General features: G+C 62.0%; 42 protein-coding genes, 7 pseudogenes and 1 riboswitch (2 of these 50 only partly in view). Of the genes and pseudogenes, 20 read left to right on the top strand and 29 right to left on the bottom strand.

Annotated elements, in window-relative coordinates:
- The 3 genes and pseudogenes from ACZ1HM_RS02240 to gpmI form a co-directional block, all read right to left on the bottom strand.
- Nucleotides 1–457: pseudogene (locus ACZ1HM_RS02240) on the bottom strand (S41 family peptidase); it reaches 877 nt to the left of the window's first position.
- Nucleotides 458–460: 3 nt separating this feature from the next.
- Nucleotides 461–1,591 (bottom strand): murein hydrolase activator EnvC family protein, encoded by a 1,131-nt coding sequence (locus ACZ1HM_RS02235; RefSeq protein WP_472741005.1) that lies wholly within the window; start codon nt 1,589–1,591, stop codon nt 461–463.
- A complete protein-coding gene (gene gpmI, locus ACZ1HM_RS02230; protein ID WP_472741004.1) occupies nt 1,588–3,105 on the bottom strand; it encodes a 2,3-bisphosphoglycerate-independent phosphoglycerate mutase in 1,518 nt (505 codons plus the stop codon). Before gpmI ends, ACZ1HM_RS02235 begins: the two co-directional genes overlap by 4 nt.
- 149 nt (nt 3,106–3,254) lie before the next feature.
- Here gpmI and ACZ1HM_RS02225 point away from each other — a divergent pair, with 149 nt between their 5' ends.
- The 5 genes from ACZ1HM_RS02225 to ACZ1HM_RS02205 all read left to right on the top strand — a co-directional run bounded on the left by ACZ1HM_RS02225 (nt 3,255) and on the right by ACZ1HM_RS02205 (nt 7,969).
- A complete protein-coding gene (locus ACZ1HM_RS02225; RefSeq protein WP_472741003.1) occupies nt 3,255–3,716 on the top strand; it encodes a DUF1203 domain-containing protein in 462 nt (153 codons plus the stop codon).
- Between the two features lie 81 nt (nt 3,717–3,797).
- Nucleotides 3,798–3,983 carry a zinc-finger domain-containing protein gene (locus tag ACZ1HM_RS02220; RefSeq protein WP_472741002.1) on the top strand — a complete coding sequence of 62 codons (186 nt, stop codon included), beginning with the start codon at nt 3,798–3,800 and terminating at the stop codon, nt 3,981–3,983.
- Between the two features lie 77 nt (nt 3,984–4,060).
- Nucleotides 4,061–6,868 carry a DNA polymerase I gene (polA, locus tag ACZ1HM_RS02215; RefSeq protein ID WP_472741001.1) on the top strand — a complete coding sequence of 936 codons (2,808 nt, stop codon included), beginning with the start codon at nt 4,061–4,063 and terminating at the stop codon, nt 6,866–6,868.
- Nucleotides 6,869–6,957: 89 nt separating this feature from the next.
- Complete coding sequence (locus ACZ1HM_RS02210; protein ID WP_472741000.1) at nt 6,958–7,317, top strand: MmcQ/YjbR family DNA-binding protein; 360 nt, start codon at nt 6,958–6,960, stop codon at nt 7,315–7,317.
- Nucleotides 7,310–7,969 carry a glutathione S-transferase gene (locus ACZ1HM_RS02205; RefSeq protein ID WP_472744547.1) on the top strand — a complete coding sequence of 220 codons (660 nt, stop codon included), beginning with the start codon at nt 7,310–7,312 and terminating at the stop codon, nt 7,967–7,969. Before ACZ1HM_RS02210 ends, ACZ1HM_RS02205 begins: the two co-directional genes overlap by 8 nt.
- On the opposite strand, the gene ACZ1HM_RS02200 is transcribed toward ACZ1HM_RS02205, so the two are convergent.
- Nucleotides 7,917–8,513 carry a DUF1285 domain-containing protein gene (locus ACZ1HM_RS02200; RefSeq protein WP_472744678.1) on the bottom strand — a complete coding sequence of 199 codons (597 nt, stop codon included), beginning with the start codon at nt 8,511–8,513 and terminating at the stop codon, nt 7,917–7,919. The genes ACZ1HM_RS02205 and ACZ1HM_RS02200 overlap by 53 nt on opposite strands.
- Nucleotides 8,514–8,584: 71 nt before the next feature.
- Between ACZ1HM_RS02200 and ACZ1HM_RS02195 the strand changes: the two are divergent.
- The 4 genes and pseudogenes from ACZ1HM_RS02195 (at nt 8,585) to ACZ1HM_RS02180 (ending at nt 15,269) form a co-directional block, all read left to right on the top strand.
- Nucleotides 8,585–9,591, top strand: a pseudogene (locus tag ACZ1HM_RS02195) (AAA family ATPase).
- 124 nt (nt 9,592–9,715) lie between these two features.
- Nucleotides 9,716–10,471, top strand: coding sequence for a DUF58 domain-containing protein (locus ACZ1HM_RS02190; protein ID WP_472740999.1), 756 nt, complete (start codon nt 9,716–9,718; stop codon nt 10,469–10,471).
- Nucleotides 10,468–13,232: pseudogene (locus ACZ1HM_RS02185) on the top strand (DUF4159 domain-containing protein). The gene ACZ1HM_RS02190 and the pseudogene ACZ1HM_RS02185 overlap by 4 nt, the downstream one beginning before the upstream one ends.
- A pseudogene (locus ACZ1HM_RS02180) lies at nt 13,229–15,269 on the top strand (hypothetical protein). The pseudogenes ACZ1HM_RS02185 and ACZ1HM_RS02180 overlap by 4 nt, the downstream one beginning before the upstream one ends.
- Nucleotides 15,270–15,296: 27 nt before the next feature.
- Here ACZ1HM_RS02180 and ACZ1HM_RS02175 read toward each other — a convergent pair.
- From ACZ1HM_RS02175 to ACZ1HM_RS02160, 4 genes and pseudogenes are all read right to left on the bottom strand, one after another.
- Complete coding sequence (locus ACZ1HM_RS02175) at nt 15,297–16,232, bottom strand: nickel/cobalt transporter (RefSeq protein WP_472740998.1); 936 nt, start codon at nt 16,230–16,232, stop codon at nt 15,297–15,299.
- Nucleotides 16,217–16,867 (bottom strand): DUF1007 family protein, encoded by a 651-nt coding sequence (locus ACZ1HM_RS02170; protein WP_472740997.1) that lies wholly within the window; start codon nt 16,865–16,867, stop codon nt 16,217–16,219. Before ACZ1HM_RS02170 ends, ACZ1HM_RS02175 begins: the two co-directional genes overlap by 16 nt.
- Nucleotides 16,868–16,939: 72 nt before the next feature.
- A pseudogene (pbpC, locus tag ACZ1HM_RS02165) lies at nt 16,940–18,969 on the bottom strand (penicillin-binding protein 1C).
- A pseudogene (locus ACZ1HM_RS02160) lies at nt 18,966–24,399 on the bottom strand (alpha-2-macroglobulin family protein). The pseudogenes pbpC and ACZ1HM_RS02160 overlap by 4 nt, the downstream one beginning before the upstream one ends.
- A 129-nt stretch (nt 24,400–24,528) precedes the next feature.
- On the opposite strand from ACZ1HM_RS02160, the gene ACZ1HM_RS02155 reads away from it, so the two are divergent.
- Nucleotides 24,529–26,301 carry a response regulator gene (locus tag ACZ1HM_RS02155; protein ID WP_472740996.1) on the top strand — a complete coding sequence of 591 codons (1,773 nt, stop codon included), beginning with the start codon at nt 24,529–24,531 and terminating at the stop codon, nt 26,299–26,301.
- Here ACZ1HM_RS02155 and yaaA read toward each other — a convergent pair.
- The 4 genes from yaaA to ACZ1HM_RS02135 form a co-directional block, all read right to left on the bottom strand.
- A complete protein-coding gene (yaaA, locus tag ACZ1HM_RS02150) occupies nt 26,289–27,065 on the bottom strand; it encodes a peroxide stress protein YaaA (RefSeq protein WP_472740995.1) in 777 nt (258 codons plus the stop codon). The two genes, ACZ1HM_RS02155 and yaaA, sit on opposite strands and share 13 nt — an antisense overlap.
- A gap of 367 nt (nt 27,066–27,432) precedes the next feature.
- A complete protein-coding gene (recQ, locus tag ACZ1HM_RS02145; RefSeq protein WP_472740994.1) occupies nt 27,433–29,478 on the bottom strand; it encodes a DNA helicase RecQ in 2,046 nt (681 codons plus the stop codon).
- A gap of 98 nt (nt 29,479–29,576) precedes the next feature.
- Entirely contained in the window at nt 29,577–29,864 is a 288-nt protein-coding gene (locus ACZ1HM_RS02140; protein WP_472740993.1) for a YggT family protein, read from the bottom strand.
- A gap of 191 nt (nt 29,865–30,055) precedes the next feature.
- Nucleotides 30,056–30,382, bottom strand: a complete 327-nt coding sequence (locus ACZ1HM_RS02135; RefSeq protein WP_472740992.1) for a BLUF domain-containing protein — start codon at nt 30,380–30,382, stop codon at nt 30,056–30,058.
- 190 nt (nt 30,383–30,572) lie between these two features.
- Between ACZ1HM_RS02135 and ACZ1HM_RS02130 the strand changes: the two genes are divergently transcribed.
- The 5 genes from ACZ1HM_RS02130 (at nt 30,573) to arfB (ending at nt 35,241) form a co-directional block, all read left to right on the top strand.
- Nucleotides 30,573–31,940, top strand: coding sequence for an MFS transporter (locus ACZ1HM_RS02130; RefSeq protein WP_472740991.1), 1,368 nt, complete (start codon nt 30,573–30,575; stop codon nt 31,938–31,940).
- Nucleotides 31,937–32,863: a penicillin-insensitive murein endopeptidase gene (mepA, locus tag ACZ1HM_RS02125; protein WP_472740990.1), complete on the top strand. Its 927-nt coding sequence runs from the start codon at nt 31,937–31,939 to the stop codon at nt 32,861–32,863. The genes ACZ1HM_RS02130 and mepA overlap by 4 nt, the downstream gene beginning before the upstream one ends.
- A complete protein-coding gene (locus tag ACZ1HM_RS02120; RefSeq protein WP_472740989.1) occupies nt 32,839–33,735 on the top strand; it encodes an esterase-like activity of phytase family protein in 897 nt (298 codons plus the stop codon). The genes mepA and ACZ1HM_RS02120 overlap by 25 nt, the downstream gene beginning before the upstream one ends.
- 90 nt (nt 33,736–33,825) lie before the next feature.
- Nucleotides 33,826–34,440 carry a queuosine precursor transporter gene (locus ACZ1HM_RS02115; protein WP_472740988.1) on the top strand — a complete coding sequence of 205 codons (615 nt, stop codon included), beginning with the start codon at nt 33,826–33,828 and terminating at the stop codon, nt 34,438–34,440.
- Between the two features lie 378 nt (nt 34,441–34,818).
- Nucleotides 34,819–35,241, top strand: coding sequence for an alternative ribosome rescue aminoacyl-tRNA hydrolase ArfB (arfB, locus tag ACZ1HM_RS02110; RefSeq protein ID WP_472740987.1), 423 nt, complete (start codon nt 34,819–34,821; stop codon nt 35,239–35,241).
- A gap of 194 nt (nt 35,242–35,435) precedes the next feature.
- On the opposite strand, the gene cobF is transcribed toward arfB, so the two are convergent.
- The 6 genes and pseudogenes from cobF to cbiE form a co-directional block, all read right to left on the bottom strand.
- Nucleotides 35,436–36,182, bottom strand: coding sequence for a precorrin-6A synthase (deacetylating) (gene cobF / locus ACZ1HM_RS02105; protein WP_472740986.1), 747 nt, complete (start codon nt 36,180–36,182; stop codon nt 35,436–35,438).
- Entirely contained in the window at nt 36,179–36,904 is a 726-nt protein-coding gene (gene cobA, locus ACZ1HM_RS02100) for a uroporphyrinogen-III C-methyltransferase (RefSeq protein WP_472740985.1), read from the bottom strand. The genes cobF and cobA overlap by 4 nt, the downstream gene beginning before the upstream one ends.
- Nucleotides 36,901–38,227: pseudogene (locus ACZ1HM_RS02095) on the bottom strand (cobyrinate a,c-diamide synthase). Before ACZ1HM_RS02095 ends, cobA begins: the two are co-directional and overlap by 4 nt.
- Nucleotides 38,224–39,009, bottom strand: coding sequence for a precorrin-4 C(11)-methyltransferase (gene cobM, locus ACZ1HM_RS02090; protein ID WP_472740984.1), 786 nt, complete (start codon nt 39,007–39,009; stop codon nt 38,224–38,226). The pseudogene ACZ1HM_RS02095 and the gene cobM overlap by 4 nt, the downstream one beginning before the upstream one ends.
- 11 nt (nt 39,010–39,020) lie before the next feature.
- Nucleotides 39,021–39,380, bottom strand: a complete 360-nt coding sequence (locus ACZ1HM_RS02085) for a cobalamin biosynthesis protein (protein ID WP_472740983.1) — start codon at nt 39,378–39,380, stop codon at nt 39,021–39,023.
- 5 nt (nt 39,381–39,385) lie between these two features.
- Nucleotides 39,386–40,567, bottom strand: a complete 1,182-nt coding sequence (gene cbiE / locus ACZ1HM_RS02080; protein WP_472740982.1) for a precorrin-6y C5,15-methyltransferase (decarboxylating) subunit CbiE — start codon at nt 40,565–40,567, stop codon at nt 39,386–39,388.
- A gap of 1 nt (nt 40,568) precedes the next feature.
- Between cbiE and ACZ1HM_RS02075 the strand changes: the two genes are divergently transcribed.
- Nucleotides 40,569–41,315, top strand: a complete 747-nt coding sequence (locus ACZ1HM_RS02075) for a cobalt-precorrin-6A reductase (protein WP_472744546.1) — start codon at nt 40,569–40,571, stop codon at nt 41,313–41,315.
- On the opposite strand, the gene cobJ is transcribed toward ACZ1HM_RS02075, so the two are convergent.
- The 7 genes from cobJ to ACZ1HM_RS02040 are packed head-to-tail and all read right to left on the bottom strand — an operon-like array spanning nt 41,291 to nt 49,168.
- Nucleotides 41,291–42,025: a precorrin-3B C(17)-methyltransferase gene (gene cobJ, locus ACZ1HM_RS02070; protein WP_472740981.1), complete on the bottom strand. Its 735-nt coding sequence runs from the start codon at nt 42,023–42,025 to the stop codon at nt 41,291–41,293. The genes ACZ1HM_RS02075 and cobJ overlap by 25 nt on opposite strands.
- The gene (cobI, locus tag ACZ1HM_RS02065; RefSeq protein WP_472740980.1) at nt 42,022–42,753 is read right to left on the bottom strand and encodes a precorrin-2 C(20)-methyltransferase; all 732 of its coding nucleotides are present in this window, start codon (nt 42,751–42,753) and stop codon (nt 42,022–42,024) included. The genes cobJ and cobI overlap by 4 nt, the downstream gene beginning before the upstream one ends.
- Before the next feature lie 4 nt (nt 42,754–42,757).
- A complete protein-coding gene (locus tag ACZ1HM_RS02060; protein WP_472740979.1) occupies nt 42,758–43,387 on the bottom strand; it encodes a precorrin-8X methylmutase in 630 nt (209 codons plus the stop codon).
- Complete coding sequence (gene cobG, locus ACZ1HM_RS02055; RefSeq protein ID WP_472740978.1) at nt 43,388–44,503, bottom strand: precorrin-3B synthase; 1,116 nt, start codon at nt 44,501–44,503, stop codon at nt 43,388–43,390.
- Nucleotides 44,500–47,760, bottom strand: coding sequence for a cobaltochelatase subunit CobN (cobN, locus tag ACZ1HM_RS02050; protein WP_472740977.1), 3,261 nt, complete (start codon nt 47,758–47,760; stop codon nt 44,500–44,502). Before cobN ends, cobG begins: the two co-directional genes overlap by 4 nt.
- 2 nt (nt 47,761–47,762) lie before the next feature.
- Nucleotides 47,763–48,797 (bottom strand): cobalamin biosynthesis protein CobW, encoded by a 1,035-nt coding sequence (gene cobW, locus ACZ1HM_RS02045; RefSeq protein WP_472740976.1) that lies wholly within the window; start codon nt 48,795–48,797, stop codon nt 47,763–47,765.
- Complete coding sequence (locus ACZ1HM_RS02040; RefSeq protein ID WP_472740975.1) at nt 48,794–49,168, bottom strand: DUF1636 family protein; 375 nt, start codon at nt 49,166–49,168, stop codon at nt 48,794–48,796. Before ACZ1HM_RS02040 ends, cobW begins: the two co-directional genes overlap by 4 nt.
- Before the next feature lie 160 nt (nt 49,169–49,328).
- Nucleotides 49,329–49,554, bottom strand: a riboswitch (cobalamin riboswitch).
- Nucleotides 49,555–49,706: 152 nt separating this feature from the next.
- Here ACZ1HM_RS02040 and ACZ1HM_RS02035 point away from each other — a divergent pair.
- Nucleotides 49,707–50,531, top strand: a complete 825-nt coding sequence (locus tag ACZ1HM_RS02035; RefSeq protein ID WP_472740974.1) for a DMT family transporter — start codon at nt 49,707–49,709, stop codon at nt 50,529–50,531.
- A gap of 179 nt (nt 50,532–50,710) precedes the next feature.
- Here the strand turns inward: ACZ1HM_RS02035 and pncB are convergent, their stop codons facing one another.
- Together pncB and pncA are read right to left on the bottom strand one after the other, a co-directional pair.
- The gene (gene pncB / locus ACZ1HM_RS02030) at nt 50,711–52,003 is read right to left on the bottom strand and encodes a nicotinate phosphoribosyltransferase (protein WP_472740973.1); all 1,293 of its coding nucleotides are present in this window, start codon (nt 52,001–52,003) and stop codon (nt 50,711–50,713) included.
- Between the two features lie 122 nt (nt 52,004–52,125).
- Nucleotides 52,126–52,719, bottom strand: a complete 594-nt coding sequence (gene pncA / locus ACZ1HM_RS02025; RefSeq protein ID WP_472740972.1) for a bifunctional nicotinamidase/pyrazinamidase — start codon at nt 52,717–52,719, stop codon at nt 52,126–52,128.
- An 86-nt stretch (nt 52,720–52,805) separates the two neighbouring features.
- On the opposite strand from pncA, the gene trhO reads away from it, so the two are divergent.
- Entirely contained in the window at nt 52,806–53,699 is an 894-nt protein-coding gene (gene trhO / locus ACZ1HM_RS02020) for an oxygen-dependent tRNA uridine(34) hydroxylase TrhO (protein ID WP_472744545.1), read from the top strand.
- On the opposite strand, the gene ACZ1HM_RS02015 is transcribed toward trhO, so the two are convergent.
- A complete protein-coding gene (locus ACZ1HM_RS02015) occupies nt 53,665–54,915 on the bottom strand; it encodes an MFS transporter (protein WP_472740971.1) in 1,251 nt (416 codons plus the stop codon). The two genes, trhO and ACZ1HM_RS02015, sit on opposite strands and share 35 nt — an antisense overlap.
- Nucleotides 54,916–55,029: 114 nt before the next feature.
- Here ACZ1HM_RS02015 and ACZ1HM_RS02010 point away from each other — a divergent pair, with 114 nt between their 5' ends.
- Together ACZ1HM_RS02010 and ACZ1HM_RS02005 are read left to right on the top strand one after the other, a co-directional pair.
- On the top strand, nt 55,030–55,848 hold the full coding sequence (locus ACZ1HM_RS02010; protein ID WP_472740970.1) for an OmpA/MotB family protein: 819 nt from the start codon (nt 55,030–55,032) through the stop codon (nt 55,846–55,848).
- A 93-nt stretch (nt 55,849–55,941) separates the two neighbouring features.
- Nucleotides 55,942–57,357 carry a flagellar hook protein FlgE gene (locus tag ACZ1HM_RS02005; RefSeq protein ID WP_472740969.1) on the top strand — a complete coding sequence of 472 codons (1,416 nt, stop codon included), beginning with the start codon at nt 55,942–55,944 and terminating at the stop codon, nt 57,355–57,357.
- A gap of 200 nt (nt 57,358–57,557) precedes the next feature.
- Here the strand turns inward: ACZ1HM_RS02005 and ACZ1HM_RS02000 are convergent, their stop codons facing one another.
- Nucleotides 57,558–57,671, bottom strand: the final stretch of a protein-coding gene (locus tag ACZ1HM_RS02000; RefSeq protein WP_472740968.1) for a flagellar biosynthesis protein FlgN. 249 nt of this gene lie beyond the right edge of the window; the window shows 114 of its 363 coding nt (coding positions 250–363); its start codon lies off the right edge, out of view — the gene reads right to left on this strand; the stop codon is at nt 57,558–57,560.

Here is a 57,671-nt window from a genome sequence, read left to right as displayed (position 1 = left end):
CAACCGCATCGTCCAGCACCAGACCCAGCAGGCTTTCGCCGTCCACGTGGGTGATGAAATCGCCCGCCTCAATCCCGGCCTCAGCCGCTGGCGTGCCATCGATGGGAGAGACGACTTTGACAAAGCCCTCTTCCTGCGTGACCTCAATGCCTAAGCCACCAAATTCACCGCGCGTCTGTTCGCGCATCTTGGCGGCGTCCTTGGGGGACAGATAGCTTGAATGTGGGTCCAGCGATGTCAGCATCCCGTTGATCGCGGCCTCGATCAGTTCGGAGCTGTCGGTTTCCTCGACATATTGCGCGCGGATGCGTTCAAAGATGTCACCAAACAGATCCAACTGCTCATACACGTTTTCTGTCCTTGCGCTTTCTTGTGCCAGCAAGGGGGCAGCGATCTGCGTTGTGGCGATCACGCCTGCAACGGTGCCGCCAAGGGCGGCCATGACAAACTTTTTCATTTCTTATCTATCCTCGTCCGTTCGGAACCAATCGGCTGGGTCCTGTGGCGTGTTGTTTGTTCTGACTTCTATATAGAGCGTTTCTGACCACTCAGTGCCAGTGGCTTCACGAAGGGGTGACAATTCATCGCCTCCTTGTGGCACAGCTCCGCCCATCAAGCCAATGGGCGTTCCACCTGCAATGACCTGTCCTGCCTCGCCATAGACGGTTTCCAGCCCGGCCAGCACAAAAAGCGTTTCGGCCTGCGGTTCAAGGATCACGACATTGCCGAAATCAAGCAACGGCCCGATATAGCGGATCGTGGCCGCGGCTGGCGTGGTGACAACTGTGCCGGGGCGGGTGGCGAGCAAGATGCCTGGGCGGACAACGCCTGCCGCGTCAGCCTCGCCCGCGCGGCGCAGGATCAGCCCTTGGGCGGGCAAGGGCAGATCTCCGATCTTGCCATCCAGCCGGGCGGAGGCGGGGGCCACCTCATCTGTCACGATCTCAGACAGACCAGAGGCAAAGCCATCCAGGGTTTCCGTGGAGGCGATCAGTATCGCCGTTCTCACCGGATCAGCCGTAAACCGGCGCGGCAAATCTGTGCGTTCCGCCATCGCCTGATTAAGGGCGGTGCGCGCAGCCTGAACTTCGGTCAGCCCGTTTTGCAAACGGCGGGCCGCATCGGCCTGCAAGGTACGCAGGGTTTGCACATTCTCCAGATCCCGGCGCAGCAAGTCCGCGCGCGCATTCAACGCAGGTGTCAGCTCAGCCAAGAGCATGCCCGCCCGCGCCGTTCCCATCGCACCATCTGGATGCAGCAACGCGGTCGGAGAGCCCGATCCGCCCATGCTTTGCAAGGCGCCCAGCAGTTGGGCGACCTCAGCCTCGCGGGCCTGCAAACGGGCAGACATCTGTGCTTCGTTCACTGCGGCCTGGCGCAAGCCTGCGCGCATGGCCCCCAGACCCGTTTCAAAGGCCTGGATTGTCTGAGTAAGCGCACGCACCCGGTCGCGCGCACCGTCCGCTTCATCCAGCATGGCTGACGCGGCCTCTAACGCTGTTGCTGCCGCACGCGCCTGCGCCGCCGCTGGCGTTTCAGCCAGCGCGCTCAGGGGCAGCAAAAGCGCCAGACAGATCGCCGTGAGCCTCATGAAATCAGTGATTTCCCCGTCATTTCAGCAGGCTGCGCCAAGCCCATCAGTTGCAAGACACTCGGTGCCAAATCCGCCAGACGGCCATCCCGCAAGGTGGCCCCATCGGGCCCGCCGATCATCGCAACTGGCACGGGGTTCAGCGTATGGGCGGTGTGCGGCCCACCGGTTTCAGGATCAATCATGGTTTCGCAATTGCCGTGATCTGCTGTCAGGATCATCGCACCGCCCGCGTCCTTTAAGGCGGCCAACACGTCAGAAAGACCGTGATCAACCGCTTCACAAGCCGCAATTGCAGCCGCCAGATCCCCGGTGTGGCCCACCATATCGGGGTTGGCATAGTTCACGACAATCAGGTCATAGCCTGCGTTGACCGCCGCGACACAACGCTCCGTCACCTCTGCTGCTGACATCTCTGGCTGCAAATCATAGGTGGCCACGTTGGGGGATTTGGGCATGTGGCGGTCTTCGCCCGCGCTGGGGGTTTCTTCACCGCCATTCAGAAAAAACGTCACATGCGGATATTTCTCTGTCTCTGCCAGGCGGAACTGCCGCAGGCCCTGCCCGGCCACCCAGGCCCCCAACGTGTTGGGCAACTCAGGCTTGCGGTACATTGTTGTCATATATGCGTCGTGCTGGGTGGAATAGGGGGCCATGCCCAACCGTGCGGCCCAACTCGGGCGGGTGCCGGGATCAAAAGCATCAAACGCGGGGTCAGCCAGCGCAGAAAGAACCTCCCGCGCGCGGTCTGCGCGGAAGTTCAGACAGAACAGGCCATCCGCGTCCTGCGGGCCATCATAGCCCGGCAAAACGGTGGCCTGAATGAACTCATCATCCTCCCCGCGCGCATAGGCTGCTTCAACCGCTGCCGTCGCTGTTTCCGCCTGCAACCCTTGGGCATGCAAAATAGCGCGCGTGGCTTTTTCCACGCGGTCCCAACGCGTATCGCGGTCCATCGCGAAATAGCGGCCGGTCACCGTGGCAATCCGGGCACCGTGCGGCAGCGCCGCCTCAAGCGTTGCGACATAGTCCAACGCCGATCGAGGGGCCACATCCCGGCCATCCGTCATGGCATGGATGCACACGGGCACGCCGGCGGAATCAAGCGCGCGGACCGTTGCAATCATATGATTGAGATGCCCGTGCACCCCGCCGTCCGATAGAACGCCCAGCACATGCGCCGTCCCGCCTGTGGCTTTCAACCGGGCGGCAAAATCAACAAGGGCGGGGTTCTTCGCAAAACTGCCATCCTCGATGGCCAGATCAATCTGCCCCGGGTCCATCGCCACCACACGGCCCGCGCCAATGTTGGTATGGCCCACTTCGGAATTGCCCATCTGCCCGCTGGGCGGCCCCACATCAGGGCCATGGGTGATCAAGGTCGCATTGGGGCAATCGGCCATGATCCGGTCAACGGTGGGCGTCTTTGCCAAAAGCGGGGCATTCCCTTCGCGCGTCTCGCTCAGGCCCCACCCATCCAGGATGCACAAAACGACGGGTTTAAGGGATGCCATGGGTCTGCTCCGGCCTGCGGTTGTTTTGACGCGTTGTAACGGGTTGGCCCGGCGGCGTGAACCGTTTTTGCGCTGTTTGGCGGTTGCGCAAGAAACGGATTGGGTTTGCCCGACACCTCAGGCATCTCATACCTCAAATGGAGGTTTCTATGATCTATCACGCCCTGCCAACGCCATCAGTGCGCGCCTATCAAAACGGGGGGCATGATGCCCATGGCCAACCGGCTGAGCGCGACATCTCAGACGGGGGCGGCAACCCCTGTCGCCACTGCTTGCGCGATATCCCCCAAGGCGATGAAATGCTGATCCTGGCCCACCGCCCCTTTGACGTGGCGCAACCCTATGCCGAAACCGGCCCGATTTTCCTCTGCGCGGCCCCCTGTGCACAGGGCGGTGGCGCGCACATGCCTGAAATCCTGCACAGTTCGCCTGATTATCTGCTGAAAGGGTATGGCGAGGATGACCGCATCCTTTACGGCACCGGGGCCATCGTTCCAAAGGCCGATATCCCTTCTTATGCCTCCAGGCTCTTTGAAAACGCAAAGGTGGCCTATATCCATGTCCGCTCTGCCCGAAATAACTGCTATCAGCTGCGCATTGACCGGTCCTGAGCGCCCGCAATCGCGCTCTTGTCCCGTGCCACGTCATTGGGCATAACGGGCCAGCAAGTTCCCTTAGCCAAGGACACCTCAATGAGCCAAGACGCGCCAGAAACCCGGATCGTGAACAGCTACCGCATTGCCTGTGACGGGGGCGAAGGGGCGTTGGGCCACCCGCGCGTTTGGCTGCAGATCCCCCGCGATACGGGCTGGGTTGAATGTGGCTATTGCGATTGCAAATACGTGCACGAAGATTTTGCCGAAAACGCCCAGGGCTAAGCCATTATCGCCAAGCAACGTCTGGCATGGGCTGACGGGGTGTGGCACATAGCTTGCGACCATAAAGGAGCGCGGGCATGGCATTTGGCAAAGGGCATCATCTCCATCTGATCGACGGATCGGCCTTTATCTTTCGCGCGTTTTTCCAAGCGGGAAATAGAGATCCAAAATACAACCATCGATCAGATGGAACACCGACCGGTGCAGTAAGCGTGTTTTGCAATATGCTCTGGAGCCAAATGTCAAAGCACAAAGGCGGTGATGAACCCACCCACATAGCCGTGATCTTTGACAAGGGCAGCCACACGTTCCGCAACGATCTTTATGATCAATACAAAGCCACCCGCGAAGCGATGCCCGAGGACCTGCGCCCGCAGATCCCGCTGACCCGGCAAGCAACAGAGGCCTTCAACATCGCCTGCAAAGAGAAAGAGGGGTTTGAGGCCGACGACATCATAGCCACCCTCGCCGTGCAGGCCCGCGCCGCCGGTGGGCGCTGCACCATCATTAGCTCTGACAAAGACCTGATGCAGCTGGTGGGCGGCGGGGTTGAGATGTTGGACGCGATGAAAAACAACCGCATCGACCGCGACGGTGTGTTTGATAAATTCGGCGTCTATCCTGAACGCGTGGTAGACGTGCAGGCTCTGGCAGGCGATTCTGTCGATAACGTGCCCGGTGCCCCCGGCATTGGCATCAAGACCGCAGCGCTTTTGATCAACGAATACGGTGATCTGGAAAGCCTGCTGGCCCGCGCCGAAGAGATCAAGCAACCCAAGCGCCGCCAGACCCTGATTGACCACGCCGACCAGATCCGCCTGTCCCGGCAGTTGGTCCTGCTGGATGAAAACACCCCGCTTGATTTCACCCTCGACGATCTGGAAGTGCGCGACCCCGAACCAGAAACGCTGCTGGCGTTCTTGGCTGAAATGGAGTTTCGCACCCTCACCAAACGCATCGCCACCCAATTGGGGGCAGAGGCCCCTGTGATCGAAGATGCCACGCCCGCCGCCCCGGATGCGCCGAAAGTGGCCGACATCCCCTTTGATGCCAGCACCTATGAGCAAGTCGGCGATGCCACCGCCCTGCAACGCTGGATCGACAGTATTTATGAACTTGGCTACGTCGCGGTTGATACAGAGACGACCGGTCTGAACGAAATGACCGCCGATCTGGTCGGCATCTCATTGGCCACCGCGCCGGGCAAGGCCTGCTACATCCCGCTCATTCACAAGGCCAACAGAGGCGATGATCTTTTTGGCTCAGATGATCTGGCCGAAGGCCAAATGCCGGTGCAAGAGGCGCTGACCCTGCTCAAGCCGATGCTCGAGGATCCCAGCATCCTCAAGATCGGGCAGAACATGAAATATGACGCCAAGATCTTTGCCAATGTAGGCATCACCCTGGCACCTTTTGATGACACCATGCTGATGTCCTACGCCCAGCACGCAGGCCTGCACAATCACAGCATGGACAGTCTGTCGGAACGTTATCTGGGCCACACGCCTATCCCGATCAAACCGCTCTTGGGGTCCGGCAAATCCGCGATCACCTTCGACAAGGTCCCGCTAGAAGAGGCCACCCCCTATGCGGCAGAAGATGCCGACATCACCCTACGGCTCTGGCAGCTTCTGAAACCCCAGCTGCACACCGCGCAGGTCACCCGCGTCTATGAAACGCTCGAACGCCCGCTGGTTCCCGTGCTGGCGCAAATGGAACGTTCCGGCATCCAGGTGGACCGCGACACGCTCAGCCGCATGTCCAACGCCTTTGCCCAAAAAATGGCCGGGCTGGAGGATGAACTCTACGCGCTCGCTGGCCGCAAATTCAACGTGGGCTCACCTGCGCAAGTGGGCGAAATCCTGTTTGAAGAAATGGGGCTTGAGGGCGGCAAAAAGGGCAAGACCGGCAAATACGCCACCGGCGCGGATGTGCTTGAGGATCTCGCCACAGAACACGAACTGCCCGCCCGGGTGCTAGACTGGCGCCAGCTCAGCAAGCTAAAATCCACCTATACGGACGCGCTGCAAGACCACATCAACCCGGACACAGGCCGCGTGCATACGTCTTACTCCATCGCAGGTGCCTCTACCGGCCGCCTCGCCTCGACCGATCCGAACCTGCAAAACATCCCGATCCGCACCGAAGAAGGCCGCCGCATCCGCGAAGCCTTTGTCGCTGCCCCCGGCAAAACCCTGGTCGCCCTCGACTATTCCCAGATTGAATTGCGCATCCTGGCCCATATCGCCAACATTCCCGCACTCAAAGACGCCTTCGCCCGCGGCGATGACATCCACGCCATGACCGCCTCTGAGATGTTCGATGTGCCCATGGATGAGATGACGCCAGAGGTCCGCCGCCGCGCCAAAGCGATCAACTTTGGCGTGATCTACGGCATCTCCGGCTTTGGCCTGGCCCGCAACCTGCGCATCCCGCGCAGTGAGGCACAGGGCTTCATCGACCGCTACTTTGAACGCTTCCCCGGCATCCGCACCTACATGGACGACACCAAAGACTTCGCCAAAGAACATGGGTTTGTGCAAACCCTCTTTGGTCGGAAAATCCACACCCCCGAGATCGCCTCCAAAGGCCCCCGCGCTGGCTTTGCCGCCCGTGCCGCCATCAACGCGCCCATTCAAGGCACCGCCGCTGACGTGATCCGCCGCGCAATGATCCGCATGCCAGACGCCATCGCCGACCTGCCCGCCACGATGCTCTTGCAGGTCCACGACGAACTGCTCTTTGAAGTGGAGACCGGCCAAGAAGACGCGCTCATCGCCGCCGCCCGCGAGGTCATGGAAAACGCCAACGACCCGGTGGTGCATCTGGACGTGAAACTCACCGTCGATGCCGGCACCGGTCACAACTGGGCGGAGGCGCATTAAGGCGCGCCACCCCCGGCTTCATCTTTCCAATACAACTTCAATCCAACAGCAGCCCCGAACCACACCCCAACCCCGCCAGGCACCAACCTATGATCCACACCTGGGACGCCCTCAAATCCTTCGGCCTGTCGCTTAACCTGCCAAAGGTTGAGGTTGCCACCAGCTGGGGCAATGAAAACCTCAAGGCGCATGGCAAATTGTGGACCTGGTGGTCGCCCTATGTGGACGCCGCGATTTTCAAAGGCAGCCTGGAAGAACGTGAGATACTGGTGGCCGCCGACCCGGATACCTTCCTTTTGCATCCCCATTACGCCAAACACGGCTGCCTTCTGGTCGCCGCAGGCCGCATTGATCCCGGCTGGGCCGAAGCCCGCTTGCGGCAAAGCTGGCGGGATATGGCCCCCAAGCGCTTCCTCAAAGAATGGGACGCAGGTCAGCACAATGACTGAGGCCCCAATCCTCTATTCCTTCCGCCGCTGCCCCTATGCGATGCGCGCGCGCCTGGCTGTGCTCGAGGCCGCGCAGCCAGTGGTCTTGCGCGAAATCCTGCTGCGCGACAAACCCGCCGCTTTTCTGGACGCCTCGCCCAGCGGCACGGTGCCCTGTCTGGTCCTGCCGGACCGCGTGATCGACGAAAGCCTTGATGTGATGATCTGGGCGCTTGAACGGAACGATCCTGCGGGCTGGCTCGATATGCCACAGACAGGCTGGGACTGGATCGCGCGCTGCGACGGGCCGTTCAAACATGCCTTGGACCGCACGAAATACGCGGCCCGCTACCCAGACGAAAATCGCGAAGAGCACCGCGATGAGGCGGCCGCTTTCCTCACAGACCTGAACGCCGCCCTCGGCCCTTGGATTTCCCACGCGCCCACCCTCGCGGATTTCGCCATTCTGCCTTTCGTGCGTCAATTCGCCTTCATCGACAAAACATGGTTCGACGCGCAGCCCTGGCCGCACCTGCAATCCTGGCTGGCCACTTTCCTGGCCTCAGACCGCTTTGTCACCATCATGCAGAAATATCCGCCCTGGCAGCCGGGTGATCCGGTCACGCGCTTTGGCGATCAAACGTCGGGCAATTCCTCTGACGGGATGATCTGAAAAAACTGCCCCCCGACCAGACGCCAAACCATCCCTCGTGATGCACGCCCAAATCGACCAGCCGGTAAAAGCTCTTGCGGTCAATCAGCGCTTCCAGGTTGCGACGGATCAGCACATAGGGCGACGGCTCGCCCGTTTCCGGATCCCGCACCACCCGAATGGGATGCGCTGCACCCGCCTTGGCCTGATCATCCACGTTGGTGGTAAAGCTCAGCACCTGCGCTGTCCCTTCCCCCGTGACATCAAAATCAACCGCGACAAATGGCGCATCCTCAACCGTCAGCCCCACCTTTTCCACCGGCGTGACCAGGAAATACTTCTCCCCCTCCCGCCAGAGAATCGTTGAAAAGAGTTTCACCAACTCATGCCGCCCGATGGGCGTGCCTTCGTAAAACCAGGTGCCATCGCGGCGGATATGCATGTCCAGATCGCCACAGAACGGTGGATTCCACGTCTCCAACGGCGGCAATCCGCGCGATTTTGCAGCTTTTGCAGAGGCCGCAAGGCTGCTTGCGGTCGGGGTCACGGTTTTTTGTCCGCTCATCGCTTTTGCCATTTCCACTTCAAGAGATAGGTTTACTCTGAAGCCTATATAATCTTGCAGGAGCACTTGTCATGACCCAAGCCGACGACATGGTGGCGGAGATCGAAGCATTGGGAGAGAAACTGGCAGAGGCCAAATCCTCCATCACCAATCGCTTTATCGGCCAAGAGCGCGTGGTAGAGCTGACGCTCACAGCGCTGTTGTGCGGGGGACACGGTCTTTTGGTGGGCCTGCCGGGACTGGGCAAGACGCGGCTGGTCGAAACGCTCAGCACCGTGATGGGGCTGGACGGGAACCGCGTGCAGTTCACGCCAGACCTGATGCCCGCAGATATCCTTGGCTCCGAAGTGCTCGACACGGCTGAGGACGGCAGCCGCGCGTTCCGCTTTATCGAAGGGCCGGTGTTCTGCCAGCTATTGATGGCAGATGAGATCAACCGCGCCTCACCGCGCACGCAGTCCGCGCTGTTGCAGGCGATGCAGGAAAAGACCGTGACCGTCGCGGGCCAAAACCGCCCGCTGGGCACGCCCTTTCATGTGTTGGCCACCCAAAACCCCATTGAGCAAGAAGGCACCTACCCGCTGCCCGAAGCGCAGCTGGACCGCTTTCTGGTGCAGATCGACGTGGCCTATCCCGATCGCGCCACAGAACGTGACATCCTGTTGGCCACGACCGGCGACACGGATGCGCAATCCACGCAGGTTTTCACCTCAGAAGAGCTGTTGGCCGCCCAGACCCTCCTGCGCCGGATGCCTGTCGGCGACTCGGTGGTTGAGATGATCCTCGATCTGGTGCGCGCCTTCCGCCCCGAAGAAGAAGGGGCCAGCGCGCAGGTGCGCGAAACGGTGGCCGGGGCCCCGGCCCACGTGCGGCACAGGCCCTGATGCTCGCGGTGCGGGCCAAGGCGCTGCTGACCGGTCGGCTGGCCCCCTCAGCTGAGGACGTACTCGATATGGCGCGGCCTGTGCTCAGCCACCGGATGGCGCTGAACTTTGCCGCCCGTGCGCGCGGCGACAGCCTGCAAGGATTGATTGACGAAACCGCCGCAGCCCTGACCGGATCAAAGGCCGCTGCGTGAGCGCGCCGCTCCCCTTCGCGCCGCTGCTGAGCAAGAGGCCGCCCGGCTTCCCGCCCTGCTGGCCCGGGCCGAGCATCTGGCCGGTGCCGTGCTTTTGGGCGCGCATGGTAGGCGGCGTGCGGGGATGGGCGATGATTTTTGGCAATACCGCCCGGCCCAGATGGGCGATAGCCGCCGGATGATTGACCACCGACGCTCTGCCATGGGCGATCAGGAATTTGTCCGCGAACGGGAATGGCAGATTGCGCAATCGGTGATGCTCTGGGTCGATCAGGGGGCCTCAATGCGGTTCACCTCTGATGCGGACATTCCGCAGAAAGCGGACCGCGCGCGGCTGGTGGGGCTGGCGCTTGCCATCCTGCTGATCCGGGGCGGGGAGCGGGTGGGCCTGACCGGGACCGCCTTACCGCCCAGACGGGGCAACGCACAGGTGATGCGCCTGGCTGAGATGTTCTGTCAGGACGATGACGCAGATTACAGCCCGCCTGAACACCGCGCCATGATCCCTCATGCGCGGGCGGTGTTCATCTCTGATTTCATGGGCGATCTGGGTGGCGTGCGCACTGCGCTGACCAAGGCCGCTGACCGGGGCGTGCGCGGCGTGTTGCTGCATGTCCTTGACCCCAGCGAAGAGGCGTTTCCCTTCTCTGGCCGCACGATATTCGAAAGCGTGGGCGGCACCATCGCCCATGAAACGCTCAAGGCCAATGACCTCAAAGACCGCTATCTGGAGCGGCTTGCGGATCGCAAAGCCGAACTGCAAGCGCTCTGCCAGCTCACAGGTTGGCAATACGGCCTGCATCACACCAATACCTCAGCGCAATCGGCGCTGCTGTGGCTTTATGGCGCGCTTAATGCGCGTGCGGGGGTTGCCGCATGACGGTTTTAGGTGGCATCGGGTTTACGGCCCCTTGGATATTGCTGGCGCTGCTGGCCCTGCCAATCCTTTGGCTGATCCTGCGCGCGGTGCCGCCTGCACCGATCCGCCGCCGCTTTCCCGGTGTCGCGCTGTTGCTGGGCCTCAGCGATGATGAAACCGTCACGGACCGCACACCCTGGTGGCTGCTCTTGCTACGCATGTTGGCGGTTGCGGCGATTATCTTTGGGCTTGCCGGGCCGGTGCTGAACCCTGAGACGGACCGCGCCGAAGGCGACGGCCCCTTGCTGATTGTGCTCGACGGCACCTGGGCCGGTGCCACCCGCTGGCCTCAGCAAACCCAAGCCATCGACGCGCAACTCACCCGCGCCAGCCGGTCAGGCCGACCTGTTGGCTTTTTGACCCTGACCCGCCCGGAAGAGCCTGCATTCCAGTCTGCCGATGTTTGGCGCACACGGCTTGCAGGGCTTGCGCCAGCACCCTGGCAACCCTCTGAGGCGGACATTGCGCGCGCCAGTGAAATCCTGCAAAGCCTGGGCCGTTTTGACACCATCTGGTTCAGTGACGCGCTGGAGTTTGAGGGCCGTCAGGACGTGCTGGGCAAGATGCAGTCGCAAGGCAATGTTGAAGTCTATCAGACGGCTGCGAACGTCTTGGCCATCGCGCCTGCGGTCTATGACAACAACGTGGTAAACCTGAAAGTTGCACGCGCCGCCGCAGGCCTGGAACGCGATGTGGTCATCCGCGCCGAAGGCCGGGACCCGGCAGGCAACGCACGTATCCTGGCCACAGCGAATGCGGTTTTTGCGGCCAACGAGACCACGGCCGAAGCCGAGCTTTCCCTGCCCTCAGAACTGCGCGCCCGCATCACCGGGTTCACCATCGGCGGCCAGCGGTCAGCCGGGGCCACGACCCTTGTCGATGACGGATTGCGCCGGCGGGAGGTTGCGTTGATCGGCAGCGACAGTGACCGCGAAGGCCTGCAACTGCTTTCTCCGCTGCACTACATAGAACAAGCGCTGGCCCCAACCGCTGACCTGATTGACGGGGCCATCACGGATGTTTTGCCCGCCAACCCCGATGTGATCGTCCTGGCAGATGTGGCCAGCCTGTCAGAGGCCGAAGCCACCCCATTGATTGAATGGATCGACGCAGGCGGCCTTTTGGTACGCTTTGCCGGTCCGCGCATTGCCGCCAGCAACGTCAGCCGCCAGGACGAAGACCCGCTGATGCCTGTCCGGCTGCGCGCTGGTGGGCGCAGCGTGGGTGGTGCCATGAGCTGGGGAGAGCCGAAGGCGCTTGAAACGTTCAAGGAAACCTCGCCCTTCTTTGGCCTGAACATCCCCGATGATGTCGTTGTCACCGCCCAAGTGGTGGCGCAACCGGATCCCACACTTGCGGACCGAGTGATCGCTTCGCTCAGCGATGGCACACCTTTGGTGACACGCAAGATTGTGGGACAGGGCCAGATCGTTCTCTTTCACGTCACTGCAACCGCGGAATGGTCCACGCTGCCCCTGTCTGGCCTCTTTGTTGAGATGATGGAACGGCTGGCCGTGTCCTCTGCCTCTGCCACGCCAGAGGCAGCTGACCTGGAGGGCACCACCTGGACACCTTTGCGCGTCATGGACGGCTACGGGGTACTCTCAGACGCTGGCAATCTGCCCGGAGTGGAGGGCCCCGCGCTGGTGACGGCCCCGTCCTCGCCTGCGATGCAACCGGGCATCTATGCCAACGGGGATCGCAGGTTGGCCCGCAATGTCTTTGGCCTTGAGGACACGCTGACACCTGTGTCTTGGCCCGCCGATGTGCCCGTACGCGGTTTGGCTGTCGCCCCCGAACAGCCCATCGCCGGCTGGCTGCTGAGCCTGTCGATCCTGCTGCTTTTGGCCGATGTGGTGGCATCGCTTGCCCTATCGGGTCGGCTTTTGGGGCGCGGCACAACAGCGGCAGCTTTGGCCTTGGCGCTTCTGACAACCAGCCCCCGGCAGAGGCGCAGGGGCAGACGGATGACTTTGCCCTGGCCGCAACGGTTGAGGTGTCGTTGGCCCATGTCATCACCGGCGACAGAGCCGTGGATGAGATCGCAGCCGCCGGGCTTACCGGCCTGTCAGACACGCTGTTTTTCCGCACCTCGGTTGAACCGGCCCCGGCAACGGCGGTGAACCTGGAAACCGATGAGCTGGCGTTCTTTCCCATTCTCTACTGGCCCATCACGCCTGACCAACCCCGCCCGTCTGCCGAAGCCTATGCCAAGCTGAATGATTATCTGCGTTCAGGGGGCTTGATCCTGTTTGATACTCGCGATGCGGATATCGCCCGCTTTGGCACCTCCAGCGTGAATGGCCGGAAGTTGCAGGATCTGGCAGCCCCTCTCGATATTCCTCCGCTGGAGCCGCTGCCCGCTGATCATGTGCTGACCCGCACGTTCTATCTGTTGCAGGACTTTCCGGGCCGCCATAACAGCCGCGATGTCTGGGTCGAAGCGGCCCCGGCCGATGCGGTCCAGATTGAGGGCATGCCGTTTCGCAACCTGAACGACGGGGTGACACCGGTGGTCATCGGCGGCAACGACTGGGCCGCCGCCTGGGCGGTGCGCGATGATGGTGGCCCATTGCTGCCCATCGGGCGCGGCTATGCAGGCGAACGTCAGCGCGAATTGGCGATGCGTTTTGGCGTGAACCTGGTGATGCATGTGCTGACGGGCAACTACAAATCCGATCAGGTCCATGTCCCTGCTTTGCTGGATAGGTTGGGCCAATGACGTCAACAATTGTCTATGACCCGCTGATCCCATTCTCGCTACTGATTGCGGTGGCGGTTATCGCACTGATGAGTGTGCTGATTGCAGGGCTGCGGGGGCTGAATGGCTGGGCCTTGCGCGGACTGGCGGCACTGGTTGTACTGGGCGCGCTGGCCAATCCAAGTTTCCAGCAAGAAGACCGCGCACCGCTCAGTGACATCGTGTTGCTGGTTGAAGACCAAAGCGCCAGCCAGCGCCTGTCTGACCGGCAGGATCAGACCCAAAGCGCCGCAGACACCCTTGCCGCACAGATCACCGCGCGCGCCAATACCGAACTGCGCCGGATCTCTGTGCCCGATGGTGCGGGCGATGCGGGCAGCCAAGTAATGGCCGCGATAAACGATGCCTTGGCCGAAGAGCCGCGCGCGCGCATCGCAGGCATTCTGGCCATCAGCGATGGCCGGGTGCATGACGCAGATCTGCCGCTTGACCTGCCCGCGCCGATGCACGTGCTGCTGACCGGTAAATCCGATGATTGGGACCGCCGGCTGACTGTCCGCAACGCTCCCGCTTTTGCCATCATCGGTGAACCCGTCACGCTCACCCTGCGCATTGATGATTTGGGTGCCGCGCCCGGCGGAGAGACCCTCGCACCGCTCGATATCTCCATTGATGGTGAGCCGCCGCAAACCTTCCGGGTGCCCATTGGCCAGGACCTTGAGCTGCCCATTACCTTGCCGCACGGCGGGCGGAATGTGATCCGCTTTTCGGTGCCAGAAGCCGACGGCGAACTGACCGACCGGAACAACGCCGCCCTCATTCAAATGAACGGCGTGCGCGACCGTCTGCGCGTGTTGCTGGTCAGCGGGGAACCGCACCCCGGCGGGCGCACCTGGCGCAATCTGCTGAAATCGGACAGCTCAGTGGATCTGGTGCATTTCACCATCCTGCGCCCCCTGAAAAACAGGATGGCGTGCCCGTAAATGAGCTTTCGTTGATCGCCTTTCCAACACGTGAGCTGTTTTTGGAAAAGATCGACGATTTCGATCTGATCATCTTTGACCGCTACCAACGACGCGGCATCCTCCCCTCGCTCTATCTGGATAACGTGGGGCAATACGTCCGCCAGGGCGGTGCGGTTTTGGTGGCCGCTGGGCCGGATTTTGCCACCGCAGACAGCCTTTACCGCTCCCCCTTGGTGCAGTGTTACCTGCTACGCCAACGGCCCGTGTGCTCGAAGAGCCCTTTCGCGCAGAAGTCACGGATATTGGCCAGCGCCATCCTGTTACCTCCAACTTGCCAGACAATGGCGATTGGGGGCGCTGGCTGCGCCAGATCGACGTGCGCGACCCACAGGGCCATGTGGTTATGGAAGGCATCGGTGGCAGGCCTCTTTTGGTTCTCAACCGGGTGGAGGAAGGCCGCGTGGCGCTGTTGGCCTCGGATCATGCTTGGCTTTGGAGCCGTGGCTATGAGGGTGGCGGCCCGCAGCTGGAAATCCTGCGCCGCTTGGCGCACTGGATGATGAAGGAACCTGAGTTGGAGGAAGAGGCGCTGACAGCCACTGCTGAAGGCCAGGATATGCGCATCACCCGCCGCACCCTGCAGCCCAGTGTACCGCCCGTGACGATCACCGCTCCCGATGGCAGCAGCGTTGAGATCCCGCTGACTGAAAGCGCCACGGGCGTCTTTGAAGGCAGCTATCAGGGGCCGGAAATTGGCCTTTACCGGTTGGAGAACGGCGAACAGGAAGCCGTCATCGGCCTCGGGCCTGCGGCACCGCGCGAATTTATCGAAACGATCGCGGATGCCAGTGCGCTTGAACCCGTGATCGCGGGCCTGCGGGGCGGCGTGGCGCGCATCGAAGATGGCATGCCCCGGCTGCGTAATGTCCGCGCGGGGCGCCCTGCTGCTGGACGCGGCTGGCTGGGCATCACGCCGCGTGGGGCCTATGAAACACGCGACATCCGCCAAACGGCGATCCTGCCACCCTGGTTGGTGCTGCTCCTCTCAGCGGCGCTGATCACCGCGGCATGGCTGCGCGAGGGTCGCCGCTAGGCCAGGTTGCCGGTATCAGGTGACCGCTCAAAGCGGCACGGACCGCAGCAGCAGCCCACCGGCGATCAAAATAACCGCAACCCCGGCCAGCAGTTCCAGCCCCGCCATCGCGCGGGCCATCTGGGGTGATCCGGCAAACCCCGCCAGCACGCCGCCGCGCAACCCGGCCGCCGCGAGGCCCACAAAAATCGTTATCAGGGCTGTGCCAACGGCCATCGCAAAGGCCCCAGCAATGCCCAGGCCCGCGATCTCTAGCTGCCAGGTGATCACCAGCACAAAAAGCGCGCCGGTGCAGGGGCGGATGGCAATGGCGAAAATAAGCGCCAGCGCTTCGCGCAGCGTGCCCGCCTTTTCAACCTGCTCAAGGCTTGGCCCATGGGCGTGCCCGCAGCTGGCACAAACATCACCGTCGCCTTCATGCGGGTGATCGTGGCCATGGTCATGGGTGTGGTCATGGTGGACAGCGCCGGAGCGCTTGATCAACTTGCCCAGCCCGCGCCACGCCAGCCACAACCCGATCAGTGCAATCATGACATAGCTAAGAGTGGCGAACGACGTGTCACTTGCAACCACGATCTGCGCGCGCCCAAAACCAAACACCGCAATCGCAACATAGACCATCGCCACGGCGGTCACCGCCTGCCCAAGAGAAGCCAGCAGCGCGATTACGCTCAGCCGCAGCACTGGCACCTTACGCGCAAACCCGTACCCGCCCAGCAGCACTTTGCCGTGTCCGGGCCCCGCGGCATGGGCCAGCCCATAGGCAAAACACGCCCCCAAGAGCGTAAGCACAGCACCGGCTTCACCGGCTTTGGCGCTGCGCAACGCGCGGGCAATCAAGTTCTGAAAGTTGCGTTGTTGATCCGCCGCATAAGCGCCGATCTGGTCCAGGCCACCTGCCGACCAGATCCACAAAAAGGCCAGAACCACGGCCAGGGCCGCAGCGCTTAGGACAAATCGCATGTGACGTGCACCGTACTGGCCAACAGGCCACCCACATCGGGCACCCCTTCATCACCCGGCATCGCATTCGTATCGAGGGCCATCAGCACATCACGCAATTCGCGCAACCTTGCATCAATGTCGGGCACGGCGATTGCGCTGCGGCAGGTGTCACTGCCCATGATCTTCACCGGCAGGGTGATGTCATAGGCGGTGTAGTAAGTCTTGTCATAGGGTTTCACATCCACCGGCGCGCCGGGCACCAGTTCCGTTTCGATGCGTCGCACATGGGTTGTGGTGATCCGGCCATCGGCAAAGCTGGCCGTGGGCTGTTGCGGCCCGCTGAGCGCGATGTCGCCACCGTCATCCAGAACCACCAAATCGCCGTTGAACCCCTCGCTCCAGTTCATGTCAAAGCCTTGCAATACATCGATTTCGGCGGGTGTCAGCACACCGTCAAAGTCCGGGTCCAGGCCATATTCCTCAGTGATCAGCAACGAATAAAGCTCGTCGTAGACCCAGATCACCTTCACCTCGGCCAGCCGCCCCTTTTCGTCAAAGCGCAGCTCAAGCCCGGTATCGACAAAGATATGCGGATGGGCTGCAAGAGGGCTTGCAGCGCACAGGCAGAGCATCAGGGAATACAGCCGCTTCATCACAGGCTGATACGTACCCGATGGCCTGATACGCAGCAAGCAAAGGCGCGCGGCTGGGGTGGCGAAATCCTGCTACTTCACCCGTACATGCACAACATCCGCGCGGCCCTGGGCATCAACCACGGAAATGCGGGAATAACCGATACCTGATACGGGCACCAGCGCATCGCGCCGTCGCAACCCGGTGACCACCGGCATCCCGTCAACCAGAACCGTAAGGGGCAGCGTGCCCGCACGCAGCTTCAGCGGAATACCCGCAGCGCCGTTCAACACAAGCTCGGCCCCATCCGGCGGGAACTGAACCACCGGCGCTGCGGGATCAGGGGCAAAAGCCGCGTCTCGTCCCCGAAACCGCTGCAAGGGTTGGGGCAAGGCGGCGGTGCTGATCAACAGCGTCTCTGGCGGTGGTGAGGGCAGCGGCGCGGCGCGCGCCTTAAGTCTGCCAAAGGCTTCGAACAGAACCGGTGCTGCGAGGTCTCCGCCAAAGGCACCGGGCACAGGTGTGCCATCCGGACGGCCCAGCCACACACCAATGACATGCGCGCCGTCATACCCAATGGCCCAGGCATCGCGGTGACCATAAGACGTGCCGGTCTTATAGGCGATGTCATCTGCCGCACTTGCCACGCCCTTGGGGGGTGCCGCACTGGCCAGGATATGACCCACTTGCCAGGCGGCACTGCGCGACATGATTTGCTTGGGGGGTGATCAGGCGCTGCCATCTGCCAACGCAGCTGTGGGACCGCACCACCGTTGGCCAACCCTGCATAAAGCTGAACAAGCTCGTTCAACGTCAGGCCCACGCCCCCCAGCGCCACGGCGAGCCCGGGCTTGCCACCGGGCACCTGGGGATTTGTGCCTGCCTTGCGCAGCACCGCCATCAACTTGGCCGGACCCAGCTCTTGGGTCAGCAACAGCGGCGGAATGTTGAGCGAGAGTTGCAGCGCTTCGCGCACTGTCACTTCACCCCGGAACTGGCCATCGAAATTCTGCGGCGCATAGCGGCCAAAGGTGACCGGCGCATCACGGATCAACGTATCAGGATGGGCCAGCCCTTCATCAAAGGCCATCGCATAGATCAGGGGTTTGAGCGTTGAACCAGGCGAGCGCAGCGCGCCGGTCATGTCCACAAACCCCAACACCCCATCGGCCGCGTCATATTCGGCGGACCCGACAGCGGCCAAAACCTCTCCGGTTTGGTGATCGGCCACCACAATCGCCGCTGACACGCCGCGTGCTTGGCCATGTACCGCACGCTTGGCCAATGCCTCCATCTGGCGTTGAAGGGTGGCGTCCAGCGTCAAGGCGTGCCGGTGTTGCAGCGGGTCTTGTCGCTGCACCCGGTCTGTTAGATGCGGTGCCAGCCGGACAAAGCCGCGCATCTCAGTGGGTAGTTCTGCCTGTCGCGCCAACGCGGCCACACCGCTGCGCGCAAGCACCCGGTCCCGGGCGATGCGGGCGTTCGATTGCTGCCGGTCGGGCCTGCGCGCCTCTGGCGCTTGCGGCAGGGCGACCAGCAATGCAGCCTCTGCTGCGGTCAGCCGCTTGGGTTCTTTGCCAAACCACGCCAGGGTGCCGGCCCTGATCCCTTCCAAGGCACCCCCATAAGGCGCATGGGTGAGATAGAGGGCCAAGATTTCTTCTTTGCTCAACCGCCGCTCCAACGCCCAGGCCACGCGCATCTGACGCAGTTTACCTGCCCAGCGCCCGGTGCCCGTATTCTCCAAAAGCCGCGCGGTTTGCATGGTCAGGGTCGACCCGCCCGAAACAACCTGCCCCGCCCCAATCGCTTGCACCACGGCCCGCATGCCCGCCAACAAATCCACACCCGCATGGGCGTAAAAGCGTTTGTCTTCATAGCGGATCAACATTTTGAGGAATTCAGGATCGACCTGCGCCAGGTCCACGGCCAAGCGCACCCGCCCGTCCTCCACCGGAAACACCCGCAGCAGCGCCCCATGCCTGTCACGCATCTCAACTGACGTTTCGGTCAGGGTGACCGGCAGTATTGTCCGGTCAACCCAGCGGTCAAACCCATCGCGCAGCCCGGCCCCAAGGCCCAGCGTCAGCGCCAGCGCAAAAAGGCCAAAGCGCCGCATCACGGGGTGATTGTCAGCCGCCCGGTGGCGGTATTGGCGCGGTATTCAGGGCGGTACATGTCTTCTACGATCGCCGCCGGATGATGATAGCTCCCCGGGGTGACGGCCCGCACGATATAGGCCAGCTGGAACGGCTTGGCCTCTCGGTGGTTGACCGCCGCGACAAAGCGATCGCTACGGAATTCTGCGGTTTCCGCCCCTTTGGTTTTCAGCCAATCCAAGCCGCTGATGTCGCCGGAGCGAATAAGGTTCGGATTGTCGATCTCAAACCCGGCGGGCAAGGCATCATCAACGATCAGACGCGCGCCCACCTCTTCGAACGGCGTGATCTCCAGCACCACAACCAGCCGCTGACCGCTGGGCACCGCCCCAGTGACGGGCGCGCCTTCCATCGTGAAATACCGCCGGGTGATTTGATATCCGTAGCCATCCGCAGGCGGTGCCACCTCAGGCACGCCGTAGGCGGTCATCGTCACGTCCATGGGGGTGGCTGAGATATTCTCAATCACTGACGGCTGACGCTGCTGGTCTGTCAACCGTTTCACCACTGGTCCGCTGGCCTCAATCCCATCGACGCGCAACGCGGGCACCGCATCTGGTGATGCAAGCGCATGTGCCGCCATCACAATCTGTGCGGCCTCTTGCGTGGACAGCCTATCGCGCCCTTGATGCACCAGCGTGATCAGATCGCTTGGGTTCAACGCCGTGCTTCCCGCCTCAGCTGATAGCTTGAGCACCGCCGCGGTATCACGCAACGGCGTGCCAAAATCCGCGCGCCATGCCTGTGTGTTGGTGCGCCGGATCAACATCGCCCCTGCACGGGCAAAAAGCGCATCCGCACGCGGCTGATCACCGTATGCCGCCAGCGCTGCCCCCAGTTGCGCCACCGCCAAAGGTGTCGCGAAATCCTGCGCCTTGGTATCCGCGTAATAGCGCAGATCGCCCATGTTTGCGGCCCCTTCGCGGGCCAACACAAGCAAGGCATAGGCGATGTCTTCGCCGCCCCGGTCAAAATCAGGCGCATAGCTGATGCGGTTGCGCAGATTGTCCATCGCCAGACGGAACCCCAAATCGGGCACGGCATGCCCCTGCGCCCGCGCGCGGGCCAGGAAATCAGTCACATACGCATCAAGCCAGAACTCACCCGATTGCGCACGCCACAGGCCAAAGGCGCCATTGCTGGCCTGTCGTGACAACACACGCTCAATCGCTTGGGCAATCCGCGCCTCAATCCGTTCTGGTTCGCCCAGACCCGCCTGGCTGGCCACAGCGCTCAGATAGAGCAGCGGCAAAGCGCCGGAGGTCACCTGTTCAGTGCAGCCATAAGGGTAACGATCCAACTGTTGCAGCAACCCCGGCACATCAAAGCGCGCCAGCGGGCCCGCAGTCAGCGTGGCCACGCCCGTGCCCGGTTGCAGCCCGGCAAAGACATTACGGTCAAAGGTAAAGCTTTCGCCTGCGCCCAGGGCAAATTGCCGGGTGATCGCAATCTCAGGGTCGATGTTGCGCACTGGCATGCTCAGCACCTTGCGCAGCTCTTTGCCCGCTGGCGTTTTCAGCACGACCGTGATCAGCGGGTTGCCAACCTCTCTCCCGCGCAGTGGGATGGTGAGCCGTGCGGTGCCTTGATCGGCAAGTGTGATGATCTGCGGAACATCGCCCAGCGCCACACCGGCATCTGCATAAACCTCAAGCGCCATTTCACCGGCAGGACCATCGGTATGGATGACCTCCAACAGCAGGCGGCTTTCATCTCCGGGGGCCAGAAAACGCGGCACAGATGCGCTCACCACAACCGGATCTTTGGCCACAATGTCCTGACTGGCGTTGCCCACAGCGCTCGGGCTCCAGGCGATGGCCATCATTTTTATCGTGCCGTTAAATGCAGGTTTGATGATCTCAACCTCAGCGCGCCCATCCGGGCCGACAGGCACGGGGCCTGCAAAGAAAGCCATCAGTTTTTCCGTGGGCGGCGGTGATTGAACCTGCGCGCTGGCGGCCGCATCACCGCCTGAACGCACGCTGCCCAGGGCACCGTTCATGCCGTCAATCAACCGCCCGTAAAGATCGCGCATCTCAACGCCCAGGCGGCGCTGGCCAAAGTAGTGGTCCTTGGCATCGGGGGCCTCAAAACCTGTGAGGTTCAAGATCCCCACATCGACCGCAGCCAGCGTGACAAAAGCGGTCTCACCCGGGGCGATCCCCTCAACTGTGACGGCTGCGCGGACGGTTCCGGCCTGGCCATCCACGACCTGCGGCGCATCAAACCCAACGCGCAGCGCCTTGTCACCCGGCAACACCGTTGCATGGGCCAATCCCAGCTGCCGCGCAGGGTTCAACACTGGCCTCTGCATCCATGCCGCGAAGAATGGCGGCGGTCACATAGGCGCTGCTGCCCCAATCCGCGGTCACCGCAAGGTCCAGCGTATTTTCGCCCGCACGCACCGGGACGATCTGCCGCTCAATCACGCGGTTGGACAGCACCGAAACCAATGCAACGCCATCCTCTTGGGCCAGCATGCGCAGCGTTGCGGTATCGCCCAGACGGAAAGTGTCAGCGTTTAAGGACATCTCAAGCCGATCAGGCGTGTCGCGCGATCCGTCCCCGCCGTACCAGCCAGCGTCAAAACCAACAGAGGACGCAGCATAGGGCGCGCCAATGCGTTCAACGACAATCTCATATCGGCCCCAGTTTGTCGGCGCACTGACCGCCACCGGCTCAGCCCCCAAACTGATAGTGTCGCTTGCCACACGGACGCGGCGGGTGATCGGCTCCCACTCCCAGTTGCCGAAGAGCTGATACCATTGATACCGGGTCTCGACCCTATTGACCGTCCAGCGTACCTGCATGGGCTGGGCCGTGCCATCCGCTCCGACGCCAATCAGCTCAAAGCCAGCGCTTTGCCCTTCGCCCAAGACGTCCTCAAACATGGGTTTGATCCCGATCATGGGGGCATCTGGTGTGATGGCCTTTTGCAACCGCCGCTCCACCGGGCGGCCTGATCCTTCTGCGACGCGCAAGATCACTTCCGCCTCCAGCGGCAGGCCCACGGCATCCTCAAGCACCGGCAGTTCCAGCGCCAAACGGGCACGGCCCTGCGCATCTGTTTGCGCGTCGCCGATATAGCGCGTCTGGGGGCGGAAGGGCGCATCATGCGGGCCGAACTGATAGCTGGGCCAGCCCTCCAGCCTGCGTGTTGGTTTCAACCGCACATCGCCCTGCACGGTCAGATCCGCCCCCGGTGCCCCAAAAAGATAGCGGACATCAACCGTTAAAGGCGGGGTATCGCCCAACCGGAGCGGCGCGTTTGGCAAGCTGATGTCAAAGTCGATGCGTTCGGGCAGGAAATCCTCAACCAACACCACCTGGCTGGCCAGCGGGGCGTCCGTGACGTCTGATAGCACGTCAAGCCGCCAAGCCCCGCGCGGCACATCCCCGCCCAAGGGCAGGGCAAAGACATGCCCGCCTGCCACAGCGTTCTGGCTAAGCGTGCGGCTGTATTCGACCCCGTCGGGACGCTTTAAAACAGCTGTAAGTGGGACATCTTGCAGCGCTGATGCTTTAGCATCACGCAGTAGGGCGGTCGCATAAACGGTCTCTCCAACCCGGTAGGCACCGCGATCTGTTGTCAAAAACGCATCAATGGGCGGGGCCGGTGGATGCCCTTCCACGCCCCTGTCGGACAGATCAAACGCCGGGTCTGTCAGCGGCAGAAACGCGATATCCGCATCGCCTTCTTGCGCCATGACCAGCGCCGGACGCGCGGCCCCTGTGCCACGGGTCAAACCAGCAGGAAACCGGGCAAAGCCCTCGGCGTCGGTCTTAACCGTGCCCAAAACCGCATTGGCGCGGCTGATCAGGCTAAGCGTGATCCCCGCCTTGGCCTCAGCCTTGGCAAGGCTACGCACCGCAACCTCAAGACCATCCACGCCAGACCAGGTGCTGATCCCCAAATCTGACAGAACAAACCACTGCATCGCCGGTGGGTTGTCGTAGGGGTCTTGCCCCGGCACCGCCGCACTGAGCGCGTAGATGCCAGGCGCTTGTCCGGCCAAGGCTTGGGCCAACGGCAACCTTGTGGTCATGTCGGCATTCAGCGTGTTTTGCACCTGGGCGGTGCCGGTCCAAATCTCTTCTGCAAGGTCATTGGCAAACACCTGGTCCTCATAGGCGGTGAGCGGTTTGCCGAAATAGCTTTCGCGAATGGCGCGCACCAGATTGCGGTCGCTCACCCGGCGCAGTTTCAGATCAAGCGTCGCGGCATTGACCGTTTCCACGGGTACGGCAGGCGTATCGGTGCGGGGCAGGACAAAGGCCCGCCCGGGAAAGCGGACGCTGGCGCTGCGGTCACGGACATAAAGCGTCAGCTGCGCGTCGCGCTGCAACACCTCACTATCGGCGGCAGGCAGGCCCGACCGGAAGGTCACCGCATATCTGGCCCCATGCTCCACACCGTCGATGCACAACTGCTTGTCTTGGGCTTGCACCACCAACCCGCGCCCTTCAACGCGCACAAATGGGGTATAATCGACACCGGCCTGAACCAAAGGCGCAGAAAACTCCGCACAGATCCGAGGCGCTGCTGCATCATTATCCACCCGGTGATCGACAAGGCGAAAACCGTATTTGCCAATCGCATCTTCCAGCGCGCGGGCGACATCCTCACGCGGGGCAAGTGCCTGGGCCAGGCGCAAGGCTGGGATCATGTCTTTGCCCCGGCCATTGGCCTCAAACGCTTCTGCCAATCCAGCAAGGGCCTGAGCCTGCTGCGCAGCCGGTCCGGCCCGCAGATACCCGTTGACCGCAGCGCTCAGCGCCTCGCGCCGCCACTGCCTGCGTTGCTCAGACGGGCCAGATTGCGCATGGCGGACGGCCAGCCGCGCATAAGCTGTCCAATCCTGCCCCCGGTCGCTGAGCGCTGCGGCCTTGCCTGCCCAGCGCAACGCCAAAGCGAGGTTATCGGCCCGCGCAGCAGCTTGCATGGCGTCCAGCAGATTCTCCAACACCTCGCCTGCAAAACGATGCCGCGCGGCGTTTGTGCCGACCAAGCCTGCTGCGGCCGTCACATCCTCAGCGCGCAAAACGTCTAGCTGCGCAATCCGCGCGGCGCTGTTGGCAATCACGCCGGGGTCTGTCGCCACCTTTTGCGCGGAAAGCGCACCGGCATAGGGTTGCCTGTCGGTGATGGCTGATTTGGGGAAACAGGCGTTGTTGCGCTGATTGAACGTAAACGCCACACATGCCTCTTGCGCAGAACAGGCCCGCGCACACGCCGTGCTGTTGGTATCAAAAAGGTTGGTCAGATCCGCGCCATAAAAATCAACATCTTGCGTATAAAGAAACCGGTGCTCCGGCACCGCCTCTTGCGCAGATATGCCGCTGCTTACAAAGGTCAGAAAAAAGGCCAGTGCCGTCGCAAAAAATCCGCGCATCTTAATCTCCGTCTGAAATGCCACCAGCGTGCCACGCACCACGATTCCCAGCAAGGTGCGGCCAGATTTAAAGAGATGTTCACGACAAAGACGCAAACTGCACCCATGGTGAGAGGGGCGGAGCAGCACATGACCCTGGCCAACAGACTGACGGAAGAACGGCGCAAGCGTTTGGCAGCCGAACGTCTGCTTGAGCTCAAGCAAGCGGAGCTTTCTGCCGCCCATGCTAAACTGGGCAAACATGCCCAGCAACTCAGCGAAGAAATCGTTGAAACGCGCGCCGAAGTTGAAACCATGCGCGGGGAAAACCTGCGCTTCAAATCCGACCTGAGCGCCGCCCAGGAACGCATAGAGGCCGCCGAACATCAGCTGTGGCAAACCGTCCAGATAATCAAGGATGGTGTCGCCTACTTTGACGACCAAAGCCGGATCGTTCTGGCCAATGAGGCCTATCTTTCCGTCTTTGACGGGTTGGAAGCCATCACAATTGGCACAAGCTATTTCACCGTTTTACAGGCCCTAACCGATGAAGGCATCGTGGATACCGGGGACCTTTCCGCAAAAGAGTGGCGCACAATCATGGCGCAGCGGTTCAATCAGGCCCGGCCCAAGCCCATTGACCTGAAACTCTGGAATGGTCGTATCTACCGCCTCATTGATCAGCGCGGACCCCGAGGCGAAATGGTTTCCCTTGCCTTGGATGTGACAGCCGACATCGCCTATGAGGAAAAGCTGAAACAGGCCCGCTTCGTGGCCGAAAGCGCAAGCCGCGCAAAATCCGCCTTTCTGGCGAACATGAGCCATGAGATCCGCACGCCAATGAATGGTGTGATCGGCATGGTGGATTTGTTGCTGGACAGCACCCTGTCGGATGAGCAAACCCAATACGCGCAAACCATCAAAAACTCCGCAGAAGCGCTTTTGGTGATCATCAATGACATCCTGGATTACTCCAAGATCGAAGCCAAAAAGCTAGACCTCCGGCTGAAACCTTTCCCGCTGCGCACCGCGGTGGATGAGGTTGTCACCCTCTTGCACCCATCCGCGCAAAGCAAAGGCATCGCGCTTGAGGTTCACCAAGACGCTGATCTGCCCCAGACGGTCATCGGCGATCTGGGCCGGTTGCGCCAGGTGTTGACCAACCTCATCGGCAACGCGGTCAAATTTACCCCAAAGGGTCAGGTCAAGATCACCCTGCGCGCCACCGGTCCGGTGCAGGACAGCAAAATCCCGCTGCTTTTTGAGGTCCAAGACACCGGCATCGGCATTGCCCCGGATCTTGTTGATCACATTTTTGATGAATTTAATCAGGTGGAGGATGACCGGAACCGCCAGTTCGAAGGCACAGGTTTGGGCACTGGCCATCAGCCAACGGCTGATCACGATGATGGGGGGCAAATTTCCGTCACCTCCGCCCAAGGGCAAGGTTCATGCTTTTCTTTCAACGTCACGCTGGCGCTCCCGGCGGATATCCCGCACCCACCTGCATCGGCTGACGGACGCAAACTCAGGGTGTTGGCCGCTGAGGATAACAAGACGAACCGCATGGTCTTTTCCTCCATGCTCAAACCTTTGAACCTAGAGCTGACGTTTGCGCAAAACGGGGCAGAGGCGATTGCCCTTTACCGGGATCTCGCCCCTGACCTGATCTTCATGGACATCTCAATGCCCAAGGTCGACGGCAAAGAAGCCGCGCGCGCCATCCGGCAAATTGAAAAAGACGTGGGCGGGCGCACACCGATCGTCGCGCTGACCGCCCATACCCAACCTGAAGACCAGGCCGAGATCCTGGCCGCTGGCATTGACCGGCATCTCACCAAGCCGCTGCGCAAGCCGCAGATCATCGAACAAATTGAACTGGTGCACGGGCCCCATCTGGCCCCGCTGTATCAGGAGGGGTAATCGCGGACGAATACAGGCCGGTCTGGCTGTGACAAATCAGCCTGCCAGGCATAGCCGCCCAGATCAAAATCCTTGATGCTTTCTGCATCCGTCAGCCGGTTCTGAATGATGAAACGGGCCATGGCCCCGCGGGCTTTCTTGGCAAAGAAACTCACCATCTTGGGCCCTTTTCCATCACCTTTGTCTTCCATGAACTGCGGGGTGATGACCTGCAGCTGCAATGCCTTGGGGGCCACGGCCCCAAAATACTCCTGGCTTGCACAATTGATCAGCACATCAGTGCCCACAGATGCCGCTTGCGCATTCAGCGCCTTGGCCAATTGATCGCGCCAATAGTCATAAAGGTTCCCGCCGCGCCGCGTCTTAAGCCGGCTGCCCATCTCCAACCGGTAGGGCTGGATCGCATCCAAGGGCCGCAACACCCCATAAAGGCCAGAGAGGATACGCAAATGCTCTTGTGCCCAGGCCATTTCATCTGCATCCAGGCTCGCCGCCTCCAGCCCCTGATAGGTGTCACCGGCAAAGGCAAGTGCAGCAGGCCGCAGATTCTCTGCCGCGGGCTCCGCCTCAAACGCCTGAAACCGGTCCCGGTTCAACCGCGCCAGATCATCTGAAAGATCCATCAGGGACTTCAGCTTGCCCAGGGTCAGGTTCTTCGCCGTTTTGGCCAAGCGCACCGCATCTTCCTGAAAATCAGGCTGCGTCACATCCACATCGCGTGCATCCCAATCAAGCCGCTTGGCTGGCGATATAACAACGAGCATGGCAGTCCCCCGGTTTGCTTGGAGCAGAGATAGCGTCTCGCAGTTTGGGTGCAAGGGGGATGGTACAGATCTGCCTGAGCCTGACACGGAGCCGACATCCTGCTGTCAGAACGGGCCGTTGATACCCTGATGATACTCACCACGTCTTTGCGCCGCGATAGGCTCCATCTTTTGCAGGCAAATTTCTGGTTTTCTTCATGCCCTACCCGGCAGCTACTCGCAGCCATCCTGCGCCAAATCAGCCAAACGCCCGCCTGCCCCAAACGCACAGGCAGAGGGCCAAACCACAACGCCCAGCTTCATCTTTCCACTACAACTTACAATGCAACACCCGCACACACGCAACGCAGGTTATGACAAACAACACCTACCCAGCCGCCCGCAACACATCCAAAAACGCCGGACCAAAGCGATCTGCCCGACGCTCGCCCAAAATCCGGGTCATCGCGCCCTCATCTGCATCCCGCATCTGCGCCACTTTCGCCAGCAAAGACGCCGAACAAGACAACGGTTTTTCGGTGCCCGCCTCCCCCCGCGCCAGATCGGCCTGCACCTGCAACAGCTGATCATAAACGTTGCCAGCAGAGCGGCCCGCCAATTTGCGGCGCGTGGGATGCATCTGTTCGGCCTCGCCGTTGATCACCTCCAAAAAGGCGGCACCATAGGTCTCCAGCTTCTTGGCCCCCACCCCGCCGATACGCGCCATCTGGTCCAAATCGCGGGGCCGCACCTCGGCCATCTCTATCAGCGTGCGGTCGGTAAAGATGATATAGGCCGGCACCTTGCCCGCCTCCGCCAACGCACGCCGCTTGGCCTTGAGTGCCGACAGAAGCGGCGCGTCTTCTTCGCTGACCATCGCCTTCACCGCCGGGCGCCGGGTGGCGCTGGCGGTTTTGATGGAATCGCGGCGCAGCTGAATGGTTTCTTCGTTGCGCAGGATCGGCAGGGCCGCGTCGGTCATGCGCAGCGCACCGTGGCGTTCAGGATCCGGGCGGATCAGGTCATGGCCCATCATCTGACGGAACACCGCCTGCCATTGACGGCGGTCATATTCCTGCCCGACCCCAAAGGTCGGTAGGCCGTCATGGCCGCGCGCGCGCACCTTGTCGGTCTCATTGCCCAAAAGAATGTCGATCAGATGGCCCGCGCCAAACCACTCCTCAGTGCGCAAGATCGCCGAGAGCGCCTTGCGCACCGCCGTCGTGCCGTCAAACACGTCCGCAGGCGTGTCACACAAATCGCAGCGGCCACAGGTCACATCCGTCTCATCGAAGTACTTCAACAACGTGCTGCGCCGACAGGCCAAAGCCTCTGCCAGCCCCAACAGCGCATTCAGCCGGGCGTGATCCGCCGCGCGGCGCTCAGGCGGGGCCAGGCCTTCGTCAATCTGGCTACGCCGCAACCGGATGTCATCAGGACCATAAAGCGTCAGCGTCTCCGCCGGCGCGCCATCACGGCCTGCGCGGCCAATCTCTTGGTAATAGGCCTCAATGGATTTGGGCAGATCCGCATGGGCAACCCAGCGGATGTCAGGTTTATCCACACCCATGCCAAAAGCCACCGTGGCGCAGACGATCAAGCCATCCTCTTGCTGAAACCGCCGCTCCGCGATGCGGCGGTCTTCGGCTTCCATGCCGCCATGGTAGTGGATGGCCTTCTGCCCCGCCTCGTTCAAGGCCCGCGCCAGCCCTTCGGTCTTGGCCCGCGTGCCGCAATAAACGATGCCGGATTGTCCTTTGCGCGCTGCGGCAAAATTCAGGATCTGATCGCGCGGCTTGTTCTTGGCAGCAAAGGCAAGATGGATGTTGGGCCGGTCAAAGCCACGCAAAAACGCGCGCGGATCTTGCCCGTCGAAAAGCTTTTGAACAATCTCGGCCTGGGTTTCGGTGTCTGCGGTAGCGGTAAAGGCGGCCAAGGGCACATCCAGATGGCGGCGCAGCTCGCCGATGCGCAAATAATCTGGCCGAAAATCATGCCCCCATTGGCTGACGCAATGGGCCTCATCCACGGCAATCAGCCGCACGCCCACACGCTTTAACATGCCCATGACAGAACCCGCGGCCAAGCGTTCGGGTGCCATATAAAGCAGCTTGAGCGTGCCCGCCTCCAAACCTTCCCAGACCGCATCGGTTTCCTCAGGCGTATTGCCAGAGGTCAGCGCCCCTGCCCCCACGCCCGCCTCTTGCAAGGCACGCACCTGGTCGCGCATCAAGGCAATCAGCGGAGAGATCACCACCGTGACCCCATCCCGGATCAGCGCAGGCAGTTGGAAACACAGGGATTTACCGCCCCCCGTTGGCATGATCGCCAGCACATTTTCGCCAGCCGTCACCGCCTCAACGATTTCCTCCTGGCCGGGCCGAAAGGCGTCAAAGCCAAAGACATCTTTGAGAAGCGTGGCAGCGCTTGTCATGCGGGATCCTGTGAAATTATCTGCTCTTTTTAGCAGATTCCCACACTAACAAATGGTGAACAAGGGATAACTTGCCTCAGGCAGCAGCCCTGCCGTGGCTAGTAGAAAAGTGCCGCGTTGTTGATCAAGATAATCCGCAGGATTGCGACGCCAATCAACACCACCAGTGGGGCCAGATCCAACCCGCCCATCTGCGGCATAAACCGGCGCACGCGGGAATAGATCGGCTCCAACAGCCGGTTCAGGCCATCCCAGATTTGGGCGACCAGAGGCTGGCGCAGGTTCAGCACCTGAAAGTTGATCAGCCAGGACATGATGACATGCGCGATCACAATGAAATAGACGATGTTGAGCAGCAGCATCAAAATCTGGAAAATGGATGTCATCTTGGACCCTTTGTCTTGCTGCCCCGTAGGTAAGCGCAGGTGCCGCCCGGTGCAAGTGTGCAGCCTGCTACAGATGGTGCGGCCAGGGTGCTCAGGACTGTGTTAGGGCCAAAGACCGTGCGAGAAAATCATTAAAACCTTCATCAATTCCACGCCAGAGGCCCCACTTGGGACAAAAACCCGCCATGCCTTTAGGCATGCATCGCGTTAATCACGGTGGAGAAATCCAATTCGCTGACGCGCTCCATGGTCCAATCTGAGAAATGCCGCGTCTCGATCTCTTTTTGATCCAGAACCTTGAACCCTGCGTGGCGCGGATCGGCTTCAATCGTTTGCATCAGATCTTTGATCACGCTCTCGTCGCCTTCCAGCAATTGGCAGAAGTTGCGTCCATTATAGGCCAGCGCGCCAGTGATCCCCAACGCCTTGTTCTTGGTCGCGGCATGGGCCACGATGCGGTCCACCTCGGCGCTGTCTACGGTGGGGCGCGCGGTGCTGAAATAGAGAATACGGATCACGGGGCGTGCTTTCGTCAGTCGTCGTCAGGGACCCTAGCTTACTTTTTGCGCGCCGCAGTGCAAGGGCTATGGCGTTCAGAATACTGAATTTCCGGGTGCCAAATGTCGCGGTGGCGCAGCCGTGCGGGCGAAGTCTCTTGCGGCAAGGGCCAAGCCCTGTTCTACGTTAGCCCAACAAGGGGGGCTGAGGATGAGTGGGATCTCACCGCGCAAGCGCATTTGGGGATGGTATTTCTTTGATTGGGCCAGCCAGCCCTATCACACGGTCCTGAACACCTTTATTTTTGGTCCCTTCTTTGCTGCCATTGCGGCGACCTATTTCCTGGGGCTGGGCCTGGACGAAGGGGCCGCTGATGCGCGCGCGCAAGCCACCTGGGCCTGGAGCACGGCGATTTACGGGCTAACCATTGCGCTGGCGGCGCCGATATTTGGGGCCATGGCAGACAGCTCAGGGCGCAAGATGCCGTGGATTGCGGCCTTTAGCCTGATGTATGTGATCGGCGCATCTTTGCTGTGGTTTACCGATCCAGATGCCAGCAACCTGTATTGGATGCTGGCGGCCTTTGGGCTGGGCTTTATCGGGGCGGAATATGCGCTGATCTTTATCAATGCCCAACTGCCCGGGCTTGGTACAAAAGAAGAGATCGGCAAAATCTCAGGCTCAGGCTTTGCCTTTGGCTATCTTGGCGGTGTCGCAGCCCTTATCCTGGTGCTGGGCTTTGTGGTGGAACAACCCAACGGCCAGACCATCTTGGGGTTTGATCCCGCCTTTGGCATGGATCCCGCCGCGCGCGAAGGCACCCGGCTGACCGGGCCTATCGCCGCCCTTTGGTTTGCGGTCTTTATGATCCCCTATTTCCTTTGGGTCCGCGAGGTGCGCACAGATCACCGAAAGGCCAGCTTTGGTGCCGCCGTTGGCAGTGTGATCGCCTCCATCAAAGGGTTGGTGCACCGCAAAAGCCTTGGTTTCTATCTGGTCTCGTCCATGCTTTACCGCGATGCGTTGAACGGGCTTTACGCCTTTGGCGGGGTCTATGCCGCGCTGGTACTGAATTGGGAGGTCGCGCAGATCGGTGCCTTTGGTGTGGTCGCCGCCATCGGGGCGGCGGTCTTTAGCTATCTGGGGGGCTTTGCCGACCGGCGCTTTGGGCCGAAACCTGTGATCATCCTGACGATCTTTGTGCTGATGGGCGTTTGCCTGACCATCGTCAATCTCACACCCACCGCGCTTTTCGGACGCGCGCTGCCTCCAGGCTCGGGCCTGCCGGATATGATCTTTATGATCTGCGGTGTGCTGATCGGCGGTATGGGCGGTGTGCTGCAATCTGCCAGCCGGTCACTGATGGTGCGCCATTGCGAAGAAGAAAGTGCGACCGAATACTTCGGCCTTTATGGCCTGTCGGGACGCGCCACCGCCTTTTTGGCCCCGCTTTTGATCGGCGTTGTCACCACGGTGAGTGAAAGCGCGCGCATCGGCATTTCGCCGGTGATTTTCCTGTTCCTGGCCGGGTTGATCCTGTTAGCATGGGTCAACAAAGACGGAGATGTCGTGTCATGATCCTTACCCGCCTGTTGGCCTGCGCGGCCCTGACCGTTGCCCTTGCGTCTTGTAGCACAGGGGGCCGCGATATCAGCGGTGAGCGGATTGTTTTGCCCACCATCGGCACCTCGGGCGGGGCGCAAAGCAATTCGCCTGCGCGCGCCTTCTTTGCCGCCAAACCGCTGCCCTCTGCGCAGGCGCCAAAGCCCATCGGCGGGCATTCCAAAGGCTGTCTGGCAGGCGGTGTTGAACTGCCGGAAACAGGGCCAACCTGGCAGGCCATGCGCCTGTCACGCAACCGCAACTGGTCGCATCCGCAGACGATTGATTTTCTCAAAAAGCTCTCTGCTGTTGCTGCTGCGCAGCCCGGTTGGGAGGGGCTTTATATTGGCGATCTCAGCCAGCCGCGCGGTGGGCCTGTGTCCGGCCATGTGAGCCATCAAAGCGGATTGGATGCTGACGTCTGGATGTTGCCGCCCAAGCGGTTGAACTTGTCCCGTTCGGAACGCGAAAAACTGTCGTCCATCTCCACCCGGCGGGCCAAAGGGGCCTATGTGAACGATGCCTGGACAAAGGGCCATCATGAGATCCTGAAAGCGGCGGCCAAAGACCCACGCACCACGCGTATTCTGGTGTTCCCCGGGGCCAAGGTTCAGATGTGCAACGACGAAAAAGGCGACCGGCGCTGGTTGCGTAAAATCCGCCCCTGGTACGGCCACCACTATCACTTCCATATCCGGCTTGCCTGCCCTGCGGGCGATGCCACCTGCACTGAGCAAGATCCGCCGCCCCCTGGCGACGGCTGCGCAGATGCGCGCGAATGGCAGCGCAACATCCTGAACCCGCCGCCCCCGGACCCCAATGCGCCCAAGCCCAAACCACGGCGTGAGGTCCTGCTGGCCGATCTGCCCATTCAATGCAAAGCGGTGCTGGAAAACTGAAACCTCTGATCCGAACGCTTGTCGCGGCCGCCCTTTGGCTGGCGGCCCCGGCGCAGGCGCAACCCTTTCTGACGCTGGATGCCAATCTTGAATGGGACCACACCGCTCCGTGGTTTGGGGGCCTGTCGGGTATTGAGGTGTTGCCAGACGGCAGTCAGGCGTTGATCGTGACGGATAAGGGGACGCTCATCGTGGTGGACCTGATACGCCAGGCGGATCACCTCACAGGGCTTGGCCTGCGGTCGTACTTGCCGCTCAAGCACAGCAACGGCAACCCGCTGCGGGGCAAGATGCGCGACGCCGAAGGGTTGGCCGTGCACACAACGGGCGAGGCGTTTGTCACCTTCGAACAGCAGCACAGGCTTGCCCATCTGGATCCGATCACGCAGCTGACAGACCCCTTGCCCGGTGCCGAAGCCTTTGACCGCTTTCCCAACAACGCCGGCCTTGAGGCGCTTGCCATTCACCCGGACGGCAGGCTTTTCATGCTGTCCGAAGACGCTGAGGACGACAACGCCGCAATCCCGCTTTACGTGCTTGATTACGACCGCTGGCTGATCCTGGGCCAGATCCCCCGCGATCCGATCTTTTCGCCGGTGGGGGCGGATTTCGACGCGCGAGGGCAGCTGTACCTGTTGGAGCGCGGCACCAGCCTTTTGGGGTTTCGCAGCCGCATCCGGCAAATCGATGTCTCCACCACCCCGCCGACAGAACGGACACTGCTAACCACCGCACCGGGCTTTTTTGACAACCTCGAAGGCCTGTCCACCTGGACCGACAGCCAGAGCAGAACCCGCCTGACGCTTGTCTCTGACGACAACTTTTTGCCCGTCCAAAAGACGCAGATCGTCGAATTCATCGTGAACGAATGACTTGCGCCGCGCGCGCCAAGGGCCTATAGCCGCGCGGTCTGCGATGCCCGCAGGCCAAGTCGCCGCACCCTTGTACAAAACGGTTCACATATGACACGCACATACCTTCCCGGCATTATTGCCATGGCCGCCATCGTCGTGGCCTCAAACATCCTGGTTCAGTTTCTCTATGGCAATTGGCTGACATACGGCGCCTTTACCTATCCGCTGGCCTTTTTGGTCACTGACATCATGAACCGGGTCTACGGCACCTCTGCTGCGCGCCGGGTGGTGCTGGTAGGCTTTGTTGTGGGGCTGATCTGTTCGCTGATTGGCACCCAGATCATGGGGGAGTTTGGCCCACTGGTCACCCTGCGCATCGCGGTTGGCTCTGGTGTGGCGTTCTTGGTGGCCCAGCTGATCGACGTCTCCGTCTTTGCCGCGTTGAAAAACGGCGCATGGTGGCGTGCGCCTTTGGTCAGCACGCTGATCGGCTCCACGCTGGATACGGCACTCTTCTTCTCCATCGCGTTCTCTGGCGCGCTTAGCTTTATCCACCCGGCCACCGATGTGTCCTGGGCGGCAGAGGCGGTGCCATTGTTGGGCAGCGGTCCTGTGGCCCCGCTTTGGGTGTCGCTGGCCGTGGCAGACTGGGCGGTCAAACTGTCGATTGCCCTGATTGCGCTGATCCCGTTCCGGGTGATCACCGCACGGCTGACCGCGTAAATCATCGTCAGTGTTAGGCGGCGCAACCCGCCGCCTAACAAAAAGACACACCACCTACTTCTAGTGAACCGAAGGTGCGGCAAAACAACATTTTGCGGCACCACCGAAAAAAGTTCTTTGCGGTTGCCAAAAGCTGTGCAACCCTGAGGGTGAGTTCAACAAATGAAAAGGAGGTGATCTAGTGTCGAGAAAGGTACTGGAGCGAGGTGTCGGAACAGCTTGGGAGGATATCCGTTAAGGCAGCCCTTGACGGGTTAACTCCTGAGTGGGCTTCGGTCTAACCGACCCCCTCCTACAACCATTCGATTGGGCCGCCCAACCTTGGGGCGGCCCTTTTCGTATTTTGCGTCTTCCTCTGAGGTATGAGAAAACGCCCCCATGCTGCATGTCTCAGACAACATTCAAATTCAGGATTGGGAACTGACCGAACAGTTCGTCCGCGCCTCTGGTCCCGGTGGGCAGAACGTGAACAAGGTTGCCACAGCGGTTGAACTTAGGTTTGAGGCCGCGACATCGCCTTCCCTGCCCGGCCCCGTCAAATCCCGACTGAAACGGCTGGCCGGACGGCGCTGGACCAACGAAGGCGCGCTGATCATCCAGTGTGATGAAACCCGCAGCCAGGCCCGCAACCGCGACATCGCTCGCGAAAGGCTGGTGGAGCTGATCAAAAAGGCGCTGACGCCACCAAAACGCCGCATCGCCACGCGGCCCACGCTGGGCTCAAAAAAACGGCGGTTGAAGGCCAAGAAAGTGCGCGGTGAGGTGAAATCGCTTCGCGGCAAGGTGGACCCAGGGGACTAAACGGAAATGCACAAACCTAACGCGCGCGCGCTGACTCGCATGGATGATTTCAAAGGGGTTCTGCGATACGACAGCTGCACCGGATGCAATGCGTTTTGCAGTAAGCGCCTGTAATTCCTACTTAAGTGTTAACCACACCCCTAAAGGCCTGATTCCAAATCAGAACCCCACTCTGTCCCCGCGGGGACAAGGGCTCACCCCAGCTTGCGCAACACATAAATGTCCATGATCCAGCCATGATCAGCCCGCGCCTGGGCGCGCATCTCAATGATCTGGGCGCTCACCTCGGCCAGCGGGCCTTCACAGATGATCTGCTCTTTCATGCCGACATAACCGCCCCACCATATGTGGAACTGATCCTGCGGCAAGGTCTGGAACGCACACGCACCATCCAGCATGACGGCAATCGTCTCCACCCCCTCGGGCCAGCCTGCGTCGCGCAGTTGGCGTCCTGTCGTCACCGTAAAGGGCGCGCCAATCTCATTGATCGGGATGGCATGGGCGGCGGTGAGGGCCTGCAGCGATGTGATGCCGGGGATCACCTGCATCTGCGGCTGCGGGTTCAGCCGCGCGGCGATCCTAAGTGTGCTGTCATAAAGCGACGGATCACCCCAGACCAACAGCGCCACCGCCTCGGCCCCCGGCACCTGCGCCATCGCCTCTTGCCAGGCCAGTGCAATCGCGTCGTGCCAATCGTCCACACGCTGGCGGTAATCGGTGGTCGCCTCGTCGCGCACGGGCAAGTCAAATTCGATGATCTGCGTGGCCGCGTTGGTCAGCACATCGTCACAGATGGCGCGCCGCAGCTCTGCCAGATCGGCTTTGCCCGCCCCCTTGCGGGGGATTAGGATCAGATCTTGGGCGTTGATCGCCTTGATCGCCTGCAAGGTCAGATGATCGGGGTTGCCCGTCCCGATCCCAATCAGCGTCAGCGCTTTCATCCGTCAAGCTCTGCCAGCGGGCCGTAAAAGATCAACGCGGGCGTGGTGCTGGTGGTTGTCTCCAGATGCGCGGCCAGGGTGGCGATGGTATGGCGCGTCACCTTTTCGGCGGGGGTTGAGACGGCTTCGGCCAGCATCGCGGGCGTGTCGCCGGGCAGGCCATGTTCGATCAACCGCTGCACCAGGCCGGGAAAGGTGCGCTTGCCCATATAGACCACTGTGGTGGCCATCGGATCGGCCAGCGCGGCCATGTTCACATCGGCGGGCAGATCACCGGTCACATCCGCCCCGGTGATGAACTGCACCCGCCGCGCGGTCAGCCTGCGGGTCAGCGGGATGCCCGCCGTCGCCGCCGCGGCAGAGGCTGAGGTGACGCCGGGAATGATCTCAAACGGGATGCCTGCGGCCTGCAGCGCGACAATCTCTTCCTCAAGCCGTCCGAACATGCCGCTGTCGCCTGACTTGAGACGCACAACGCGCATCCCCGCCACCGCATGATCCACCAAGACCTGTGAGACATGGTGCTGTTTGGGAGAGGCGCGCCCGGCGCGTTTGCCCACACCAATCAGATCGGCCTCCGGCCCTGCGTGCTCCAGAATGGGGCCCGCGCTGAGATCATCAAACAGCACAACCTCGGCTTTTTGCAGCCGGTCCACGGCCTTAACCGTCAGCAATTCCGGATCGCCCGGACCAGAAGAGACGAAAGAGACAAAGCCGCTCATGCCTGCTCCGAAATCAGATGAAAGAAGGTGCCTGTGGCCCGGCCCCCGCCGTTAAAGTCGCGCACAGATCCGGTTTCGGCCACGTCGATGTCGTTGCTGTCGGTGATCTTGGCCAGGGGCGCGTCCGGCTCTTCGAGGATGGTGGCATAGTGGAACTCATGCCCGCGCAACCGCGTCTGAGGGCCATGGCCCGGCACCCCGGCGTTCAGCGTGGCCTTGCGGTAGCCCAGGTGGAATTTGCGTTTCTCAAAAGAGGTCACCAGGTTCAGCAGGCCGGCCATCTGGTGGCGCGTGCCTTCCTTGTCAACGAGGGCCGCGCCCATCGCCATATAGCCCCCGCATTCGCCATGCACCGGTTTGGTCTGGGCAAAGCTTTGGATGCCTGTGCGAAAGGTCTCAGCACTGGGCCAGAACGCCCGCGTGCAGCTCAGGGTAGCCGCCGGGCAGCCAGCAGACATCAGCGCTGGGATCAGGCGCTTGATCCGCCAGCGGCGAAAAGGGCAAAACCTCAGCCCCGGCAGCGCGCCATCCGGCGATCAGATGCGGATAGACGAAAGCAAAGGCGTCGTCTTTGGCCAAGGCGATGCGCATCCCCGGGGGGACAACTTTCGCCGGAGGCGGGGCCGCCTGCATCACACCGGCTGCCGCCTCGCGCAGCGCGTTCAGATCAACATGGGCCCCCACAAAGGCGGCGGCTTCGGCCAAGATCTCGGGTAGGTTTTCTTGCTCACCCGCTTGCACCAGCCCCAGGTGGCGTTCGGGCAGCTCAATCTCTTTGCGGCGGGGCAGCGCGCCCAACACCGTGACGCCCGCAGCCTCCATGCCGACGCGCACCAAGGTTTCATGCCGGGGAGAGGCGACGCGGTTCAGCACCACACCCGCCAGCTTCACGTCCGGGCGCATCATCTTGAACCCCAGCGCGGTGGCGGCCACCGATTGGGCGGCACCGCTCACATCCAGCACCAGCACCACGGGCCAACCCATATGCGCCGCGATATCCGCGCTGGCCCCGTTGCCACAGGCACCGGGAAGCGCGACCCCATCAAAAAGGCCCATAGAGCCTTCGGCCAAGATCAGATCCGCGCCCTCAGCATTGCCGATCAGACCGTGGATCGCAGGCAGGTCCATCGACCAACTGTCGACGTTAAATGACGCCCGCCCAGAGGCTGCCGTGTGAAACGCCGGGTCAATGTAATCCGGCCCGCTTTTGAACGGCTGCACCTGCACGCCCTGCGCGCGGTAGGCCGCCAAAAGCCCCAACATCAATGTGGTTTTGCCCGTGCCCGATGAGGGCGCAGAGATCATCAAACCGGGGGGGATCATTCTGCGGTCTCCGGAAAGCGGGGCGCGGTGCCCACGGGGCGGAAGCGGCGGTCATAGTCTCCGGCATAGAGCCTGCTTTCGCCAAAATCCTCAGACCCGATGGCATGACCCACCAGAATGAGCGCCGTGCGCTCCATCTCAGCGCCGATGGCGGTTTGCAGGGTGGCGAGCGTTGCCTTGACCACACGTTCATCCGGCCAGCTGGCGCGCCAGACCAAGGCCACCGGGCAATCCGGCCCGTAGTGCGGCGTCAGATCGGTGACGACCTTATCAAGGATGTGCACAGACAAGTGAATGGCCAGGGTCGCGCCGGTCTTGGCGAAATTCTCCAGCGCCTCACCCTCGGGCATCGCGGTGGCGCGGCCCGAGGTGCGGGTCAGCACAACAGATTGGGCCACGCCCGGCAGCGTCAGTTCCGCGTTCAACGTCGCGGCCGCAGCGGCGAAAGAGGGCACGCCGGGCGTGACGTCATAGGGGATGTCCAGCGCACGCAGGCGGCGCAGCTGTTCGCCCATCGCGGACCAGACGGACAGGTCGCCTGAATGCAGACGCGCGATGTCCTGGCCTGCGGCATGGGCGGCGGTGATCTCTGCCATGATCTCATCCAGAGACATGCGCGCGGTGTTCACGATCTTGGCCCCTTCGGGGCAATGCGACAGCAGCGCCTCAGGCACCAGTGATCCGGCATAAAGGCAGACCGGGCAGGCCGCGATCAGGTCGCGCCCCCGCAGGGTGATCAGATCCGGGGCACCGGGGCCTGCGCCGATGAAATGGACGGTCATGGCGTGATTCCTTAACTTTCCGCAATGGCAGCGGTGGCTTTACCATCGCTTGAGACAACGCGCACGGCAATAAGGCGGGCGGAGGGACCGGCGGCAGCCAGGGCTGCGGCCTCGGCCAGGGATCCGGTGCCGAATTGGTCCTGAATGCGCGCGGATTGGGTGGGTGTAATCATCTGCGCCAGGTCGGTCTGGGCGATACCCAGCCCCGGCAAGCCCAGCGTTTGGGCGCAGTCCTTGAACACAGCCTCGCGGGATTTGGCGGCCTCTGTGACCAGGGCGTCGATCTTGGGTTGGCCCGCGTTGGCCAGCGCTTGGGCCAGAGCGTCTTGCAGGCTGCTCAGCTCTGCTGCTGCCCGAAATCCGAGGCCCACGACCCTCACAGCGTCACCGCCCATTGCACGATGGGGCGTGCGGGCTGCCAGCCGCGCAAGCGGCCCAGAGGCTGCGCCTCGGCCAGTTCGATGCGCAAGAGGGTGCCGCCATGATCCGCGTGCAGCTGCGCCAACAGCATCTCCGTTTCAAGCGTCACGCCGTTGGCGACAAGGCGGGTGCCGCTTGGCAAAATCTCAAAGAGCTGCGCGAAAAGCGCGAGCGTGCCGCCGCCGCCGATGAAGACGGCATCGGGGGGTGTTTGATCGGTGATGGTCTGGGTTGACGGGCCTTCGATGACGGCCATGCGGTGGCTGATGCCGAAATCCGCGATGTTCTGGGCAATGTTGGCAGCACGCGCGGGTTTCAACTCAAACGCGGTCGCAGTACCCCCCGCCAGGCACCATTCCACCGCGATGGAGCCGGAGCCCGCGCCGATGTCCCACAGGCTTTCGCCGGGACGCGGCGCCAGCGCAGAAAGCGTCAGCGCGCGCACCGGGCGTTTGGTGATCTGGCCGTCGTGGGTAAAGGCGTCATCTGGCAGGCCGGAGGCGCGCGAGAGGCCGACATCTGCGGGCAGCTCGACGGCCACAGCCACGGGGGCTGCGATGTCGGTGATGTCGAACTGGGCCGCTGTGGTGTGGCGCAGGCGTTGATGCGGCCCGCCCATGCGTTCGCAGATGTGCAACTGGGCGGCCCCTGCACCTTGGGTGGTGAGGTAGTCCGCCAGCACGGCAGGCGCGGTGCCGTCGCGGACCAGGCAAATCAGACGCCCCCGCGGGGACAGCGCGCGGCGGAGGTTTTCAAACGGGGCGGCGTGCAGGCCGTGGCAGGTAATCTCCTCCATCCGCCAGCCCAAAGCCCCCGCCACAAGGGAGAAGGTAGAGGGCGCGGGGTGCACCGTCCAATCGCTGGGCTCCAGATCAGCGGTCAGGCTGCCGCCTGCGCCGAACCAAAATGGATCGCCGGAGGCGAGCACAACGGTGGGCCTGCCTTTGGCTGCCAGCACAGCTTGGGTCGAAAAGGGCACCGGCCAAGGCTGGCCTTTGTCCCCTGCCCCGACCAACGCGAGATGACGGGGACCGCCGATGATGGTCACGGCCTCCTCCAGCGCTTGGCGGCTTGCAGGGGCAAGTGCCGCCGCGCTATCGTCGGCCATCCCAATGATCGTCAGCCAAGGATCACCCATGATGCGCGTCCTTCTGCTTGGAGGCACCACGGAAGCCAGCCGCCTGGCCGAAGCCTTGGCCGGGGCCGGGATCGAGGCGGTGTTTTCCTATGCCGGGCGCACCGCAGCGCCAGTGGCGCAACCCTTGCCCACGCGGGTCGGCGGCTTTGGCGGGGTGGCGGGTTTGGTGGCCTATCTGAAGGCCGAGCGGATCAGCCATGTGATCGACGCCACCCATCCCTTTGCCGCCGGGATGAGCCGGAATGCCTTTGACGCCTGCACCGCCTGCGACCTGCCGCTCAGCCGGTTGGAGCGGCCCGCCTGGACGCCCGGCGCGGGTGACAACTGGCAAGAGTTCGCAGCGCTGGAGGACATCCCCGCCGCCCTGCCAAGCGCCCCGGCGCGGGTGTTTCTGGCCATCGGCAAACAGCACATCGGTCTGTTTGCGGCCAAGCCCCAGCACCACTATCTGCTGCGCCTGGTGGATCCGCCCGATGCCCCTTTGCCGTTGCCGGATACCCGTGTGGTCTTGGCCCGTGGCCCTTTTGATGTGGCCGGGGATCGCGCCTTGATGGTGGATCATGGCATCACCCATGTGGTGGCCAAGAACAGCGGCGGCGCGGGTGCCCGCGCCAAGTTGGAGGCGGCACGCGCCCTGGGCCTGCCCGTGCTGATGGCCGCCCGGCCAGAGGTGCCCGGCACCTGCGTCTTGCGCGACGCGGCAGAGGCGCTGCGCTGGCTGGGTCATGAGGCCGACCTGGGCGTATAAACATAGCGCCCCACGCGGCGCGTGGCGCTGTTGCCGACAATCACCACGGTTTGCATATCCGCCATCTCAGGCGTCGCCTGAGACAGGGGAACAGTGCTGAGATGTTGATCGGGTTTGGTGACGGCGCGCGCGAAGGTAATCAGCCGTTCAGGTTCGCATTCTTCGCGCAGGATCTGGAGGGTTTTTTCAAAGCCTTCGGGGCGGGATTTGGAGCGGGGGTTATAAAAGGCCATCGCAAAATCCCCCCGCGCGGCCATGCGCAGGCGGTGTTCGATCAGATCCCACGGCTTGAGATTATCGCTAAGATTGATCGCGCAGAAATCATGCCCCAGGGGCGCGCCTGCGGCGGCGGCAGCGGCCAGCATCGCGGTGATGCCGGGCAGGACGCGGATGTCTGTTGCGGTGTAGTCAGGATGCGCCTCAACAGCCTCGAACACAGCAGAAGCCATGGCAAAAACGCCCGGATCGCCAGAGGAGACAACAACCACCCGCGCCCCGTCGCTGGCCAGTTGCAGCGCATGCAACGCGCGGTCCAGCTCGACCCGGTTGTCCGTGGGATGCAGGGTGAGGCCGGGCCGTTCGGCCACGCGGGCGACATAAGGGATGTAGCCGATGATATCCGTGGCCTCTGCCAGAGCGGCGGATACCTCGGGCGTGACCAAGGCGTCATCGCCGGGGCCAAGGCCCGCGATGGCGACCCAGCCGGTCATTCAGCCGCTTCCGGGCGGCGGCCTTGGCCGTGTACCAATACGATAGCGAAATAGGGGCAATCATCCTCGGCCACCTCAGCCAGCTTGGCGATGCGTTCGCCCGGCATGGTGCCTTTTTCCACCAACCACGCGTCATCCAGCCGCCCCGCAGCGGCCAGCGCGCGTTTTACGGTGGGTAGGTTACGGCCCGTCTTCATCACCACCAACGCGTCAGCAGCTTTCATGTGGGTGACCAAATCCGCCTCTGGCAGGGTGCCCATCAGCACGGTCATTACATCGTCGCCCCAGGTAAAAGGCGTGTCGATCGCATTCCAACAGCCGACCATGCCGGGGGTGGCGGGGATGACCTCAACCTCGGCACGACCCTGAAGGCGGGTGTGCAGATGCATGAAAGAGCCATAGAAAAGCGGATCACCTTCGCAAAGGACGACGACATCGTGATCCTTGGCCAGCGCCTCAAGCCGCGCTGACCATTCGGCGTAGAAATCGACCATCAGCTGGCGGTATTCTTCGCTGTCAAAACGCAGTTCGGTGGTGACGGGATATTCCATCGGGTATTCGGTGACATCCGCGCGCAGCATGTCTTTGACGATGGTGCGGGCCTGTCCGGCGCGGCCTTTTTTGCGGAAAAACGCCAGATGTTTGGCCCCGCGGATGGCGCGGTCGGCCTTGACGCTCATCAATTCCGGATCGCCGGGGCCGAGGCCCGCACAGATGATTTTGCCCATGTCTTTACTCCACTCGGCTGGCCAGCGCGTTCACGGCGGCGACGGTGATGGCGGACCCGCCCAGGCGGCCCTGGACGATCATGGAAGGCACCGGCAGATCCTGCATCAGCGCCTCTTTGGACTCCGCCGCCCCAATGAACCCCACGGGGCAGCCGATGATGGCAGCAGGGCGCGGGCAGTCGGGGTCTTCCAACATGTTGAGCAGGTGGAAAAGCGCTGTGGGCGCATTGCCGATCGCTACCACCGCGCCGGCGAGATGCGGACGCCACAGCTCAAGTGCTGCGGCAGAGCGGGTATTGGCCATATCCTTGGCCATGCCCGGCACCTTTGGGTCGCGCAGAGTGCAGATCACCTCATTGTCGGCGGGCAGACGTTTGCGGGTGATGCCTTCGCTGACCATATAGGCATCACAAAGGATGGGCGCGCCTGCCTCCAGCGCCGCACGGGCGGCGATGGCCATACCGTCTGAGAATTGCACATGCTCTTCCAGCCCGACCATGCCCGCGGCATGGATCATGCGGACGGTCACGATTTCCTCTTCGGGGGTGAAGCGGGCCAGATTGGCCTCTGACCGGATGGTGGCAAAGGACTGGCGGTAAATTTCCGCGCCGTCTGTGATGTAGCTATGGGGCATTCAAAGAGCCTTGAGAAGTTCGGTTGTGCTGAGCGCAGTGGCCGCTGGGGTGTCGCCCGCGCGGCCCTGTTTGACAAGATCAAAACCGTGCGCTGTGGCGATGAGTGTCACAGGCGCAGGTTTGGGATGCGCGCAGCCTTTGGCACAGCCTGAGATATGCAGGGTTTGGGTTGGTTGCAGATGAGGCGCGAGGGCGCGGGCGGTTTGGCGCGTGTCGCCCTGGGCCTGGTCGCAGGCGGGCGCGCCGGTGCAGGCGGTGATGCGCAAAAGCGGGTTGGCGGGATCAGTGATCAACCCCTCAGTTTGCGGCAGAGGCTGGGCGGCCTGGGTCAAGACCATACGCCAAGGCGTGACATGCAGCGGGGCCAGCGGGGCAAGGGCGGCAAAGGTATCTGAGGTGAGTTGCCCAAAAGCGCAGCCGATAAGCATGCCGCGCTCTGTCGCACCGGGCTGGGGCGCATAGCTTTGGGTTTGGCGGGGTGTGGTGAAGCCTGACAGATCGCTGAGGGTAGAAAGCTTGGCCAGGCGGGTTTCATCCTGGCGGTGGGCCATGAACCAATGGGCCAGAGCGATGGCCTCTTCGATGCTCTCATCGGGATGGATAGGTTTCGCCTGTTGCAGGCCCTCAGCCGCCAGCAACAGGGTGCCGTCTGCCGCCCGCTCAAGCCGGATGTCAGCAGAGGCGGTTTGCAGAACGGGGGTGGCACCGGTGTCGATGGCAAAGCCAAACTTATGCGGCAGCGCAGGCGCGTCTGGCTGGCTGAGCACGGCGGTCAGGCGGGTGCTGAGCGTCTCTGCCAGCGGATCGCGGAAGGGGGTAACGAGGATGTTGCGGCGGCTTTCGATGGCCGTGCTGGCGTCAATCAGATCCAGCGCGCGCAGCCCTTCGATGAGGGGCGCGTGACCCTCAGGCGACACGCCGCGCAGCTGGACGTTGGCGCGGCTCGACAGATCGAGGATACCATTGCCGAAACGCGCCGAGAGGGCCGCGATGCCGGTGATCTGTGCCGCACTCAGCGTGCCGTTGAAGGGGCGGATGCGCACCACCAGCCCGTCGCCGGACATCATCGGGTGTAGCGCGCCGGGGCAGTAGCCTTTGACCAAAGGCGCGGTCATTCAGCTGCATCCAGCTGCGCAGAGATCGAGTTGCGGCGCGTGACCCAAAGGCCTGCGGCGCGCAGGGCAGCAAAGCGGCTGCGCATCTCTTCCAGCGCCTTTGGGTTTTCCTCTGCCATAAACGCCACCAGATCAGCGCGGCCCAGCGTGGCGTCATAATAGAGGTCAAAAAGATGCCCAGGCACCTCACGCGTTAGGTGCGCAAAGGCGGCAAGGTTGTCGAGCGTGGCGGCAATCTCAGCCGCACCGCGGAACGCATGGCGCATCATGCCGCTGGCCCAGTCAGGGTTGGCCGCGCGGGCGCGGACCACGCGGGCGATCTCCTCGGCCATGGTGCGGGCGCGGGGCGTGCCAAGCTTGGTGGTGTCCACGTGATACATGCTGGGCTTGGCCGCCCCCAGATGCGCCATTGCCGCCGCGAAGCCGCCTTCGTGGCTGGCGTAATCTGAGGCCAGAAGCACGTCGCTTTCTGTCAGGTCCTGGATATGGGCGAAGCTGTCCGCCTGGCTGAGCCGCGCCTCAAGGGCGGCGCGGTTCTGGGTCGCCTCGCCTGCTGCGTCGATGGCCCATTCCGACGCGCTGAGCCAGGCCTCACCCGCCGCCGCGCGCCCTTCGGCGGAGTAATCCAGCATCGCCGCTTCCATGTTCATGCCGTAAAGCCCCGGCTTGGGGCCAAAGACACGCGGGGTTTTGACACAGTAGGGGTTCATGTCAGGCGCTTCTTCCCGCTCGGCCAGGGCCGGGGCGCCGGCCTCAAAAAGCTGGCTGAGGCCGGGAAAGACATCACGGAAAAGGCCCGAGATACGCAAGGTCACGTCGATGCGTGGGCGATTGAGCAGCGTCAGCGGCAAAATCTCAAACCCGCTGACCCGTTCGGAGCCGTCGTCCCATTTGGGTGCCAGCCCCGCCAGATGCAGGGCCATGGCAACCTCCTCGCCCGCCGTGCGCATGGTGGCGGACCCCCAGAGGTCCACCACCAAGCCGCGTGGGTAGTCACCTTCGTCTTGCAGATGGCGGCGGATCAGTTCTTCAGCGATTTTGACGCCTTGGGCGTGGGCCGCACGGGTCGGCACGCTGCGCGGGTCCACGGCAAAAAGGTTCCGCCCGGTGGGCAGCACATCGGACCGGCCCCGGTAGGGGGAGCCGGAGGGGCCTGCCTCAATCCGTTTGCCAGCGAGCGCGTTCAAAAGACCGTCGGTTTCGCCCTGCCCCGCACCAAAGATATGCAACCCGTCGCCATATTGGCTTTCTTTGATGTCGCAGACAAAGCGGTCAATGCGGGTGATCGCCTCTGCCATGCAGGCGTCGGGGGTGAGGCCCAGATCCTCCTCCACGCCTGCGGCCTGTGCCTCGGCGCGGATGGTGTCGACCAGCCGGTCGCGGCGCGCGGGGTCCAGCCCGTCGGCGGTGGAGTATTCATCCAGCAGCCGTTCCAGATGCAACAGCGCGTCGGGCGTTGCACTGTCCTTCATCGGCGGCGGCAAGTGGCCCAGCGTCAGCGCGCCAATGCGGCGTTTGGCCTGGGCGGCTTCGCCGGGGTCATTCACGATAAACGGATAGATCACCGGCAGATCGCCGGTTAGCGCCTCTGGCCAGCAGGTGTCCGAAAGGGCAACCGCCTTGCCCGGCAGCCATTCAAGCGTGCCATGGGCGCCGATGTGTACCAGCGCGTGCATGCCCTGTGCGCGGAGCCACAGATAGAAGGCCACGTAGGAATGGCGTGGCACGCGCGCGAGGTCGTGGTAATCGGTATCGCGTTGGGCGATGGCCCCGCGTTCCGGCTGCAAGGCCACCAGCGCGTTGCCGCAGGATTGCGCCGGAAAGTGGAACGCGCCGTTGGCAAAAAGCGGGTCAGTGGTGGGATCACCCCAGGCGGTGTGCAGGTCTTGGCGCAGCGCCTCGGGCAAGGTTTGCAGCGCTGTCTCATACTCAGCCAGGGACCAGGCGATGGTACTTTGCGGCAGGCTCTTGCCAAAGCCGATCTGCGGTGTGGTGCTGTAGCCTGCCTGTGCGAGGCTCAGCAGCATATCCTCGGTCGAGGCCAGCGCATCCAGGCCCACGGCATGGGCGATCTGATCCTCGCGACCCGGATAGGTGGACAGGACAAGGGCCAGCTTGCGCTTTGCCGTTTCGGTCTGGGCCAGACGCAGCCAGCCTGCGACGCGGTCCACCACCGCCGTGATCCGGTCGGCATTGGCGCGGTGGGAAAAGCGGGAGAACTGGAGGTGCGGATCTTGTTTTTCGGGGGCCTTGAAGCTGACGACGCCGGTGAAGAGGCGGCCATCCACCTCTGGCAGCACCACATGCATGGCCAGATCGGCGGGCGACAGGCCACGTTCGCTTTCGGCCCAGTCTTTCTTGCGCGCGGTGGAGAGGGCCACCTGAAAGACAGGCGCACCCGGGGCATCAAGGGGCGAGGTGTTATCGCCCCCACGGCCCGAAAAGGCGGTGGCGTTGATGATCGCGGCAGGCGGATGCGCGGCAAAGGTCTGCGCCGGGAACGCCCGGGCGGGTTCAGATTTCAGCGAGGGCACGAAGAGGCCAAGCGGCGTGAACCCCCGCGCGGCAATCTCGCGCATGAGCGCGTCGATGGGGGCGGTATCAGCGGCGGTGAGGTAGCTGCGGTAGAAGGTGACCGCGATCAGCGGTGCACCTTCGGGGGCGGTGTGATCAAAGGGGCAGCGGGTGACGATGCCTGCGTCCGGGGCGTAATAGCCTGCGGTGGGCACGGTTTTGGTTCCGGTCACCGGCCCGGCGTAGAAACCAGCGGCCAGCGCAAGCTGTGCCAGAGCCGCCTGCGCGGCAACCGCGCCGCCGGTATCGCACAGGTGTGACAGGCGGCGCAGGGTTGAGACAGGCAGCGTGGAATGCGCGTCCAATGCCGGGTCTTCGCGCCCGTCTGCGGGCAGGACGGCCAGGGCGATGTCATGCCGCCGGGCGAAATCCTGCACCTGCATGATGCCGTAGGGCCAATAGTTTTCACCGCCGATGAGGCGGATCAGGATGCCCTTGGCCCCGGTCAGCGTTTGTTCGACGTAGTTGTCCACGCTGGCCGGGTGGCGCAGCGCGGTGAGGTTGCACAGGCGCAAGGTGGGCAGCTTGCCCTCGGGCCCGCCGCCCCGATGCCAGCCTTTCGCGAAAGCGCCCAGGTCACTGTCGGAGAACGAAAGCACCACCAGATCCGCGGGCGTTTGCCCGGGATCATAGGGGGTTTCGGTATCCTCTAACCCGTGGCTGTCGCGAAAGACGACGTGCATGGCTACGCGCCCAGAACCGCGCGGATGGCACCTGGGTTGATGTGATCATGCTCTGCAATCACCACCAGATGGCCTTGGCGTGCATCTGCGCCCCAGGGGCGGTCGTATTGATGGCGCACACGGGCCCCCACAGCCTGGACCAGCAAGCGCATGGGTTTGCCGGTGATGGCGACATAGCCTTTGACCCGCAGGATGTGCTGTTCCTTGGCCAGCTTTTCGATGGCGGCCACCAGGGTGGCGGGATCATCCATTTCGGGCATAGGCACGACGATGGTTTCAAAGTCGTCATGTTCATGATCGTGGTGGCCATCGTGGTGCGACGGGCGCGCGGCAAGATCGTCTTCGGCCTTGGCGTTCAGGCCCAGGACCACGTTGGGGTCAATGATGCCTTCGCTCATCGACAGGATCGGCACCTTGCGGGGGCTTTCCTCTTCGATGATCTGGCGGGCCTTGCCCAGACCGGCATCACCGGCCAGATCGGCTTTGGACATCAGGATGATGTCCGCGCAAGAGATTTGATCCTCAAAGACCTCAGCCAGGGGCGTTTCGTGATCCAGGCTTTCATCCGCCAGACGCTGTTCCTGCACCGCATGTTCATCAGCGGCAAAGCGGCCATCGGCCACCGCTTCGGCATCGGCCAGGGCGATCACACCGTCCACAGTGATCTTGGAGCGGATGGCGGGCCAGTCAAAGGCCTTGAGCAAAGGTTTCGGCAGCGCCAGGCCTGAGGTTTCGATCAGGATGTGATCAGGCTTGGTCGGCAGTTCCATCAATGCCTCAATCGTGGGGATAAAATCATCAGCCACGGTGCAGCAGATGCAGCCGTTGGCCAGCTCCACAATGTTTTCCTCTGGGCAGTCTTCAATCGCGCAGGATTTCAAGATCTCACCGTCCACGCCGACAGTGCCAAATTCATTGACGAGCACAGCAAGTTTGCGTCCGCCCGCGTTTGTCATCAGATGGCGGATAAGGGTGGTTTTACCAGAGCCCAGAAAACCGGTGATCACGGTGACGGGGATTTTGGACAGGTCGTTCATTCGGCGGCCTCCTGCGGCAGAGTGAAAGGGGGGATGCGCGCAAGGCTGCGCTTGCGGAATTGTTCGGGGCGTTCGCGCCAGGGCACCAGGCCATCTGGCGTGGCAGCATAGGCGGCCGCACCGGCGAGGATATCTGGCGCGTCGCTGAGCTCCATCCGGCCATAGACATAGCTCCACTTGCCCGGCTCAGAGAGTGCGACAGCGGGGCCTTGCGAGCAGGCGGAAAGGCATTTGACGCCGAGGATTTGCACATCCTCTGGCGCGTCCTGGGCCGTGATGGCCTGGTGCAGCAGGGTGCCGGGGCGGTCATCGCCTTCGGGGATGTCTTGGCCTGCGCGGCAGGTCAGGCAGACGTAAAGGGTGGCTGTCATGGAAAGATCCATTTGCTGTTGCTGGGAGGAGGAAAACCGATGCAGTGGCACCGGTCAAAGGCGCTTAGATGCACCCAAACGCCAGACAACAGCGCAAAGAAACGCCGATCCGCGAGAGTGTTTTCATATCGTACTCCTAACCGTCACACCCGACGGTATTTCTGTTTCACTGCGTTTGGCAGGTCTCCTGGCTTACGGGTCATGGCCTATTCCCGCCTTCCCTGTCCCGGGGCATTGCCAAGGACAAGTGGCTAGATGGGGTAGGCTCACCGCATACAGTCGCGGGGGCGGCTTCAGCTTGGGGCAAATTTGCCTTTACTGAATTCCCTCTTAGGTCCCTGTCGGACAGGCCAACACAGCAGGACACCAAACGGGCAGAATGTCGCATTTTGGCTGCTGCACCACAAGGCGGATTTACGACATGTTACGCAGGCAAAACGGGCACTTTGCGCAGAAAAGTCACGATAAAGTGCGGGCGATGCGTCGGGTTGGGCTGTACGTTGGGCGAATCTGCCTTTTGCACAAGGCCTAAAGCCCCATGTCCCGCACCACCCTCGCGATCCTCTATTCCCTGCTGGCGATCTGCCTGTTTGACGCAATGGCGCTGATTATCAAACACCTATCGGTCGCCTATTCGGCGGCGGAACTGTCAGCTTATCGCAACCTTGTGGGGTTGGTGCCTGCCGGTTTGGTGCTGTGGGGGTCAGCGGAATGGCACCGCAACGGGCGACAGGTGCAGGTGCGCCAATGGCGGCTGGCGATATCGCGGGGGTTGATCCTGACGGTGGCGCAGCTGACTTTCTACATGTCTTTGGGTCTGATGAGTTTTGCGACAGCCTCAACCATCACCTATGCCAACGCGCTTTTCCTGGTGGCGCTGGCTGTGCCGCTGCTGGGCGAGCGTGTGGGAGCGGTGCGTTGGGGGGCGGTGCTGATCGGCTTTGTGGGCGTGGTGCTGGTGATGGGGCCCGGGCGCGATACGTTTTCGGCCGCTGCTTTGTTGCCGCTGACGGCGGCGTTTTGTTATGCGCTGGTGGGGGTGACGGCACGGATGATGGATGACGCGGTGCCCACGGCGCTGATCAACCTCTATTCCTCGGGCATCGCTTGTATTGGGGCCTTTGTGCTGGCCTATGCCGTGGACGGCTTTTCCCCGCTACGCGCCTGGAGCGATCTGGGGTGGATTGCCGCGATGGGCTGCTTTGGGGGTTGTGCGGTGTTGTTGCTGATTTCAGCCTACCGCATGGCCGATCAGAGCGATTTGGCCCCGTTCAGCTATTTTGGCATCCCGATTGCCTTTGCTCTGGGCTGGCTTTTTTCGGAGAGGCCCCTTGGGCCGAGCTTTTTCCCGGCGCGCTTTTGATCATTGCAGGAGGGCTGGTGATCATCTGGCGGGAACGACGGATGAAGCGGGTGTGAGGGCCCACGCCACCGGTGCGGGGGTGGTGAGGGTGGAAGTAAGTTGTATTGGAAAGATGAAGCGCGGGGGTGCGCTTTGGTTCAGGCCGGGCGTCGGGGTGTGAGGGTGGTGGTGCGGTTGGGCTAGACCACCACGGCTTCGGCGCGTTGGGCGCCCACGCCGAAGACGCGTTTGTAGCGGTCAATCTCTGAGGTCGGGCCCATGGCCTTGTTGGGGTTGTCTGACAGTTTGACTGTGGGGCGGCCATTGGCCTCAACCGCCTTGCAGACCAGAGAGAAGGGGGACAGCGCGTCATCCGGCACCAGATGGCGGAAGTCATTGGTAAGCAGCGTGCCCCAGCCGAAAGAGACGTTGACCTTATCCGCAAACTGGGCGTGCAGGGCGCGGATTTTATCGACGTCGAGGCCATCGCTGAAGATGACGCGCTTTTGGGTCGGATCCTCGCCCCGGTCGCGCCACCAGTTGAGCGCGATGTTGGCGGCGGTGGCGGGATCACCGCTGTCGATGCGGATGCCGGTCCAACCGGCGAGCCAGTCCGGTGCGTTATCCAGGAACCCTTGCGTGCCGTAGGTATCGGGCAGAATGATGCGCAGGTTGCCATCGTGTTCTTCGTGCCAGTCTGAGAGCACATCATAGGGGGCTTGCGCCAGAGCTGCGTCGTCTTGCGCCAGCGCGGCATAGACCATGGGCAACTCATGGGCGTTGGTGCCGATGGCCTCGACCTCACGGCTCATGGCGATTTTGCAGTTGGAGGTGCCGGTGAAATTGGCCCCCAGCCCTTCGGACATGGCCTGGACGCACCAATCCTGCCAGAGGTAGGAGTGCCGCCGCCGGGTGCCAAAATCCGCGATCGACAGATTGGGGATGTCGCGCAGCGCTTCGATCTTTTCCCACACACGGGTCATGGCGCGGGCATAAAGCACTTGCAGTTCAAACTTGCCCATACGGTTCAGGACAGACCGGCCGCGCAGTTCCATCAGCACAGCGAGGGCGGGGATTTCCCACAGCATGACCTCGTGCCATTTGCCCTCAAAGGTAAGCTCGTACTGATCGCCTTTGCGCTCCAGGTGGTAGGGCGGAAGTTTGAGGCCCTCAAACCATTCCATGAAATCGGAGCGGAACATCTGGCGTTTGCCGTAGAAGGTGTTGCCGCGCAGCCAGGTGGATTCGCCCCTGCTGAGCGAGAGTGAGCGGATGTGATCGAGTTGTTCGCGCAGCTCACCTTCATCGATAAGATCAGCCAGCGGCACATGTTTGGAGCGGTTGATCAGCGAGAAGGTGACTGTAGTGTCCGGTTTGTTGCGAAAGATCGACTGACACATCAGGAGTTTGTAGAAATCCGTGTCGATGAGCGACCGCACGATGGGGTCGATCTTCCATTTGTGGTTCCAGACGCGGGTGGCGATGTCGACCATGGTATGGTCCTCCTGTGGGCATGTCTTTTTGACCCAAGTTTGGGGCTGGAACAAGCACTTGCGGGCAGGGGGCGCATGCTTTGAAGCATGCGAGGCGGAAAATGCGTATTTTCCGACGTGCGTTAGGTGAAGGTGACGCCTGCCGCTGCCATGCCTTCTTTCGCCGCAGCCAATGACCCATCGAGGTCAATCGCGCGGCAAAGGTCCGTGCGGACGGTCACGTCAAAGCCCAGCTTAGCGGCATCCACTGCTGAGAAATTCACGCAGAAATCCAGCGCCAGGCCGACCATCGTCAGCTTTTGGATGCCGCGGGTGCGCAGGTAGCCCTCTAACCCCGTGGGGGTTTTGTGGTCGTTTTCGAAGAAAGCCGAGTAGCTATCGATGGCGGGGTTGTAGCCTTTGCGGAGGATCAAATCAGCACGGTCTTGGGCCAGACTGGCATGGAATTGCGCGCCGAGGCTGCCTTGGATGCAGTGATCGGGCCAGAGCACTTGGGGCCCGTAGGGCATTTGGATCACCTCATAAGCTGCCTTACCGTCATGGGAGGAGGCAAAGGAGGAATGGCCCGCCGGGTGCCAGTCTTGGGTCAGGATCACCGCATCGGCATCGGCCATCAGCGCGTTGATGCCCGCCACAATCTCATCCCCGCCGGGCACGGCGAGCGCCCCGCCGGGGCAGAAGTCATTTTGGACGTCGATGACGATGAGGGCCTGCATGTTGCGTTCCTTTCAAGGCGGCTATGCGCTGGTTTTACCCCCTCCCCTCTTGCGTAACAGACCCTATGAGGCGTATTTGCCCGGCCATGTATACCATTGCCGCCCTTTATCACTTTACCCGGTTTGAAGATCCTGCCGCCCTGAAGCCTGCGCTGTTGGCGCTGTGCCTGGCTTCTGAGGTCAAAGGCACGCTGCTGTTGGCACGCGAGGGGGTGAACGGCACGATTGCGGGGCCAAGGGCCGGGATTGAGGCGGTGCTGGCGCATCTGCGCACCCTGCCCGGCTGTGCCGATCTGGAGTGGAAAGAGGCCACGTCTGAGACCCCACCCTTTCCGCGCATGAAGGTGCGCCTGAAAAAAGAGATCGTGACCATGGGCCAGCCGGATGTCGATCCGGCGGCGAAGGTTGGCCATTACGTGGCCCCAGAAGACTGGAATGCGCTTATTCAAAGCCCGGATGTGGCGGTGATCGACACGCGCAACGATTATGAGGTGGCGATTGGCACCTTTGAGGGCGCGATTGACCCGCAGACCAAGAGCTTTGGTGAGTTTCCCGCCTGGTGGGAGGCCAACAAAGACCGCTTTCACAACAAGAAGATCGCGATGTTCTGCACCGGCGGTATCCGCTGTGAGAAATCCACCAACTACTTGCTGGGGCAAGGGGTTGAGGATGTCTATCACCTCAAAGGGGGTATTTTGAAATACCTCGAAGAGGTGCCGCAGGAAGAAAGCACCTGGGACGGGGAGTGTTTCGTTTTTGATGCGCGGGTCAGCGTGGGGCACGGGTTGGAGGAAGGGCCGCATGTGCTGTGTCATGGCTGCCGTCAGCCGATCCTGCCCGAAGACATGGAGCGCGCGGAATATGAGCATGGGGTGAGCTGTCACCACTGCTTTGATCAGACCTCAGACTGGGACAAGAGCCGCTTTCGCGAGCGTCAAAAGCAGATCAAGCTGGCCGAGGGGCGGGCGAAGCTGCCTTAGCCGGGCCACCTGGTGTGCGGCGCGGTTTGCTGCGCGCCAGAAGCCAGACCATGATCGCAATGTTCAGCCCGTTCCACAGGATGCCGTTGATAAAGGCCCATTGGTAGCTGCCGGTGATGTCGTAGATCTGACCAGAGAGCCAGCCGCCCAGCGCCATGCCCATGATGGTGGCCATCAGGACAAATCCGACACGGGCGCCGGCCTCTTTTGCTGGCATATATTCGCGGACGATCAGGGCGTAGCTGGGCACGATGCCGCCTTGGCTCAGGCCAAAGACAAGGCTGACGATGTAGAGTGAGACCAGCCCGCCTGCTGGCAGATAGAGAAAGAGCGCCAGGCATTGCAGGACAGAGCCAATCAGCAATGTGCGCACCCCGCCCAACTTGTCGGCCACAAGGCCCGAGACAATCCGCGAGCCGACGCCGCCCAAAAGCATCAGCGCCAGCATTTCTGCCCCGACCGCGGGGCCAAAGCCCATGTCCACGCAGAGCGCCACGATATGGACCTGGGGCATGGACATCGCCACGCAGCAACCGATGCCCGCCAGACCCAGCAGATACGCCAGGGCGCGCGGGCTGAGGCCCGAGGATTTGGCGTTGATATGTGAGACCTGTTGGGCCGATGCCTTAGTCTCTTCGCTGACTTGGCGGCGCAGGAACAGAGCCAACGGCACCACGCCTACCGCCGTGACAACCGCCATGACCGTATAGGCGGCGCGCCAGCCATTGGTTTCCAGAATATCGGCCAGCAGGATGGGCCAGATCGCGCCGGACAGGTAGTTGCCGCTGGCCACCAGCGCCACAGCAATGCCCCGGCGGCGGACAAACCAGTGTGAGATATCCGCAATCAAAGGGCCAAATCCCACCGCCGCACCAAAGCCAATGATCAGTTGGGCCAAAGACAGCACCGCGATGGAGTGCGAAAGGATCGCCAGGATCAGCCCCGCGACGATGGTGAGCGTGGCAACGATCAGGGATAGGGTCACGCCAAACCGGTCAACGGCCCGGCCAATGACAAAGTTGCCGACCGCAAAACCGATCATATTCAGCGTGTAGGGCAGCGATGCCTCAGCACGGCCGGTGCCAAACTCAGCCTGTACGGCGGGCAGGATCACCACAATCGCCCACATGCCTGCGTTGGCAATCAAGGCCACCAGCATCGTCACCACAAGACGGATCCAAGCGTAGCGGCTGTCAGTTTCTAGGGCATGAGACAAAAGGCGTCCTTTCCGCGCCATCAAGCGGCAAAGCGCGCGGCAGCGCAAGCGGATTAAGCTGCCGTTAGGAGCCCCTCTGCTAGGCAGGCCTTTGGGTGAAACGAGGTGGACGCGATGGGCGCAGAGACTGCTCTGGCACCAGTCATCATCAAAAAGAAAAAGATCATTGCGGGTGGTGGGCACCACGGCGGCGCTTGGAAAGTCGCCTATGCCGATTTCGTAACTGCGATGATGGCCTTTTTCATGTTGATGTGGCTGCTGAATGCAACAACCGAACAGCAACGCAAAGGGATTGCCGATTACTTTACCCCGACCATCCCCATCAACCGGGTGTCGGGCGGCGGGGACGGTGCCTTTGGCGGGGAGAGCATCTTTTCCGAAGAGGGGCTGCCCCAGATGGGCACCGGCGGGACCTCTGAACGCGAGAGCGCAGATCGCGCCGCACGGGGGGAAAGCGGCACATCGCAGGCCTCTGAACAGGCGTTGTCGGCCCTTGAAAAACAGCTGATCGGGCAAGGCGGCGAAAGCATGGTGATGGAAAACGCGATGCAGCACGTCATCACGCGGCTGACGGACGAAGGCCTGGTGATTGAACTTTTTGAGCTGCAGGACAGGCCGCTTTTTCAACCCGATGGGCTGACACCCAGTCAGCTGTTGCTGGATCTGACGACCGTCATCGCCTCAGCCGCGCGGACGGTCACCAATGACATTGCTATTGGCGGACACGTCAGCGCCGCCCCCATCGTGTTGGCCCATAGCCCGGTTTGGGACACATCGCTGGCCCGTGCCACGGTGATGCGCGAATTGCTGGAGGATGCCGGGATCAGCGCGCCCCGGGTGCAGCGGGTCACAGGCCATGCCGACCGCGAACCGGTGCTGCAGGACACTATGGCGCAACGCAACAACCGGCTGGAAATCGTTCTGTTGCGGTAAGTACCGCGCATTTTATCTGTTAGCCCGACCTTAAGTGGCGACTGGCTATGTCACAGCCTCAGGTGACTGGACCATCAAAGGGGATGCTGAGGCATGACAATTTCTTCTTCGCTGAATGCAGGTGTGTCGGGGCTGCAATCAAACGCTACACGGTTGGCAGCAATTTCCGACAACATCTCAAATTCATCGACATATGGCTACAAACGGGTTGAAACGGATTTTCATTCCATCGTCATCGCGTCACGCGGGGGGACATATTCCGCGGGCGGGGTGCGTGCGGTCACGGAGCGGTTGATTGATCAACGTGGGTCGCTGGTGTCCACCAACAACGCCACGGATCTTGCGGTGCGCGGGCGTGGGTTTCTGCCGGTGGCGCGGGCGACAGAGGTTGAAGTGGCCAATGGCGATACCAGCATGTTCTTGACCACAACCGGATCGTTCCGCACCGATTCCGAAGGGTTCTTGCGCTCTAACTCCGGTCTTGTCCTGCTGGGCTGGCCGGCTCTGCCTGATGGCTCCATCCCCAGCTTTCCACGTGATACCGCAGACGGGTTGGAGCCCGTGCAGATCAATGTGAACCAATTCTCCGGCGAGCCGACAACGCGGATGACCCTGGGCGTTAACCTGCCCGCAACGGAGACTGAGGCCACATCAACAGGCGAAATCTCTGAGCTTTCGGTTGAGTATTACGACAACCTCGGCACCTCTCAGAACATCAACATTACCTTTTCTCCAACGGTCCCTGCCACAGGATCATCCAACACCTGGACCATGACGATGCGCGATTCTGTCGATCCGACGGCGATCATCGGGGAATACACGATGACCTTTGCGGATGACCGAACCTCTGGCGGGACATTGGCATCGGTCACGCCCACCGGGACTGCCGGCAGTGCCTATGACGGGACGGCAGGCACCGTGATTGTGAATGTGGCAGGCGGCCCGATTGAGATTGACATTGGCAGGGTTGGCGAAAGCGATGGCATCACGCAGCTGTCCGACAACTTTGCCCCGATCTCCATCTCCAAAGACGGCTCACCAGTGGGGAATATGACCAGCGTTGAGGTGGACGCCAACGGCTATGTCTATGCCTATTTTGACACCGGGATCACGCGGGTGATCTATCAGGTGCCGCTTGTGGATTTGCCAAACCCCAATGGCATGGTCGCGCTGGATCAACAGACCTATCAGCCCTCAGTGGAAAGCGGTTCATTCTTTTTGTGGGACGCCAGCGATGGCCCGACCGGTGATGTTCTGTCTTTCGCGCTGGAGGAATCCAACACGGATGTGGCGGGTGAGCTGACCGCCATGATCCAGACCCATCGGGCCTATAGCTCCAACGCCAAGGTGATCCAGACCGTGGCGTTATCCTTAGCAGAGCCAACCTTTTTGCCCGTACCGATTTCGCTTTGCGTCGTTGACAGATTTGAGCTGACAGATTTGAGAGTTTGCAGCGCCACCATGGCACCGTTGTTGGTGAGGATACTTGACATGAAGCATTTCCTTTAAGCGTTTGACGCTTTGCGTCCGTGATGTTCCACCCCATGGGGCGAAACGGCCTGTCATTCTGACCTTTGCAGACCTGCGGATTTGCAGCTGCGCCACCCGACCTCGGATGCAGGGCCACAGATGACGGTCACGGGTTAACAGGGCCTAAAGGGGAGCACTTCAAGTCATTGGGTTTTGAATCAAACGGTGGCAGGCCCGGATCAGATCCGCTGCTCAACCGAGGCCGCGCCGCCCAGCGCCACATTGCGTTTCTGCCCCATGGCATCATAGGTTTCAAAGCCGCCCTTGACCTGCCGCACCTGAGCTAGGCGCGC

Source organism: Sulfitobacter sp. GN1-4, assembly GCF_055693825.1.
The sequence above is the reverse complement of the archived record's forward strand: the minus strand, read 5'-3'. Positions and strand labels throughout refer to the sequence as shown.

Bases quoted from the DNA above. Each gene is read 5' to 3' on its own strand.
- ACZ1HM_RS02010 (WP_472740970.1), top strand. From the start codon at position 55,030: ATGGGCGCAGAGACTGCTCTGGCACCAGTCATCATCAAAAAGAAAAAG.
- ACZ1HM_RS02205 (WP_472744547.1), top strand. From the start codon at position 7,310: ATGACTGAGGCCCCAATCCTCTATTCCTTCCGCCGCTGCCCCTATGCG.
- ACZ1HM_RS02060 (WP_472740979.1), bottom strand. From the start codon at position 43,387: ATGCCCCATAGCTACATCACAGACGGCGCGGAAATTTACCGCCAGTCC.
- cobG (WP_472740978.1), bottom strand. From the start codon at position 44,503: ATGACCGCGCCTTTGGTCAAAGGCTACTGCCCCGGCGCGCTACACCCG.
- cobI (WP_472740980.1), bottom strand. From the start codon at position 42,753: ATGGGCAAAATCATCTGTGCGGGCCTCGGCCCCGGCGATCCGGAATTG.
- ACZ1HM_RS02040 (WP_472740975.1), bottom strand. From the start codon at position 49,168: ATGACAGCCACCCTTTACGTCTGCCTGACCTGCCGCGCAGGCCAAGAC.
- ACZ1HM_RS02175 (WP_472740998.1), bottom strand. From the start codon at position 16,232: ATGCGATTTGTCCTAAGCGCTGCGGCCCTGGCCGTGGTTCTGGCCTTT.
- ACZ1HM_RS02155 (WP_472740996.1), top strand. From the start codon at position 24,529: ATGACCCTGGCCAACAGACTGACGGAAGAACGGCGCAAGCGTTTGGCA.
- ACZ1HM_RS02005 (WP_472740969.1), top strand. From the start codon at position 55,942: ATGACAATTTCTTCTTCGCTGAATGCAGGTGTGTCGGGGCTGCAATCA.
- mepA (WP_472740990.1), top strand. From the start codon at position 31,937: ATGATCCTTACCCGCCTGTTGGCCTGCGCGGCCCTGACCGTTGCCCTT.
- yaaA (WP_472740995.1), bottom strand. From the start codon at position 27,065: ATGCTCGTTGTTATATCGCCAGCCAAGCGGCTTGATTGGGATGCACGC.
- cobW (WP_472740976.1), bottom strand. From the start codon at position 48,797: ATGAACGACCTGTCCAAAATCCCCGTCACCGTGATCACCGGTTTTCTG.
- ACZ1HM_RS02075 (WP_472744546.1), top strand. From the start codon at position 40,569: ATGCGCGTCCTTCTGCTTGGAGGCACCACGGAAGCCAGCCGCCTGGCC.
- ACZ1HM_RS02170 (WP_472740997.1), bottom strand. From the start codon at position 16,867: ATGAAGCGGCTGTATTCCCTGATGCTCTGCCTGTGCGCTGCAAGCCCT.
- ACZ1HM_RS02200 (WP_472744678.1), bottom strand. From the start codon at position 8,513: ATGAGCGGACAAAAAACCGTGACCCCGACCGCAAGCAGCCTTGCGGCC.
- ACZ1HM_RS02235 (WP_472741005.1), bottom strand. From the start codon at position 1,591: ATGAGGCTCACGGCGATCTGTCTGGCGCTTTTGCTGCCCCTGAGCGCG.
- ACZ1HM_RS02190 (WP_472740999.1), top strand. From the start codon at position 9,716: ATGGGCGATGATTTTTGGCAATACCGCCCGGCCCAGATGGGCGATAGC.
- cbiE (WP_472740982.1), bottom strand. From the start codon at position 40,567: ATGGGTGATCCTTGGCTGACGATCATTGGGATGGCCGACGATAGCGCG.
- cobF (WP_472740986.1), bottom strand. From the start codon at position 36,182: ATGAAAGCGCTGACGCTGATTGGGATCGGGACGGGCAACCCCGATCAT.
- recQ (WP_472740994.1), bottom strand. From the start codon at position 29,478: ATGACAAGCGCTGCCACGCTTCTCAAAGATGTCTTTGGCTTTGACGCC.
- pncB (WP_472740973.1), bottom strand. From the start codon at position 52,003: ATGGTCGACATCGCCACCCGCGTCTGGAACCACAAATGGAAGATCGAC.
- polA (WP_472741001.1), top strand. From the start codon at position 4,061: ATGGCATTTGGCAAAGGGCATCATCTCCATCTGATCGACGGATCGGCC.
- cobN (WP_472740977.1), bottom strand. From the start codon at position 47,760: ATGCACGTCGTCTTTCGCGACAGCCACGGGTTAGAGGATACCGAAACC.
- gpmI (WP_472741004.1), bottom strand. From the start codon at position 3,105: ATGGCATCCCTTAAACCCGTCGTTTTGTGCATCCTGGATGGGTGGGGC.
- ACZ1HM_RS02130 (WP_472740991.1), top strand. From the start codon at position 30,573: ATGAGTGGGATCTCACCGCGCAAGCGCATTTGGGGATGGTATTTCTTT.
- ACZ1HM_RS02120 (WP_472740989.1), top strand. From the start codon at position 32,839: ATGCAAAGCGGTGCTGGAAAACTGAAACCTCTGATCCGAACGCTTGTC.
- cobA (WP_472740985.1), bottom strand. From the start codon at position 36,904: ATGAGCGGCTTTGTCTCTTTCGTCTCTTCTGGTCCGGGCGATCCGGAA.
- ACZ1HM_RS02115 (WP_472740988.1), top strand. From the start codon at position 33,826: ATGACACGCACATACCTTCCCGGCATTATTGCCATGGCCGCCATCGTC.
- pncA (WP_472740972.1), bottom strand. From the start codon at position 52,719: ATGCAGGCCCTCATCGTCATCGACGTCCAAAATGACTTCTGCCCCGGC.
- ACZ1HM_RS02225 (WP_472741003.1), top strand. From the start codon at position 3,255: ATGATCTATCACGCCCTGCCAACGCCATCAGTGCGCGCCTATCAAAAC.
- ACZ1HM_RS02210 (WP_472741000.1), top strand. From the start codon at position 6,958: ATGATCCACACCTGGGACGCCCTCAAATCCTTCGGCCTGTCGCTTAAC.
- cobJ (WP_472740981.1), bottom strand. From the start codon at position 42,025: ATGACCGGCTGGGTCGCCATCGCGGGCCTTGGCCCCGGCGATGACGCC.
- trhO (WP_472744545.1), top strand. From the start codon at position 52,806: ATGTATACCATTGCCGCCCTTTATCACTTTACCCGGTTTGAAGATCCT.
- cobM (WP_472740984.1), bottom strand. From the start codon at position 39,009: ATGACCGTCCATTTCATCGGCGCAGGCCCCGGTGCCCCGGATCTGATC.
- ACZ1HM_RS02220 (WP_472741002.1), top strand. From the start codon at position 3,798: ATGAGCCAAGACGCGCCAGAAACCCGGATCGTGAACAGCTACCGCATT.
- arfB (WP_472740987.1), top strand. From the start codon at position 34,819: ATGCTGCATGTCTCAGACAACATTCAAATTCAGGATTGGGAACTGACC.
- ACZ1HM_RS02140 (WP_472740993.1), bottom strand. From the start codon at position 29,864: ATGACATCCATTTTCCAGATTTTGATGCTGCTGCTCAACATCGTCTAT.
- ACZ1HM_RS02035 (WP_472740974.1), top strand. From the start codon at position 49,707: ATGTCCCGCACCACCCTCGCGATCCTCTATTCCCTGCTGGCGATCTGC.